At 71.5% G+C, this 56,611-nt stretch carries 52 protein-coding genes; 30 read left to right on the top strand and 22 right to left on the bottom strand.

Annotation, left to right across the window (positions count from 1 at the left end; translation table 11 throughout):
* Window positions 1-224: 224 nt before the first annotated feature.
* Complete coding sequence (locus AB0A69_RS27920; protein WP_361427766.1) at window positions 225-2,348, bottom strand: FG-GAP-like repeat-containing protein; 2,124 nt, start codon at window positions 2,346-2,348, stop codon at window positions 225-227.
* Between the two features lie 88 nt (window positions 2,349-2,436).
* On the bottom strand, window positions 2,437-2,949 hold the full coding sequence (locus tag AB0A69_RS27915) for a hypothetical protein (RefSeq protein WP_361427763.1): 513 nt from the start codon (window positions 2,947-2,949) through the stop codon (window positions 2,437-2,439).
* 369 nt (window positions 2,950-3,318) lie between these two features.
* On the opposite strand from AB0A69_RS27915, the gene AB0A69_RS27910 reads away from it, so the two are divergent.
* From AB0A69_RS27910 to AB0A69_RS27895, 4 genes are all read left to right on the top strand, one after another.
* Window positions 3,319-6,834, top strand: a complete 3,516-nt coding sequence (locus AB0A69_RS27910; RefSeq protein ID WP_361427760.1) for an ALF repeat-containing protein — start codon at window positions 3,319-3,321, stop codon at window positions 6,832-6,834.
* Between the two features lie 79 nt (window positions 6,835-6,913).
* On the top strand, window positions 6,914-7,270 hold the full coding sequence (locus AB0A69_RS27905; RefSeq protein ID WP_361427757.1) for a hypothetical protein: 357 nt from the start codon (window positions 6,914-6,916) through the stop codon (window positions 7,268-7,270).
* A gap of 101 nt (window positions 7,271-7,371) precedes the next feature.
* Window positions 7,372-7,803 (top strand): protein-tyrosine phosphatase family protein, encoded by a 432-nt coding sequence (locus AB0A69_RS27900; RefSeq protein WP_361427754.1) that lies wholly within the window; start codon window positions 7,372-7,374, stop codon window positions 7,801-7,803.
* A 164-nt stretch (window positions 7,804-7,967) separates the two neighbouring features.
* Window positions 7,968-8,321 (top strand): hypothetical protein, encoded by a 354-nt coding sequence (locus AB0A69_RS27895; RefSeq protein ID WP_361427751.1) that lies wholly within the window; start codon window positions 7,968-7,970, stop codon window positions 8,319-8,321.
* 37 nt (window positions 8,322-8,358) lie between these two features.
* On the opposite strand, the gene AB0A69_RS27890 is transcribed toward AB0A69_RS27895, so the two are convergent.
* Together AB0A69_RS27890 and AB0A69_RS27885 are read right to left on the bottom strand one after the other, a co-directional pair.
* On the bottom strand, window positions 8,359-9,036 hold the full coding sequence (locus AB0A69_RS27890; protein WP_361427748.1) for an SMI1/KNR4 family protein: 678 nt from the start codon (window positions 9,034-9,036) through the stop codon (window positions 8,359-8,361).
* A gap of 95 nt (window positions 9,037-9,131) precedes the next feature.
* A complete protein-coding gene (locus AB0A69_RS27885; RefSeq protein ID WP_361427745.1) occupies window positions 9,132-10,067 on the bottom strand; it encodes a hypothetical protein in 936 nt (311 codons plus the stop codon).
* A 113-nt stretch (window positions 10,068-10,180) separates the two neighbouring features.
* On the opposite strand from AB0A69_RS27885, the gene AB0A69_RS27880 reads away from it, so the two are divergent.
* From AB0A69_RS27880 to AB0A69_RS27855, 6 genes are all read left to right on the top strand, one after another.
* A complete protein-coding gene (locus tag AB0A69_RS27880) occupies window positions 10,181-10,549 on the top strand; it encodes a hypothetical protein (protein ID WP_361427742.1) in 369 nt (122 codons plus the stop codon).
* A gap of 86 nt (window positions 10,550-10,635) precedes the next feature.
* A complete protein-coding gene (locus tag AB0A69_RS27875; protein WP_361427739.1) occupies window positions 10,636-12,240 on the top strand; it encodes a polymorphic toxin-type HINT domain-containing protein in 1,605 nt (534 codons plus the stop codon).
* On the top strand, window positions 12,237-12,584 hold the full coding sequence (locus tag AB0A69_RS27870; RefSeq protein ID WP_361427736.1) for a hypothetical protein: 348 nt from the start codon (window positions 12,237-12,239) through the stop codon (window positions 12,582-12,584). Before AB0A69_RS27875 ends, AB0A69_RS27870 begins: the two co-directional genes overlap by 4 nt.
* Window positions 12,581-12,985 (top strand): hypothetical protein, encoded by a 405-nt coding sequence (locus tag AB0A69_RS27865; RefSeq protein ID WP_361427733.1) that lies wholly within the window; start codon window positions 12,581-12,583, stop codon window positions 12,983-12,985. Before AB0A69_RS27870 ends, AB0A69_RS27865 begins: the two co-directional genes overlap by 4 nt.
* 8 nt (window positions 12,986-12,993) lie before the next feature.
* Window positions 12,994-14,106 carry a hypothetical protein gene (locus tag AB0A69_RS27860; RefSeq protein ID WP_361427730.1) on the top strand — a complete coding sequence of 371 codons (1,113 nt, stop codon included), beginning with the start codon at window positions 12,994-12,996 and terminating at the stop codon, window positions 14,104-14,106.
* A 57-nt stretch (window positions 14,107-14,163) separates the two neighbouring features.
* Entirely contained in the window at window positions 14,164-14,967 is an 804-nt protein-coding gene (locus AB0A69_RS27855; RefSeq protein WP_361427727.1) for a hypothetical protein, read from the top strand.
* On the opposite strand, the gene AB0A69_RS27850 is transcribed toward AB0A69_RS27855, so the two are convergent.
* Window positions 14,954-15,337: a DUF192 domain-containing protein gene (locus tag AB0A69_RS27850; RefSeq protein WP_361427724.1), complete on the bottom strand. Its 384-nt coding sequence runs from the start codon at window positions 15,335-15,337 to the stop codon at window positions 14,954-14,956. The two genes, AB0A69_RS27855 and AB0A69_RS27850, sit on opposite strands and share 14 nt — an antisense overlap.
* 88 nt (window positions 15,338-15,425) lie before the next feature.
* On the opposite strand from AB0A69_RS27850, the gene AB0A69_RS27845 reads away from it, so the two are divergent.
* Genes AB0A69_RS27845 through AB0A69_RS27835 form a run of 3 tightly spaced genes read left to right on the top strand, consistent with a single transcriptional unit; the run spans window position 15,426 to window position 18,146 of the window.
* A complete protein-coding gene (locus AB0A69_RS27845) occupies window positions 15,426-16,193 on the top strand; it encodes an A24 family peptidase (RefSeq protein ID WP_361427722.1) in 768 nt (255 codons plus the stop codon).
* Between the two features lie 17 nt (window positions 16,194-16,210).
* Complete coding sequence (locus tag AB0A69_RS27840) at window positions 16,211-16,612, top strand: cupin domain-containing protein (RefSeq protein WP_361427719.1); 402 nt, start codon at window positions 16,211-16,213, stop codon at window positions 16,610-16,612.
* Between the two features lie 31 nt (window positions 16,613-16,643).
* Complete coding sequence (locus AB0A69_RS27835; RefSeq protein ID WP_361427716.1) at window positions 16,644-18,146, top strand: DUF2079 domain-containing protein; 1,503 nt, start codon at window positions 16,644-16,646, stop codon at window positions 18,144-18,146.
* Between the two features lie 257 nt (window positions 18,147-18,403).
* Here AB0A69_RS27835 and mgrA read toward each other — a convergent pair whose 3' ends face one another.
* Window positions 18,404-19,441 carry an L-glyceraldehyde 3-phosphate reductase gene (mgrA, locus tag AB0A69_RS27830; protein WP_361427713.1) on the bottom strand — a complete coding sequence of 346 codons (1,038 nt, stop codon included), beginning with the start codon at window positions 19,439-19,441 and terminating at the stop codon, window positions 18,404-18,406.
* A 157-nt stretch (window positions 19,442-19,598) separates the two neighbouring features.
* On the opposite strand from mgrA, the gene AB0A69_RS27825 reads away from it, so the two are divergent.
* The 4 genes from AB0A69_RS27825 (at window position 19,599) to AB0A69_RS27810 (ending at window position 24,647) form a co-directional block, all read left to right on the top strand.
* Window positions 19,599-20,360: an isoprenyl transferase gene (locus tag AB0A69_RS27825; RefSeq protein ID WP_361427710.1), complete on the top strand. Its 762-nt coding sequence runs from the start codon at window positions 19,599-19,601 to the stop codon at window positions 20,358-20,360.
* Between the two features lie 334 nt (window positions 20,361-20,694).
* Window positions 20,695-22,017: a PhoH family protein gene (locus tag AB0A69_RS27820; RefSeq protein ID WP_361427707.1), complete on the top strand. Its 1,323-nt coding sequence runs from the start codon at window positions 20,695-20,697 to the stop codon at window positions 22,015-22,017.
* A 380-nt stretch (window positions 22,018-22,397) separates the two neighbouring features.
* A complete protein-coding gene (locus AB0A69_RS27815) occupies window positions 22,398-23,114 on the top strand; it encodes a transglycosylase SLT domain-containing protein (RefSeq protein ID WP_361427704.1) in 717 nt (238 codons plus the stop codon).
* A gap of 135 nt (window positions 23,115-23,249) precedes the next feature.
* The gene (locus AB0A69_RS27810; protein WP_361427701.1) at window positions 23,250-24,647 is read left to right on the top strand and encodes an AI-2E family transporter; all 1,398 of its coding nucleotides are present in this window, start codon (window positions 23,250-23,252) and stop codon (window positions 24,645-24,647) included.
* A 62-nt stretch (window positions 24,648-24,709) separates the two neighbouring features.
* On the opposite strand, the gene AB0A69_RS27805 is transcribed toward AB0A69_RS27810, so the two are convergent.
* Window positions 24,710-25,243, bottom strand: coding sequence for an alkyl hydroperoxide reductase (locus AB0A69_RS27805; RefSeq protein ID WP_361427698.1), 534 nt, complete (start codon window positions 25,241-25,243; stop codon window positions 24,710-24,712).
* Between the two features lie 18 nt (window positions 25,244-25,261).
* Window positions 25,262-25,816 carry a peroxiredoxin gene (locus AB0A69_RS27800; RefSeq protein WP_361427695.1) on the bottom strand — a complete coding sequence of 185 codons (555 nt, stop codon included), beginning with the start codon at window positions 25,814-25,816 and terminating at the stop codon, window positions 25,262-25,264.
* Window positions 25,817-25,947: 131 nt separating this feature from the next.
* On the opposite strand from AB0A69_RS27800, the gene AB0A69_RS27795 reads away from it, so the two are divergent.
* A complete protein-coding gene (locus AB0A69_RS27795; RefSeq protein ID WP_361427692.1) occupies window positions 25,948-26,907 on the top strand; it encodes a LysR substrate-binding domain-containing protein in 960 nt (319 codons plus the stop codon).
* On the opposite strand, the gene AB0A69_RS27790 is transcribed toward AB0A69_RS27795, so the two are convergent.
* Window positions 26,904-27,152: a hypothetical protein gene (locus AB0A69_RS27790; RefSeq protein ID WP_361427689.1), complete on the bottom strand. Its 249-nt coding sequence runs from the start codon at window positions 27,150-27,152 to the stop codon at window positions 26,904-26,906. The two genes, AB0A69_RS27795 and AB0A69_RS27790, sit on opposite strands and share 4 nt — an antisense overlap.
* On the bottom strand, window positions 27,149-28,096 hold the full coding sequence (locus AB0A69_RS27785; RefSeq protein ID WP_361427686.1) for an SPFH domain-containing protein: 948 nt from the start codon (window positions 28,094-28,096) through the stop codon (window positions 27,149-27,151). Before AB0A69_RS27785 ends, AB0A69_RS27790 begins: the two co-directional genes overlap by 4 nt.
* A 206-nt stretch (window positions 28,097-28,302) precedes the next feature.
* Here AB0A69_RS27785 and AB0A69_RS27780 point away from each other — a divergent pair, with 206 nt between their 5' ends.
* Entirely contained in the window at window positions 28,303-30,537 is a 2,235-nt protein-coding gene (locus AB0A69_RS27780) for a transglycosylase domain-containing protein (protein ID WP_361427683.1), read from the top strand.
* Window positions 30,538-30,617: 80 nt separating this feature from the next.
* On the opposite strand, the gene AB0A69_RS27775 is transcribed toward AB0A69_RS27780, so the two are convergent.
* The 3 genes from AB0A69_RS27775 to AB0A69_RS27765 form a co-directional block, all read right to left on the bottom strand.
* Window positions 30,618-32,846: a SpoIIE family protein phosphatase gene (locus AB0A69_RS27775; protein WP_361427680.1), complete on the bottom strand. Its 2,229-nt coding sequence runs from the start codon at window positions 32,844-32,846 to the stop codon at window positions 30,618-30,620.
* Between the two features lie 233 nt (window positions 32,847-33,079).
* A complete protein-coding gene (locus AB0A69_RS27770) occupies window positions 33,080-33,772 on the bottom strand; it encodes a DUF402 domain-containing protein (RefSeq protein WP_361427677.1) in 693 nt (230 codons plus the stop codon).
* Between the two features lie 83 nt (window positions 33,773-33,855).
* Window positions 33,856-35,268 carry a class II fumarate hydratase gene (locus AB0A69_RS27765; RefSeq protein ID WP_361427674.1) on the bottom strand — a complete coding sequence of 471 codons (1,413 nt, stop codon included), beginning with the start codon at window positions 35,266-35,268 and terminating at the stop codon, window positions 33,856-33,858.
* A 105-nt stretch (window positions 35,269-35,373) separates the two neighbouring features.
* Here AB0A69_RS27765 and AB0A69_RS27760 point away from each other — a divergent pair, with 105 nt between their 5' ends.
* A complete protein-coding gene (locus AB0A69_RS27760; protein ID WP_361427671.1) occupies window positions 35,374-36,909 on the top strand; it encodes a ricin-type beta-trefoil lectin domain protein in 1,536 nt (511 codons plus the stop codon).
* 63 nt (window positions 36,910-36,972) lie between these two features.
* Here AB0A69_RS27760 and AB0A69_RS27755 read toward each other — a convergent pair whose 3' ends face one another.
* A complete protein-coding gene (locus tag AB0A69_RS27755; protein WP_361427668.1) occupies window positions 36,973-38,637 on the bottom strand; it encodes a fumarate hydratase in 1,665 nt (554 codons plus the stop codon).
* Window positions 38,638-38,882: 245 nt separating this feature from the next.
* Between AB0A69_RS27755 and AB0A69_RS27750 the strand changes: the two genes are divergently transcribed.
* Both AB0A69_RS27750 and AB0A69_RS27745 read left to right on the top strand, forming a co-directional pair.
* On the top strand, window positions 38,883-39,584 hold the full coding sequence (locus AB0A69_RS27750; protein ID WP_361427665.1) for a DUF1707 domain-containing protein: 702 nt from the start codon (window positions 38,883-38,885) through the stop codon (window positions 39,582-39,584).
* A gap of 166 nt (window positions 39,585-39,750) precedes the next feature.
* On the top strand, window positions 39,751-40,128 hold the full coding sequence (locus tag AB0A69_RS27745) for a WhiB family transcriptional regulator (RefSeq protein WP_355359266.1): 378 nt from the start codon (window positions 39,751-39,753) through the stop codon (window positions 40,126-40,128).
* A gap of 96 nt (window positions 40,129-40,224) precedes the next feature.
* Here the strand turns inward: AB0A69_RS27745 and glpX are convergent, their stop codons facing one another.
* Window positions 40,225-41,256 carry a class II fructose-bisphosphatase gene (glpX, locus tag AB0A69_RS27740; RefSeq protein ID WP_361427661.1) on the bottom strand — a complete coding sequence of 344 codons (1,032 nt, stop codon included), beginning with the start codon at window positions 41,254-41,256 and terminating at the stop codon, window positions 40,225-40,227.
* Between the two features lie 139 nt (window positions 41,257-41,395).
* On the opposite strand from glpX, the gene AB0A69_RS27735 reads away from it, so the two are divergent.
* On the top strand, window positions 41,396-41,932 hold the full coding sequence (locus AB0A69_RS27735; protein WP_361427961.1) for a DUF4245 domain-containing protein: 537 nt from the start codon (window positions 41,396-41,398) through the stop codon (window positions 41,930-41,932).
* A gap of 53 nt (window positions 41,933-41,985) precedes the next feature.
* On the opposite strand, the gene AB0A69_RS27730 is transcribed toward AB0A69_RS27735, so the two are convergent.
* The 3 genes from AB0A69_RS27730 to xseA form a co-directional block, all read right to left on the bottom strand.
* Window positions 41,986-42,576, bottom strand: a complete 591-nt coding sequence (locus tag AB0A69_RS27730; protein ID WP_361427658.1) for a malonic semialdehyde reductase — start codon at window positions 42,574-42,576, stop codon at window positions 41,986-41,988.
* A 173-nt stretch (window positions 42,577-42,749) separates the two neighbouring features.
* Window positions 42,750-43,046 carry an exodeoxyribonuclease VII small subunit gene (locus AB0A69_RS27725; RefSeq protein WP_361427655.1) on the bottom strand — a complete coding sequence of 99 codons (297 nt, stop codon included), beginning with the start codon at window positions 43,044-43,046 and terminating at the stop codon, window positions 42,750-42,752.
* Window positions 43,047-43,056: 10 nt separating this feature from the next.
* Entirely contained in the window at window positions 43,057-44,286 is a 1,230-nt protein-coding gene (gene xseA, locus AB0A69_RS27720) for an exodeoxyribonuclease VII large subunit (RefSeq protein ID WP_361427652.1), read from the bottom strand.
* Window positions 44,287-44,393: 107 nt separating this feature from the next.
* On the opposite strand from xseA, the gene AB0A69_RS27715 reads away from it, so the two are divergent.
* Together AB0A69_RS27715 and AB0A69_RS27710 are read left to right on the top strand one after the other, a co-directional pair.
* Window positions 44,394-44,498: a putative leader peptide gene (locus AB0A69_RS27715; protein ID WP_361427649.1), complete on the top strand. Its 105-nt coding sequence runs from the start codon at window positions 44,394-44,396 to the stop codon at window positions 44,496-44,498.
* A gap of 169 nt (window positions 44,499-44,667) precedes the next feature.
* On the top strand, window positions 44,668-46,128 hold the full coding sequence (locus tag AB0A69_RS27710) for a sulfatase-like hydrolase/transferase (protein WP_361427646.1): 1,461 nt from the start codon (window positions 44,668-44,670) through the stop codon (window positions 46,126-46,128).
* Between the two features lie 110 nt (window positions 46,129-46,238).
* Here the strand turns inward: AB0A69_RS27710 and AB0A69_RS27705 are convergent, their stop codons facing one another.
* On the bottom strand, window positions 46,239-47,609 hold the full coding sequence (locus AB0A69_RS27705) for an APC family permease (RefSeq protein WP_361427643.1): 1,371 nt from the start codon (window positions 47,607-47,609) through the stop codon (window positions 46,239-46,241).
* Window positions 47,610-47,663: 54 nt separating this feature from the next.
* On the opposite strand from AB0A69_RS27705, the gene AB0A69_RS27700 reads away from it, so the two are divergent.
* The gene (locus AB0A69_RS27700) at window positions 47,664-48,683 is read left to right on the top strand and encodes a 4-hydroxy-3-methylbut-2-enyl diphosphate reductase (RefSeq protein ID WP_361427640.1); all 1,020 of its coding nucleotides are present in this window, start codon (window positions 47,664-47,666) and stop codon (window positions 48,681-48,683) included.
* Window positions 48,684-48,721: 38 nt separating this feature from the next.
* Window positions 48,722-49,465 (top strand): polyphosphate--glucose phosphotransferase, encoded by a 744-nt coding sequence (gene ppgK / locus AB0A69_RS27695; protein WP_361427637.1) that lies wholly within the window; start codon window positions 48,722-48,724, stop codon window positions 49,463-49,465.
* A 156-nt stretch (window positions 49,466-49,621) separates the two neighbouring features.
* Here ppgK and AB0A69_RS27690 read toward each other — a convergent pair whose 3' ends face one another.
* A complete protein-coding gene (locus tag AB0A69_RS27690; RefSeq protein WP_361427634.1) occupies window positions 49,622-50,263 on the bottom strand; it encodes a DUF6542 domain-containing protein in 642 nt (213 codons plus the stop codon).
* Window positions 50,264-50,436: 173 nt separating this feature from the next.
* Between AB0A69_RS27690 and ychF the strand changes: the two genes are divergently transcribed.
* Window positions 50,437-51,525 (top strand): redox-regulated ATPase YchF, encoded by a 1,089-nt coding sequence (gene ychF / locus AB0A69_RS27685; protein ID WP_361427632.1) that lies wholly within the window; start codon window positions 50,437-50,439, stop codon window positions 51,523-51,525.
* A 741-nt stretch (window positions 51,526-52,266) separates the two neighbouring features.
* Window positions 52,267-53,685 (top strand): ATP-binding protein, encoded by a 1,419-nt coding sequence (locus AB0A69_RS27680; RefSeq protein WP_361427630.1) that lies wholly within the window; start codon window positions 52,267-52,269, stop codon window positions 53,683-53,685.
* 259 nt (window positions 53,686-53,944) lie between these two features.
* Here AB0A69_RS27680 and AB0A69_RS27675 read toward each other — a convergent pair whose 3' ends face one another.
* Together AB0A69_RS27675 and AB0A69_RS27670 are read right to left on the bottom strand one after the other, a co-directional pair.
* Window positions 53,945-54,112 carry a hypothetical protein gene (locus tag AB0A69_RS27675; protein WP_361427627.1) on the bottom strand — a complete coding sequence of 56 codons (168 nt, stop codon included), beginning with the start codon at window positions 54,110-54,112 and terminating at the stop codon, window positions 53,945-53,947.
* A gap of 241 nt (window positions 54,113-54,353) precedes the next feature.
* Window positions 54,354-56,060 carry a PucR family transcriptional regulator ligand-binding domain-containing protein gene (locus AB0A69_RS27670; RefSeq protein WP_361427624.1) on the bottom strand — a complete coding sequence of 569 codons (1,707 nt, stop codon included), beginning with the start codon at window positions 56,058-56,060 and terminating at the stop codon, window positions 54,354-54,356.
* A gap of 260 nt (window positions 56,061-56,320) precedes the next feature.
* Here AB0A69_RS27670 and AB0A69_RS27665 point away from each other — a divergent pair.
* Window positions 56,321-56,611, top strand: a 291-nt coding sequence (locus AB0A69_RS27665) for an FAD binding domain-containing protein (RefSeq protein WP_361427621.1), incomplete at its 3' end; no start/stop codon positions are given.

Below are 56,611 nucleotides of genomic sequence, written 5' to 3'. Positions count from 1 at the left end.
GGGCCGCGTCTACAGACGCGGCCCGGCCTCCTAGGTTCAGACACCCTCGACATGTGGACCCTGTTGCCACAGAGCTTCGTCGTGCCTCGATGTCCAGGTACGGCTCACGCGTGATCCCAGGCAAACTCAAAACCCTCGGCCAGCTGGCGCCTTGCCTGGCCGCCTTGATGAGGGGCCGGCGATTGCGAAGCGACCGCCGGCCCCTGGAGTGGTGATTGTGGTGATCAGCCGTTGTGGCGGTTGATGAAGTGGGTGCTCGGGTAGGACCAGGCGCCGGCGGCGGTGGTGGACCAGCTGGTCCTGACCGTGGCGAAGTTTACGTCGGCCTTGGTGAGCCAGGTGAACATCTTCACGGTGCTGTTGCTGTAGCCGTACATCGCGCCGAGGTCGTCGCGGCCGTCGCCGTTGTAGTCCCCGACGACCATCTTCATTGAGGTGTAGGTCAGGTCGCCGGCGGCGGCGGTGAGGGCTGCGCGCGGAGGGATGAAGGTGCCGTTGGCGTTGCTCTTGAGGATGTAGGCGATGTCGCGGCCGTCGGAGTAGTCGAACCAGAACAGCAGGTCGTCGCGGCCGTCGCCGTCGAAGTCGCCGGAGTGCAGGTTGGTCGCCGACCAGTCGCCCCAGGTGTCGTGGCGGAATCCCTGGAAGGGTGCGGCGTAGCCGCCGGTGGGCTGGGCGAGGAACGTCCACACCTTGATGGCGCCGCCGCTGTAGTCGTAGAGGACCGCGAGGTCGTCGCGGCCGTCTCCGTTGTAGTCGCCGGTTACGGTCCTGCCCATGGAGCGGGTCCACGTGGTGGAGGTCCAGCTCTTGACCGGGGTGGTGAATCCGCCTCGGGAGTTGGCGACGAAGGTGAACAGGCCGTCGCTGCTGTCCTCGAATTCGTACCAGGCGATCAGGTCGTCGCGACCGTCGCCGTTGGAGTCACCGGCGTGCAGTTGGACACGGTTCCAGTCCCAGGAGCTGGCGGGTGCGATCCAGGTGGCGAAGGGGGTCTCGAAGGCGCCGTTGGCCTTGCCGAGGAATGTCCAGATCTTCGTCTCGGCGGCGTACTTGTACATCACCGCCACGTCACTGCGGCCGTCACCGTTGAAGTCACCGGAGACCTTCTTCATGGAGTTCAGGTCCCAGTAGTCCTGCGGCGTCCGCGCGAATGAGGAGTGTGGCGCGGCGAAGGACCCGTCGGCGTTTCCATTGAAGATGTGCATGGCGTCGGTGCCGTCGGAGTAGGTGTACCAGTCGACCATGTCGGCGATGTTGTCGCCATCGAAGTCGTTGCGGACGACCGTGCCGCTCGACCAAACGGACTGGCCGGAGGCGTTGTAGATGACGAAGCTGCCGCGGTCCTGGAGAGCGGCGTAACCGCCTGCTGCCGTGGTCTTCGACTCCCAGAGCTTGGTGGTGCCGTCGGCCTTGTATACGGACAGGTTGCCGTTGGCGTCAAACAGCGCGGTGGCGCCCGGATTGGTGCCAGTGCCGGTCGCCCACAGAGCCTTGCCGTCGACGCCCGTGATGACGAGGTCGCCGTCCGCCGTCATCGCCATGCGCGTCTTCGCGGAGGCGAGATAGTCGCCCGGCCGCAGCCGCTGGCCCGCCTTCAGGCGTGAGCCGATGGTGATGTTGTCGATGCGGGCTCCGATGGCGCCGTTGCGGGTCTCGGTCTCACCGAGGCAGCCACCCTGCCAAGACCGGCTGCCGAGGCCGACGAGCTCCAATTTGCCGGCATTGTCACGCAGCAGCGGGGCGCCGGTGTCACCCTTGCAGATGGCGTCAGCGGCGGTTTTGCCGACGATGTCCAGGCCGGTCTCGGTGACCGCGTTGACGGTGAATGCGGACGTGTGGAGCTTGGTGGGTGCCCACTCCGTCTTCGTCCGGCCGTAACCGGCCACGGTGAGGGTGTCCCCGGCGGTGGTCGCGGTGGTCGCCATGGCGACCGGCGTGATGCCGGTGGCGGGCTGCGCGAGACGGGCCATGACCAAGTCACGTCCCTCGCGGGGCACGAGGTCGACGATCTCGCTGACATGACCGCCGGTGGTGGCGGACAGATCAGACCGGCCGATGGTGGCGATGGTCTTCTGGGCCGGCTTACCGGGGGCGAGCCCGGCACCACCAGTGGTGAAACACGAGGCGGCGGTAAGCACCCACTGGGGCTCGACCAGAGCACCAGTGCAGGCGCGATTGGTCGCTTCGTCGCTGCCTATCTCGATCTTTGCGGTGAACGCGTAGGCGTTGTCGGTAACGGGCGTGCCGGTGAGGGCCTGCGCGCTGGTGCCGGCGAGCGCGCTGGACACGACGGCTCCGGCAAGCAAGCTGCTCGTCAGCGCCGCGAGACGGCGAATGTTGGACACGTGGGATTTCCCTTGGCTGTTCAGTGGTGCGCGAGGCCGGTGAGATGGACGACCGAACGCACAGGGCATCGGACGATCGGCGCCGAGGTCAACTGCTGACACGGAGTTCGACCAGGACGGACGGCTTGGCCCCCGAGGGGAGGTCCCCCTCGCCTACGGGCTTGTAGTCGTTCGCCGGCACGTCGACGACCGTCTCCGCTCCCTCGGCCGTGAGCGTGGCCTCGACGGAGTGCGCTCCGGTCCAGATGCCGTATGCGTCTGGGAGCTCCAGTGTCAGGTAGCCCTGCTTGGCGTTCACGTCGAAGCAGAAGTGCTCCTTGTCCAGCCGGGACTCAACCTTGATATCCCACGGCTGGGAGCACGGAACCAATGTGATGTGACCATCACCGCGCTTCAGGGTGATGCCTCGCTCCTGGAGGAGCCTTTCGGCACCGGGGTAGTTGAAGTCCTCTACCGCTACCGGCATGTCGGTCGCGGCCTCTGTAGTGGCTGTGGGCAGCGGGGCTGCCTGGGCCGTGCTGAGGGCTGTTGCTCCGAAGCCCGCGGCTACGGCACCGAAGAGCCCGAGCAGGAGTGCCTTGCGGGCACGCGATATGGCCATGGTTCCTTCCCGATGAAGATCAAAGCGGGCTCCCCCGTCCGCCTGGCGGGAAGTAAAGCACATGTAATGTTTCTGTGAACGTCCCCAACTGTGTCCCGCCGCACGGCAGGTGGCGGGACAGGTGCTGATCGGACATCCCGCAGCTCAGCCTTGCAGTCGCAGGGAACCTCACCACGCTCCTACGCGAAGGGGTTCGTCCAACTTGCATGGACGTTGGATGCGATATGCCGGGCTTTTTCGACATGGAGGTATGGCCAGGTGAGACAACTGTCGAGCGCCGGTTGGGTGAGGCGTAAGCGAAGAGGCCGACTCCGGGCGTCGGCGCGTGTCTTGACAGTGCGTCGTGCGTGCGGCGCCCTGCTGTCTGCGGTGCTGCTCACGGGGTTGCTCGGCTCGGCTCCCGTCCAGGCGTCCGATTCCGGCACGGACCTGCCGACCGTTACACGGCGTGGCCTGGTGGTCCAGGCCTGGATAGCGGGCGGCCCCGGTGTCAAGGCCGCGGCTGAGGCGGCGCTGACAGGGTCTGACGCGGATGTGGAGAAGTTCCTCACCGTCGAGAAGGCACTGGCCCAGCACCACGACGACCGCATCGAAGTGGTGAACGTTCTCAGCGTTGGCGGCCCCTCGGTCCGCGCGGCCGCGAAGACGGCCTTGGCGGGAACCGACACAGACCTGCGCGCATTCCTGCGCATCGGCTGGCAAGCGCCGTTGGAGCAGGACCAGCGCGTGCAGGTCACTCAGATCGTCAGCTACGGCGATGTCGGGGTGAAGCGGAAGGGAACGGCCGCACTCGCCGGCACTGCCGAGGACGTCCGCACGTTTCTGCAAGAGGGCCAGTACGAGGCCCGTGAGGCAGATAACCGGGTCAAGGTCACCCAGATTCTCAGCATGGGCGGCCCGGCATCCAAGGAAGCCGCCAAGCTGGCGCTGCAGGGTACGCCGGCCGACATCGTCGAGTTTCTGGAAGTGGGCCAGTACGTGGCCCGCAACCGCGACCAGGAACGCGCCACCATCGCTCAGCTCGCAGAGCAGGCCCTCCAGGCCGGCGCACAGGCCGAGCAGTCGACCAAGGCCGCCGAGGAGGCTTCGGCCAGTGCGGTCGAGGCATCCAAGTTGGCCATGGAGGCCGCGAAGAAGGCAGCCGACGAGGCAGAGGCGGCTCGTAACGACGCCAGGGGCGCCTCAGCAGCAGCCGGCCGAGCTGCCGATGCCGCCAAGGGCGCCGCTCGGGCGGCCCAGACCGCGATCGCCGCCGCCAACGCGGCGAACTCGGCGGCCCGGCTGGCGGCGAGCGCCGCAGCCCAGGCCGCCAGTGCCGCTGCCGGAGCGGCCGACGCAGCCACTCGCGCGCGCGATGCGGCCGCAGCGGCCTCTGCGGACGCTGGCAAGGCGGAGGGCGCCAAGAAGGCGGCCCAGGATGCCCGTAATGCGGCGGCTGGGGCGAAGAAGGCCGCTGATGCCGCACTGAAGGCGGGCAATGCTTCGTTGAAGGCGGCCGAGGCCGCCCTCGCCGCCCGCAGCGCGGTCGGCCACGCCGATGACGCTGCCACAGCAGCCGAAGAGGCGGCAGGCTACGCGGATGCGGCCGGTGCTCAATCGGGCACTGCACGAGAGGCAGCGGCGCAGGCACGCCGCCATGCCGACGAGGCCGATCGGGCTGCTACGGCCGCGGAATCCCTCGCGCGCCAGTCCGCCGCAGCCGCGTACGAGGCGCGTACGAGGGCCAACTCCGCCGCAGTTCACGCCGAGAACGCGGCCGTCGCGGCCGATGCAGCCGCCGCACACGCGGGCCAGGCACAGGACTCCGCAGCCGAAGCAACCAAGCATGCCGCAGAGGCGCGGAAGGCAGCCGATACCGCGACCGCTGCCGTCACCACGGCGCAGTCCGTTTACGAACTGGCCCGGCAGACGGAGAAGCAGGACCTCGCCAGCCGTACCGCGGCAGCGATTGAACGCGCCAACGACAAGAAGAAGGCAGACGACCAGTTCGCCGCTGGCCTGGGACGGATCCTCAAAGAGCTCCAGGAACTCGACGCGGAGGGCGGTCGGCTGACAGCCGAGGCGGCCAAGCCGGACGTCGATGTGGCGGCCACGGCCGCGGCGGGGCGGAAGTACGCCCTCCAAGTGTTGAAGAAGCACGGATCTTGGAGCCAGGAGGCCGCCGAGCTCGCGCTCTCCGGCGACGACTCCGCCGTGCTCGAGTACTTGCGTACCGGCCGGGAGCAGGCCGAACGGGAGGACGCCCGCGAACGCGTCTCCAATATGTCCTTCGAATCCCCCCACGAGGCGGTCCGCACCGCAGCGACCGAGGCTGTGAAGGGTGACGACCAGGCGATCAGCCACTTCCTCGAAACAGGACAGTACGAAGCAGCCAGGACCGAGAACCGGGTGGCCGTCAGCCAGATTCACAGCGCCGGCGGGCGGGGCGTCAAGGAGGCAGCCGAGGCTGCCCTGAACGACGACTCGGCCAAGGCGCTTGCCCGCTTCCTGTACAGCGGTCAGTACGTCGCCCGCAACCAGGACGACTCGGTCCTGGCCACCCAGTTGTTCAGTGCTGGTTCGGGTGAGGTGAAGGCGGCGGCGGAGATCGCGAAGGCCGGCACACCCGAGCAGCTGCGGTACTTTGCGCAGGCGGGCCAGTACATGGCCAAGCGCAAGGACCAGCTCACCGCCACCCACCTCGCACAGGTCCAGCGTCTGATCGCGGAGGCCGGCCTGGTCGCCGCCAAGGCGCGGGAACGGGCCTGGGTCGCCACGAAGGCGGCGGCCGTCGCCAGCAACGCGTCTGCGGAGGCCGAAAAGGCGGCCGCTGAAGCCGCGAAGTCCGCCGAGCTGGCGGGTACGTACGCCGAGCAAGCCGATACCTCCGCCGACGCGGCAGCGGCATCCGCGGCCGAGGCGGCCAAGTCTGCGGCCACGGCCCGCAGCGCGGCGGAGGCGGCGGACCGTGACGCGGACGCCGCGGAGGCGTCTGCGGCCCGCGCCCAGTTCTCGGCCGACTACGCGCGCCAGTCGGCTGCCGAAGCGCAGGAAGCCTCGGAGGATGCCTTCAAGGCCGCACTCGACGCGGGGAAGAGTGCCGATGAGGCCAAGCAGGCGGCGTCTGACGCCTGGAAGACCACGGCGGAACTGCTGCGGGCCGAGATCGCGGCAGCCGCAAAGCAAGCAGAGGAAGAACGCAAGGCCCAGCAGGAGAAGGAAGACAAGCCGGATTGTGTCATCGCACCTAAGGCGCCGCCCGGCGCGCTCGCCGGGTGCCTGATAGCCGGTGGCGAATTCGATCCCGAATCTCAAAAAGAGATGCTCACCGGTCTCAACGAGACCTACACGGCAGCCTTGGGTCTCGAAGATATCCAGAAATGCATCGACGAGCCAACGGCCGAATCCTGCGCCATGCTTGCCCTTGCCGCCACGCCTGCCGGAAGGCTCAAGGTCGTCCAGAAGGCTATTGATGGGGTCGAGGGCGCCGCTAAGGGCTCAAAGGTCTTCCGGCCGATCGTCACCTGGGGGGGTGACTATGTAGAGATGCTCAAGAAGCATCGCAATGGAGGTGAGCGCGTTGACGACACCAAGGGAATTTTCGAAGGTAAATACGTCAAGGGTGAGAACAGGCTGAAGCTGCGGCTCCAGCAAGCTGTGGACAGGGCCACGCCGCAGCGCAACTGGGGGACAAACCCCGATGGGTCCAAGCGTGATGGTTGGGTCTACGACTGGGACTTCGGGGAGCCGAACAGGGTCGGAAGGCTCTCCCCGGATGAGATCAAAAAATACGGCCTGACCGGTGACCAGGTCTACACGACAAAGATGCGCGTAATTCTAAACGAGGACGGAAGTTTGCGGACCGCGCATCCGCTGCGTAAGATCGGTAGTGAAATTATCGACTAGGGAATTTCTCGGTCTCGAGGTGTGTGTTACGGGGTGATGGCGTCGCCTCGTAACATCTTTTCCGTGAGTATTAGGAAAAATGGAATTTAACAGTACTGGGTGGATCGCCCTGTTTGCGCATCGTCAAGCAAATGTCGAGGCGTGGGATCTGGTGACGCGCACGGCTCTCATCGTCGACCCCGAGCAAGGTGTCATGAGGCCCGTGACCGATTATCCGGACTTCAAGCGTCTGATCCTGGCTCACAAGGTGGTGGGTGTGGTGCCCGGCCGGGGCTACCGTGCGCATTGGCGAAACGAGCATGAAGTTCCGGAAACAGAAGAGATCCTCGGCTGGCTCGTGACTGAGCGCGGCGTGGTTGTTCCGTTCACCTCAGACGGGGCGGCAGACGACGCCGATGTGATTCTCGCGCCTGGTGAGCAGCTTCCGGAAGAGTGACGTGTTTGTCCGTGGACGGAACTCGTCGATGGTCATGGGTGGGCCGGGCCGCATCGCTGAATGCGGCCTGGTCCGTCGCCTTGGGCGGCTACGGTGAACGGGTGACCGAGACCTGGAACGCTAACGACCCCGGCGTCCTGCGGCTGCCCTCCGGGCGCCTGGTCCGAGGCCGCGGACTGCGTAAGCCGCTGCCCGCAGGGCCCACGCCGACGTACGCCGTGTACCTGCTGGGCAAGCAGCCCCCGGAGGTGCCGTGGGAAACCCGATGGCTGCGCTGGCCCGACTTCCGGCTGCCCGGCGACCGCCCCCAGGCAGCGGCCGTCCTCCGCGAGGCGTGGAAGCGCGCCGCCGACGAGCGCGTCGAGATCGCCTGCGGCGGCGGTCGCGGCCGCACCGGTACCGCGCTGGCCTGCCTCGCGGTACTCGACGGGGTCCCGGCCGACGAGGCCGTGGAGTACGTACGCCGGCACTACGACCGTCACGCCGTCGAGACGCCCTGGCAGAAGCGTTACGTCCGTCGCTTCGCCGACTGAGCGCGGCGCAGGAGGACGAGTACGAGACCGAACGCCGACCAGCGCGGTCCTCGCTGCCGACGGCCGAGCTGTAGAGGGCCGCACGGCTACGAAACCGCCTGGCCGGACGGTCCAGGCGCCGGTATCGTCCAGGTTTCCGATCCCCACGCCAGAGAGCGAAGCTCATGTCCCTCCAGCCTGCGACGACGACCCTCTGGCGCCCCACCGGCCCGAAGGAGCTCGCGCTCGTCGAGGAGCTGGAGTGGCGCGCCTGGCCGCCCCGGCTTCCGGAGCAGCCGATCTTCTATCCGGTCCTCAACGAGGACTACGCGATCCGCATCGCACGGGACTGGAACGTCAAGCACGACGGGGCCGGCTTCGTGACGCGCTTCGAGGTCGAGTCGGACTTCCTGAGCCGCTACCCGGTCCAGCAGGCCGGCGGTCGCACCATCCTGGAGCTCTGGGTTCCGGCGGAGGAGCTCGACGACTTCAACGCGCACATCGTCGGCACGATCGAGGTCGTCCACGAGTTCTACTGAGGTGTCGCACGGCGTGATGGGGAGCGCCGGTTACGCGTCAGGTCGACCCGACGGTCCGTTCGGCTTTGCGCAGCCAGTCGGTGTACCAGCGAGCGAAGGTCACCGGAGTCCCGTCGTCGTTGAGACGCGGAGCCAGGTCGACGTCGTCCGCACGACCGTCGGTCCACATGGTGCCTCGATGAGCGCCGCTGATCACCAGCCAATCGCGGCGGGCACAGCCACGGTGGCAGATGACGATGGCGCCGACGGTACGGTCGGGGTTGTACATGAGGGCGTCCCAGCGTTCGTCCCACGCCTCGATGGCGTCGTCGAACTCCTCGACTTCGTCGAAGTCGTCCTCCTCAGGGTGTTGGCCCGCCAGTTCCTCCAGCAGCTGCGGGTCGGGGCCCTGTGCGGGAAACGGCTCGGCTAGCCGGGACAGGTCTGCCAGCTCGGCGCCGTCGCCCTCCCACCGCCAGCGGCCTTGTATGCGCCGTACCGGGAACAGGCCATAGGCGGGACCAGCGCCACCCGCGCCGACACTGAGCAGGAACGTGCGGAATTCCTCCGGCAGCCGCACCTTCAGCTGCGCCTCGAGCTCTGCGAGCTCGGCGTGGCTGAGCGGCTGCTCCAGCACCCATTTGTGGCCCAAGGCCCCGAACACCTCGGTGCCTTCAGGGGAGGTCGCCAGAGCCTCGACCCGTTGACGGATGCCCGCCCACTGCTGATCAGTCATACGTAAAAGGTAGGCGCAGCCACTGACATCACGCGGACGGTGCTCTCGGAAGCCAGGCTCCCCAGTCCCGGCCGCCCCATTCCACCCGGTCCCCCTCACGTGGCGGTGCCGGAGAGCGCCGCCGCCAAGGCCTCGCGGATTTCCGCGACCATGCGGTCCGGCGTGCGGAACACCACCGAGGCCGGGTAGCGCAGGATCGTGCCCACCTCGGGGCAGGACGCCAGGTCGTTGGAGCGTTCCAGGTCGTTGCGGTGCGCCCCGGGGCTGCTGTGGAAGGCGTATCCCTCGATCTCGACCACCAGCCGCTCCCTCCGGAACAGGAAGTCCACGCGTCGCACCCGCCCCCGAGGCGTACGCAGCCACGCCTGCGGCTCCGGGCGCAGCCCCGCCTCGTGCATCCGCAGGCGCGCGAGGGTCTCGGCGGGGGAGCCGCACCGCGGTTCGGCGAGGCGCAGCAGGCGTCGTCCCGTCGCCGAGCCGCGCCGCGGCCCGGGCCCGTCGGCCGCGACTTCGGTCTCCAGCGCGGCGATCGTGGTCAGCGGCGGGCGGCTCACCCCGCCGACGGTCCGGTGGCTGAGCGCGGAGTCCGCGGCGACCACCGCCTCGTCCGGGGGCGCCGTGCGGAGCAGGTCGCCCACCGTGCGCACCGCCGCCGTCGCCCGCAGGCCGCGCCGCACCACCACCTCCGCCTCCCGCAGTGGCACCCGGTGGACGCGTACCCCGCGCCGTCTGCCCCCGGTGCCCGCACGCGGGTTCGTGAACTCGGTCTCGTAACGGAGGAGCTCGACGAGATGCAGGGCCGCGGCCGAACGGTGGCTCACCACCAGGCGCGGCTGGAGCATCTGCAGGGCCCGCAGCACCGGGCGTGCGGTCACCTCTGTGCCCGGGCGCGCCCATGCGCCGCGCACCACCGGCTGCCAGCCCTCCCCGCGCAGGACCCGGGACAGGGCGCCGCCGTGCCGGCCCGCCGCCACCGCGTGGCGGGTGAGCAGCACATCCTGTGTGGCAAGGCCGGCCAAGTCCCCCCGCATGGACGCCATCGTCCCGGGGCCGCCCCGCACGCGTCATCCCCTGTGGACAACCACGTGCCAGGGTAGAAGCGGCTGACAGACGCGACGGACGGACGAAGGGTGGACCTGCAGGCATGAGCTATCTGGTGGCGTTCGACAGCGACGAGTGGCGCGTCGGGCAGGACCTGCTCGTGGCCTCCTTGGCGGCGGAGTGGCCCGACGCCGCGGTACGCCGCAGGGAGCTGTCCGACGGGGACAAGTACGGCGACGTCGAGTGGGAGCTGCGGCGCGGCGACGCCGACCTGGAGGGCCGCTCCCACGTCGACGGGCGGTGCCTCTACCTGGACGGGGACATCGGCCTGGTCGCCGACTTCGCCCTCTGGTACCGCAAATTCGTCCCGGCCGGCATCGACCTCGTCTTCTGCGACGAGGGCTACCACTTCGACGTCACGATCGACGCCACCACGACGAGGGACGATCTGGTGGACGCCGCCGGCGAGTAGAACCGCAGGCCCCGCGCCGCGAATGAGACCGTCCCTGGGCCCCTGGGCCCAAGACTTCTGCGAGGCGCGCTCCTACCGTCGGCGGTATGTCGTGTCGTCGGGTACGGGCATGGAAGGCGTGGAGGCTGCCACGCACCGAGGCTCGGCTGCTGGGGCTGCGCCGGCGGAAAGCGGCGCAGTCCGGTCAGTCGACGTTGGAGTACGTCGGGCTGGTCGCGGTCGTCGTGGCGATCGTCGGCGCGCTGCTGGCCACCGGGCTCGGTCCGACCATCGCCGCCGAGCTGCGCACGCAGGTGTGCCGCGTCACCGGCGGCGACAACTGCGGGGGGAACACGCAGCAGCCGCAGGCGCAGGACCAGCCCGGCGACGACGGTCCCGGCGACGACGGTTCCGGGGACGACAACCCCGGCGGCCGGAAACCCGCCGCCGACGACACCGGCAAGTCGCCCGAGCAGCTCGCTTACGAGCAGGCGCTGAAGGAGCTCCAGGACGCCCAGGCCGCCGAGAAGGCGGACCGCGACAAGGCCGTCGCGGCGGCGAAGGAGCTCGCGAAGATCCTCGCCGAGGAGCTCGGCATCACCGACGCCCTGGACTGCATCACCAAGGGCGACATGGGCGCCTGCACCGACACGCTCATCAACGTCCTGACGAGCCTGATCGGCGGCGCGGTCGGCAAGCTGGCCGCGAAGTACGGGGCTCCGTGGAAGTGGAAGCAGGCCGTCGAGCTCGTCCGCAGGCTCAAGAAGCACGGCGGCGACCTCTACGACGGCCTCACCGGCCTCATCAAGAACCGCAAGAAGGTCGCCGAGGCGCAGGACAAGCTCGACGACGCCAAGAAGAAGTGGGACCCCGAGAAGCAGAAAGAGCCGAAGAAGCCCGTCACCTGTCCCGTCGGGCACAGCTTCCCGCCCGGCACCAGGGTGCTCGTCGCGGGCGGGCTCAGCGTCCCGATCGAGTCGGTACGCATCGGGGACCAGGTCCTCGCCACCGACCCGGCCACCGGCCTGACGGCCCCGCGCACCGTCACGCGCACCTTCACGACGCACGACGACAAGGAGTTCACGCGGCTGACCACGGCCGCCGGGACGGTCACCGCCACCGACACGCACCCCTTCTGGCTCAGCGACGAGGGCGGTTGGTTCGACGCGGGTGACATCCGGCCCGGTGCGGCGCTGCGCACGCCGGCCGGTGGGGTCCTGCGGGTCACGGCGGTCGAGCGCTACACGCAGCGGCAGACCACGCACGACCTGAGCGTCGCGGGCCTCCACACGTACTACGTCGCGGTCGGCGCGCGGAGCGCGTCCCTCGTCCACAACAACGACTGTGTGGACCAGGCGCTGCTCGACGAAATGAAGGAGCAGGGCGTCAAGTTCGACCCGGAGAAGGTGCTCCGGGCCGAGCGGAACGCGGACGGGAAGATCGTCTTCCTGGAGGAGGGAAACTCCCGCGCCGGCCTGAAGCACATCCTGGAGGAGCACGCGGACGACTTCGAGCGCGCCGGTGTCGCCAAGGAGGACATCCCCGACCTGGTGATGGCGGCGGCGACCAAGGGCAAGAAGGTCGGATACCAGGGCAAGGGTGAGGGCCGGCCGGTTTACGAGGTCGAGTTCAAGGGGCAGAAGCGGCGCGTGGCCGTGACCGTCGGGAACAATGGGTTTGTCGTCGGGGCGAACCCCAAGAGCGTCGGATGATGGGTGGCACGATGGTCAGCGGCAGGACGGTACGGGTGGCGGCGGACTACGACTGCCATCCGGTGTGGATCCGGTCCGACGAGGGGCTCGACAACGTCGCCCCGGCCGACCTCCCGGTGAGCCGGGAGCTGCGGGAGGACCTGGAGCGCTGGGGCGACGCCTTCGACGCCACGCTGGACCGCGACGACCCGATGGCGTCGGGCTTCCGGACGCCGCAGGACGAGGAGGCCTTCGCCGCCCGCGGCGCGGAGCTCGCCGGCCGGCTGCGGCGGGAGCTCGGCGCGGGCTGGCGGGTCACGTACTTCGACCTGCGCGACGGGCGCGACACCGACGTCGGGCCGTGAGTGGTGCGGTGCTCTACAACCTCCTGACCGTGCACCGGCCGTCCGCCGCCGGCATGGCGGCGGCGCTGGCCGGTGCGGTGGGCGTGCCCGTGACGGACGTGGACGTCGCCGACGAGGAGGCCGACCCCGAGGGCCGGAACTGGGACGCCCCCGTCCTGTGCGGCTACCAAGCGGTCCACGGAGACCTCGCGCTGTCGTGGGACGTGTACGTCTCCGACGGCGCCGTCCCCACGGCGCCCGACGAGCCGACGGCGGCCCGTCGCGTCGCGGCCGCGACCGGGACGACCGTGCTGTATCCGGCGACGGACCTGGCGAACCCCTCGGCGTGCGGCCGTCCTCGACCGCGGCTGGTGGTGGCATCGGCGGCCCCCGCACCTGCCCTGGACATAAGCGGCACATAATCGGCTGCATGCCCGAAGACAGACAGACCAGCGGGGCCGCGCCCGCCTTGTGGGGGTACGCGGCCGTACGGCTGATCGGCATGGCGGTCCTCGCCGTCGCCGCCGCCGTCACCGGCGAGGACGCCCTCCACCGGCTCAAGGGCCGCTGGGACTCCGTCTGGTACGTACGGATCGCCGAGCACGGATACGGGCACGAGGTCCGCCTCCCCGACGGAAGCCTCCACTCGGACCTGGCCTTCTTCCCGCTGCTGCCCGCCCTGGAGCGGGGTCTCGCGGCCGTGCTGCCCCTCGGGGCCGACGACGCCGGGCTCCTGGTGGCGTGGGTGGCCTCGCTCGCCGCCGCGTGGGGCGTCTACGCCGTCGGCGCCCACATCGCCGGGCGGCGCGCCGGGGTGGTGCTCGCGGTGCTGTGGGGGGTGTACCCGACGGCGTTCGTGCAGTCGATGGCGTACACCGAGTCCCTGTTCACCGCGCTCGCCGCCTGGTCGCTCCACGCCGTGCTGCGCGGCCACTGGATCCGGGCGGGCGCCCTCTGCCTCCTGGCCGGGCTCACCCGCCCCTCGGCCGCCGCGCTGATCGCCGCGCTCGGCATCACGGCGCTGGTGACGGTCGTACGCGAGCGGCGGCTCACGCTCCGGATGGCCGCCGGCGTGCTGCTCGCACCGCTGGGCTGGCTCGGGTACGTCGTCTTCGTCGCCGTACGGAAGTCCAGCCCGACCGCGTACTTCGACGTCCAGGCCGCCTGGGGCAACAGCATCGACGGCGGCGTGGCCCTCGGCCGCTTCGTCTGGCGCAACCTCACCGGGCCGCAGCCGCTCACCGGGGTCGGGCTGTGCGCGGCGCTCGCGCTGCTCGGCTGGGTGGTGTGGCTGTGCGTCCGGCAGCGCCAGCCGCTGCCCGTGCTCGTGTACGGGCTCGCGATCGTCGTCATCTCGCTCGTCGGCGCCGCGTACTTCGGCTCCCGCCCGCGCCTGATCATGCCCGCCTTCCCGCTGCTGCTCCCGGCGGCCGTCGCCCTCGCCCGGTTGCGCGACCGGAACCTGGTCCTTGTGGTGGCGGGGCTGGCGCTCGCGTCGGGGGCGTACGGGGCGTTCACGCTGCTGGGGGCCGGGCCGCCGTAGGCGCTTTGGGCCCGTGGACCCATGCGCCCGGCCGAACGGCGTTGCTAGCGTCCGCCCATGACCAGGCGTACGGAACGTACGGCACGAGCGGTGGCCGTCGCCGCCCTCGCGTCGGTGGTGCTGGCGGCGTGCGGGCCCGACGACCCGGAGAAGCCCACGGGCACGGGCAAGAACGCGAGCCCGCGTGCGAGCGCGGCCCCAGGCGCCGGAAGCTCCGGCACCCCGGAAGCCACGGCACCCGCCGACCCCGCCCCCGGCGACACCGCGAACCCCGGCGTCCCCGGCGCGTCGAAGCCCCTCACCCGGGCCGAGCTCGACCGGGCGATCCTCGCGACCGCCGACGTACCGGGCTACACCGTCGGCCCCATGGACCCGCCGCCCCCGCAGGGCGAGACGCCCGCCGAGGAGGCGTGCGCGCCGCTCACCGCCCTGCTCAACGGCAAGCCCGAGCCGGCCGCGCAGGCGTCCGCGTACCGCCAGATCACCGGCGCGAACGCCGAGAGCCGCCCGGCCGTCTCCGTGTTCCTCACCACCCACGGGAACCAGGGCGCGGCCACCGTCCTCAACCGGCTGCGCACCGCCGTGACGGCGTGCCGCGACGGCTTCACCACCACCGGACCGACCGGCCCCTCCACGTACCGGAGCGTGCGCGCGCTGCCGCCGGTGAAGGCGGGCGACGACGGCCTGGCGTACCAGCTGACGGCGGACTTCGAGGGCGATCCGGTGCCGCTGGTCTTCCACGTCGTGCGCTCCGGCGCCACGGTGGCGACCTTCTACACCGCGAACCTCGAAGGACCGAAGACGCCGGAGATGCCCGCGGCCCTGATCACCGCGCAGGCCGCCAAGCTCAGCCCTCGCTGACCGCCAGCCGGACGCCCGGGCGCACACCCCACCGCTCCATGGCCCCCGCCTCCGCCTCCAGCACGTGGCGGGCGCGCGGGCGCGGCAGGCCGAGGCGGCCGGGCGGCATGGTGGTGACGGCGAGGACGTTCAGCTCGCGGTCCAGGTACGCGACGTCGATGGCGAACCGCATCCGGAAGGTGTGGACGCTGTTGCACGGCGTCAGGAGCATGGCGCCCTCGACGCCGTCCCGGCCGAGCAGTCCGCGCCGCCGGGTGCCGTAGGAGGCCGCGACCTCGACCGGGACGGCCGCGGCGCCGCCCGCGACCGTCAACCGCGCCGTGCCGTTGCGCCACTTGGTCCTGTTCCCGGTGTTCCCCGTGTTCCCCATGGGGCAGGACCGTAGCGGTGGCCGCCGCGTACGGGAATGGGCCCACGGGCCCATGACCGGTGCCCCGCGCCGCCCTAGGGTTCGCTGCGTGTACGCCACGCTGATCGCCGTCGCCGCCCTGTGGGGCGCCGCCACCGGGCTGCTCCTGCCGCGCGCCGCGTACCGGCTGTCGGTCGAGCCGGAGGAGGCGTGGCGCGACACCTGCCCCGCCGGGCACGCCTTCACCGGACCGGCGCGCGGCTGGGTCGGCCTCGCGCGCTGCGCGCCTTGCGGCGTACCCGGTCCCGGGACCGCGGGCGTCCTGCCCACCGGAAACGCCCTCACCCTGGGTGCCGCCCTCGCGTGCGCCGTGCTCGCCGGCGCGACGGGACCGCGGCCCGAGCTCGCGGTGTGGCTGCTGCTCACGCCGTTCGCCGTGCTGCTCGCCGCCGTGGACGCGCGTGTGCACCGGCTGCCGGACCGGCTGACGCTGCCGCTCGCCGGCGCGGCCGCCGGGCTCCTCGGGATGGCCGCGCTGCTGCCCGGGCACGCCGGGTCGTGGCCCTCCGCGCTGCTCGGCGGACTCGCCCTCGGCGGCGCGTACTTCACGCTGTTCCTGATCCACCCGAACGGCATGGGCTTCGGAGACGTCAAGCTCGCGCTGTCGCTCGGGGTCGCCCTCGGGTGGTACGGCTGGGACATTCTCTTCACGGGTGCCTTCGCCGGGTTCCTCTTCGGCGCGGCGTACGGGATGGGCCTGGTGCTCCTGCGGCGGGCGAGCCGTAAGAGCGCGATCCCGTTCGGGCCGTTCATGATCGGCGGGGCACTGGTGGGGCTGCTGCTCGGCGCGTTCACCGCCTCCTCGGCACCGTGGTGACTGACAAACTGCCAGGCATGCGTACAGAACCGGTCAATGTCGCCGAAGCCCTCGCCTCCTTCGACGACGTCTACAGCCCCCGCATCGTCGCCCGCATGAACGACTACGACGTACGCGTCGCCCATGCCGCCGGTGACCACGTCTGGCACGTCCACGAGGAGACGGACGAGTTCTTCCTGGTGCTGGACGGCCGGTTCGAGATCGCCCTGCGCGACGCCGCCGCCCGCACCGAGCGGACGGTCGTGCTGCGGCGCGGCGACACCTTCGTCGTGCCGAAGGGGACGGAGCACCGGCCGTCCGCGCCGGAGGGGGCGGACATCCTGATGTTCGAGCCGTCCGGGACGGTGTCCACCGGCGACCGCCACGAGGGGGATCTGCCGGACCACGTGGACAGCACCACGGGCCACGCCCTCACCTGAGCCGCGCCGTCCGCGGCCTAGCATCCGGCGTATGCGGACATTCCCCACCCAAAAGGTCTCGCCGCCGGCCGCCGCCCCCGTCACGGTGCGCACGCCCTCCCCCCGGCTCCTCGCCTGGGGGTGGGCCGCCGCGCTGTGCGCGCTGTACGCCACCGTCGCCGTACGCCGCCACCAGCTCCTGCGCACCACCGGCTACGACCTCGGCATCTTCGAGCAGGCCGTACGGGCGTACGCCGAACTCCGCGCCCCCGTCGTGCCGTTGCGCGGCGAGGGCTTCAACCTCCTCGGCGACCACTTCCACCCGCTGCTGGCGGCCCTCGCGCCGCTCTACCGCCTGTGGCCGTCTCCGCTGTGCCTGCTCGTCGCCCAGTCCGCGCTGCTCGCCGTCGCCGTCGTCCCGCTCGCCCGCTGGGCCGCCCGCGCGCTCGGCCGCCGCGCGGCGCACGCCGTGGCCGCCGTGTACGGGCTGAGCTGGGGCATCGCGTCGGCGGCCGCCTTCGACTTCCACGAGGTCGCCCTCGCCGTACCGCTGCTCGCCTGCTCGCTCGAAGCGCTGGCCCGGCGGCGCTGGCGGGCCGCCGTCGCCTGGGCCGCGCCCCTGCTGCTGGTCAAGGAGGACCTGGGCCTCACCCTCGCCGCCATCGGCGCGTACATCGCCTGGCGCGGCGGTCCGCGGCGGCTCGGCATCGCCACCGCCTTCGTCGGGGTCGCGGGATCGGCCGTCGAGATCCTGCTCCTGCTGCCCGCCTTCCACCCCGGCGACGCGTACGCGCACGGCGGCAACCTCACCGAGGGGCACGGCTCGCTGCTCTCCACCCTCGCGCACGCCCCCCTCGACGCGCTGCGCCCCGACATCAAGGCCATGACCCTGGTCCTGGTCTTCGCGCCGTCCGCGCTGCTCGCGCTCCGCTCGCCCCTCGCGCTGATCGCCGTACCGACGCTCGCCTGGCGCATGCTGTCGCAGAACGCCTTCCACTGGGGCACGGCCTTCCACTACAGCGCCGTGCTCATGCCCGTCGTCACCGCCGGGCTGATCGACGCGCTCACCGCCTGGCGCCGCACCGCCCACCCCCTGGCCGACCGCCATGTGCGCGCCTCGCTCGCCACCGCCCTCGCCGTGACCCTCGTCATGCTGCCGTCGTTCCCGCTCGCGCTGCTCGCCCAGCGCGCGACCTGGCGTACCACCCCGCACGTCGAGGCGGCCCGCGCGCTGCTCGCGAGGATCCCGGACGGCGCGACCGTCGCCGCCTCCAACCGGCTCGTCCCGCAGCTGACCTCCCGCTGCACGGTCGTCGTCTTCCCGGCCTTCCCGGTGGCGGGGAAGCTCTACGAGTACGACAGGAAGCGCCTGCCGCGCCCCACCGCCGAGTGGATCGTCTTCGACCGCCGCCCACCCGAGGCGTGGCCGTACCGGACGGGGCACTGGCCGTACCCGATCAAGCAGCAGCTGGCCGAACTGGCCGCGGCCGAGAAGCGGTACGGCTACGAGCGCGTCGCCCGGCGGGACGGCATCACGCTCCTCCGGCGGCGGTAGCCGCGGCCCGCCGCGGGGCCGTCAACGCGGCGCCTCCGGAGCAGGGTCCCCCTTGGGGAGTACAGCCGCCGCGCCCCGCCCGCGGGCTCCCCGCCGTGTCCGCAGCGCGGTCCCGCGTTTTCGGAGCGTAGTGGCGGCCTGTCGCGGCACGCAGCACGTCTTACGAAGGGTTATGGTGGAAACCCCCCCTCGGGCCGGTCCGTATCCCCCCCACGGACCGGCCCGTTTTTCGTTCCCGCGCCGACCTGGGCCTCCGGTCAGCTGCGCGCCGCCCAGATGTTGGTGCCGGCGGTGTCGACCGCGTACGAGTCGATCTCCTTCAGCTCCTCCTCGGTGAGCGGCGCCCCGCCCAGCGCCGCGATGTTCTGCTCCAGCTGCGTCACGCTGGACGCGCCGATCAGCGCCGACGTCATCCGCTCGTCGCGCAGCACCCAGGTCAGCGCCAGCTGCGCGAGCGACTGGCCGCGGCGGCGGGCGATGTCGTCCAGGCCGCGGAGCCGGCGGACGACCTCGTCGGAGAGGAGGTTCGGGTCGAGGGACTTGCCCTGCGTGGCCCGCGAACCCTCCGGGATGCCCTTGAGGTACTTGTCGGTGAGCAGGCCCTGGGCGAGCGGCGCGAAGGCGATGCAGCCCATGCCCGCCTCCTCCAGGGTGTCGAGGAGGGCGTCCTCCTCGGTCCAGCGGTTGATCATCGAGTACGACGGCTGATGGATCAGCGCCGGAACGCCCATCTCCCGCAGCAGCCGGGCCGCCTCGGCGGTCTGCTCACTGCTGTACGAGGAGACGCCGACGTACAGCGCCTTGCCCTGCTGCACGGCGGAGGCCAGGGCGCCCATGGTCTCCTCGAGCGGGGTGTCCTTGTCGAAGCGGTGCGAGTAGAAGATGTCGACGTAGTCGAGGCCCATCCGCTTCAGCGACGCGTCGAGCGAGGACAGCAGGTACTTGCGGGAGCCCCACTCGCCGTACGGGCCGGGGTGCATCAGATACCCGGCCTTGGTCGAGACGACGATCTCGTCACGGTACGGCGCGAAGTCCTGGGCGAAGATCTTGCCGAAGTTCAGCTCGGCGGAGCCGGGCGGCGGTCCGTAGTTGTTCGCCAGGTCGAAGTGGGTCACGCCGAGGTCGAAGGCGCGGCGCAGGATCGCGCGCTGCGAGGCGAGCGTACGGTCGTCGCCGAAGTTGTGCCACAGGCCCAGCGAGACGGCGGGCAGCTTCAGGCCGCTGCGGCCGGTGCGGCGGTACTCCATGGAGTCGTAGCGGTCGGCGGCGGGTCGGTATGCGGCGGTATCAGTCACGTCTCTCTCCTTATCACGGACCTGTGACAGGCCGGGTTGGGCCGCCGTGACCCCCGCGCAGTAATGTGGCGGCCTCGGGGACGGCGGCGGTGAGCCGGAATCGATCCCCCTGGGCCGACGCCGCTGCGGGCCCGCACGCAATCGAGAGGTGAGATCGGTGAACTTGCGCGACCTGGTGTACAGGCTTTACGCACGCCGGGTCGAGGGCCGCCTCGACCACGCCCAGGTGCCGAAGCACATCGGCGTCATCCTCGACGGGAACCGGCGGTGGGCGAAGGCGTCCGGCGGCACTCCGGAACAGGGCCACAAGGCCGGCGCGAGCAAGATCCAGGAGCTGCTCGGCTGGTGCGCCGAGACGGACGTCGAGGTCGTCACCCTGTGGATGCTGTCCACCGACAACCTCAACCGGCCCGAGGAGCAGCTGGTGCCGCTGCTCGGCATCATCGAGAACGCCGTGCGCGACCTCGCCGCCGACGGCCGCTGGCGCGTCCACCACGTCGGCACGCTCGACCTGCTGCCCGCGCGGACCCAGGCCGTCCTGAAGGAGGCCGAGGAGAAGACCCGCGACCACACGGGCATACTCGTGAACGTCGCCGTGGGCTACGGCGGCCGCCAGGAGATCGCGGACGCGGTCCGCTCGCTGCTGCTGGAGCACGCGGAGAAGGGGACGAGCTTCGAGGAGCTCGCCGAGATCGTCGACGTCGAGCACATCTCCGAGCACCTCTACACCCGCGGCCAGCCCGACCCGGACCTGGTGATCCGCACCAGCGGCGAGCAGCGCCTGTCGGGCTTCATGCTCTGGCAGAGCGCCCACTCCGAGTACTACTTCTGCGAGGTCCACTGGCCGGCCTTCCGCAAGGTCGACTTCCTGCGCGCCCTGCGGGACTACGCCGCCCGCCACCGGCGCTACGGCACCTGACGCCAGCGCCGCACCACGGCACCGACACCCCGCCCCCAGGACACTCCGCGTTCACCGACGCGTCGTCATATGCCATGGCATGGACCTGCGGTAGTACGGGAATACCCCTCCCAGAGTGAGCGGCACTCAAGCCCGCTCGCCCGGGAGGCCCTTTGCACCAGGACGACCGTGCACCCCGTGTACGGACGACGCGGAGGGCCGGAGCTCGGCCCGCGCAAGGTGGCCGGAGCCCGGCTCCATCTCCCGCGACGCCGCCGCCGTCGCCGAAACCGCCGTCGCCGCCGCCGTCGCACCCCGACCTCATGCACCTCTATCAGAGGGGGTCCGTCCTACCGTGGTGACCAGCACAAAGCGCCGCCTGCACGACAGGCGCACCTACGTCCTCGACACCAGCGTCCTGCTGGCCGACCCCGGTGCCATGGCCCGTTTCGACGAGCACGAGGTCGTGCTCCCCGTCGTCGTGGTCACGGAGCTGGAGGCCAAGAGGCACCACCCGGAGCTCGGCTACTTCGCCCGGCAGGCGCTGCGCCTGCTGGACGACATGCGGGTCCGGTACGGCCGCCTCGACGCCCCGCTGCCCATCGGCGAGCTCGGCGGGACCCTGCGTGTGGAGCTCAACCACTCGGACCCCGCCGTCCTCCCGGCCGGCTACCGCCTCGGGGACAACGACTCGCGGATCCTCGCCGTCGCGCGCAACCTCCAGGCCGAGGGGTACGACGTCACGGTCGTCTCCAAGGACCTGCCGCTGCGCATCAAGGCGTCGTCGGTCGGCCTGCTCGCCGAGGAGTACCGCGCCGAGCTCGCCATCACCGACTCCGGCTGGACCGGAATGTCGGAACTGCCCCTCTCGGCGGACCAGATCGACCTCCTGTTCACCGAGGAGTCGCTGTACGTCCCCGAAGCGGTCGGGCTGCCGGTGCACACCGGTCTCGTCCTGTCGTCGGAGCGCGGCAAGGCGCTCGGCCGCATCGCGCCCGACGGCAACGTGCGCCTGGTGCGCGGCGACCGCGAGGCGTTCGGCATCCGGGGCCGCAGCGCCGAGCAGCGCATCGCACTCGACCTGCTCCTCGACCCGGACGTCGGCATCGTCTCGATGGGCGGCCGGGCCGGCACGGGCAAGTCGGCGCTCGCCCTGTGCGCCGGCCTGGAGGCGGTCCTGGAGCGGCGGCAGCACCAGAAGGTGATGGTCTTCCGGCCGCTGTACGCCGTCGGCGGCCAGGAGCTCGGCTATCTGCCGGGCACCGAGGCGGAGAAGATGGGCCCCTGGGCGCAGGCGGTCTTCGACACGCTGTCGGCGGTCGCGGGCAAGGAGGTCATCGAGGAGATCCTCAGCCGCGGCATGCTGGAGGTCCTGCCGCTCACCCACATCCGCGGGCGCTCCCTCCACGACGCGTTCGTCATCGTGGACGAGGCCCAGTCGCTCGAACGCAACGTCCTGCTGACCGTGTTGTCCCGTATCGGGTCGAATTCCCGGGTCGTCCTCACGCACGACGTGGCCCAGCGCGACAACCTGCGGGTCGGCCGGTACGACGGAGTCGTCGCCGTCGTGGAGAAGCTGAAGGGCCATCCGCTCTTCGCGCACGTGACCCTGACCCGCTCGGAGCGCTCGCAGATCGCCGCGCTCGTGACCGAAATGCTGGAGGACGGGGCGATTTGATCCCCGAACGCCCGTAATGGGGCACGGCAGTTGTCGCCGCCCGGCAAAGCGCGAGAGCTTAGCCGGGCGGCGTCGTGTCGCGCGCCCCCTTCCGCAAAACTCCTGCCGGAAAGGGCGTGTGAGCTTTCCCACGCAACGAATAATTGCCTTGCGGTGTCGCGGTCGGGCAGAGTCTTGCTTCCGTCAGGCCCCGCATACGGCACACCTGTAACAACTCAAGACCTGTTCGCCGTATGCCGCCCGAGCACCACGCGGCGCTCCCGCAAGGGAGTTGCCCACCGGGCCCGTGTCCCCCGTGACCCAGCAGTGGGGGGACCAGCGCCAGGGGCACGATTTCGCCCGCGAGGTCACCTAAGCGGGCGATGCTGGAAGGAAACCGTGTGAGCCGGATCTCGGTCCGGGGATTCGCGGTGGCGTCGGCCACCGCGGTCACCACTGTCGGCGCCGTCGTCGGTGTTGCCTCGGGCAACGCCCAGCCCTCGGAGAACAACTTCGAGGCCGCTGCCGCCGACGCGACGCTCCTTGCGGACATCCCCGTCGGCCAGCAGGCCCAGGTACAGGTCTCGTCGCTGACGCAGCAGGCCGAGGCCCAGGCCGCCGCCGCCGACTCTGCCGCCCAGAAGTCCGCCGAGGAGGCCGCCCGCCTCCAGGCCGCCAAGGACGCCCAGGCGAAGAAGGAAGCCGCCGAGGAGAAGGCCGAGAAGGAGCGCAAGGAGCGGGAGGAGCGCGAGGCCAAGGAGCAGCAGGAGCGCGCCAGCCGCGACGAGGTGCGCTCGGCCACCAGCTTCGCGACCCAGTCGTCGTACAGCGTCGCCGAGGTCCAGGCGATGGCCCGTCAGATGATCCCGGGCGACCAGTTCCAGTGCTTCAGCAACATCGTGGACCACGAGTCCGACTGGAACTACCGCGCGACGAACCCCTCGTCGGGCGCGTACGGCCTCGTCCAGGCGCTCCCGGGCTCCAAGATGGCGTCCGCCGGTGCCGACTGGCAGACCAACCCGGCCACCCAGATCAAGTGGGGCCTGAACTACATGAACGACCGCTACGGCAGCCCGTGCGGCGCGTGGAGCTTCTGGCAGGCCAACCACTGGTACTAGGCCACCCACTGGTACTAGGCCGCCACCCGGCTCGACTCCGCGGAGCCCCTCACCGTCCTACGGTGAGGGGCTCCGTGCGTGTACCGTCGTGGAGCCCGTACTCCCGGGGGAGCGGTGGGGGGAAGAGAGAAGATCATGTCGAAAGTGCCAGGGTGGCTGGGCCGGCTCGGTGCCGGACTGACCCGGATGGGGCGGCGCTTGGAGGAGCGCCGCCGAGCCGAGAGCGAGGCCGGTGCGCCCGATGTGCCGGCTGTGCCCGGTGTGCCCGCCGGTCCGGGCGGTCCCGGCTTCCCGGGCGCGGCCGGTGGTGCGGGGGCCGGCGGATCGGATCGTGCCGGCGGTTCCGGCGCGACCGGCGAGAACGGCGGTGCTCCGGCACCCGGCAGCGTTCCGGCCCCGCCCGCGTACGCTCCCGCCGTCGCCGCCCGCCCCGATCCCGTCGACGCCATCCCCTGGGGCATTCGCGTCGCGGCCGAGGCCGGCTGGCGGCTGCTCGTCCTCGCGGGCGCCCTCTGGCTGCTGATGAAGGCCATCAGCAACGTCCAGCTGGTGGTGCTCGCCTTCGTCGCCGCACTGCTGATCACCGCCCTGCTCCAGCCGGCCGTGGCCCGGCTGACGCGGTGGGGCCTGCCGCGCGGCTTGGCCACCGCCGTCACGGCCATCACGGGCTTCATCATCATGGGCCTGGTCGGCTGGTTCGTCGTCTGGCAGGTGCTGGACAACCTCGGCGACATCTCCGACCGCCTCCGGGACGGTATCGACGAGCTGAAGCGCTGGCTGCTGAACAGCCCCTTCCACGTCACCGAGCAGCAGATCAACGACATCGCCAAGAACCTCAGCGACACCATCGGCACCAACACGGAGGAGATCACCACCGCCGGCCTCCAGGGCGTGACCGTGCTGGTCGAGGTGATCACCGGCATCCTGCTGACGATGTTCTCGACGCTCTTCCTGCTGTACGACGGGAAGAAGGTCTGGAGCTGGGTGCTCAAGCTCGTACCGGCGCAGGCGCGTCCGGGCGTCGCGGGCGCCGGTCCGCGGGCCTGGCGCACCCTCACCGCGTACGTACGCGGCACGCTGATCGTGGCCCTCATCGACGCCGTCTTCATCGGGCTCGGCATCTACTTCCTCGATGTGCCGCTGGCCGTTCCGCTCGGCGTGCTCATCTTCCTCTTCGCCTTCATCCCGCTGGTGGGTGCGGTGATCTCCGGTGCCCTCGCGGTGATCGTCGGCCTGGTCACGCAGGGCGTCTTCACCGCGCTGATGGTGCTGGTCGTGGTGCTCGCCGTCCAGCAGATCGAGGGCCACGTCCTCCAGCCGTTCATCCTGGGCCGCGCGGTGCGGGTCCACCCGCTCGCGGTGGTCCTCACCGTCGCGGCGGGCGGCCTGATCGCCGGCATCGGCGGCGCGGTGGTCGCGGTCCCGCTGGTCGCGGTCACCAACACGGTCGTCGGCTACCTGCGGGCGTTCAGCTACGAGCAGGCCCTGCGGCACGCGCCGCCGGGGGAGCCGCGGGTGGCGCCGGGGGAGTAGCGGTACGAGAAGGGGCCCACCGACCTGCGGGTCGGTGGGCCCCTTCGTACGCGTACGGCTGACTACTCCGCGAGGACGGCCTCGGCGTCGAGCGTCGCGCCGACCGCCTGGATCACCGAGGCGATCTTGAACGCCTCCTGGATCGTGTCGCGCTCCACGCCGGCCTTGCGCAGCACCTGCTCGTGCGAGTCGAGGCACATGCCGCAGCCGTTGATGGCGGAGACGGCGAGCGACCACAGCTCGAAGTCGGCCTTCTCCACACCCGGGTTGCCGATGACGTTCATCCGCAGACCGGCGCGCATCGTGCCGTACTCCGGGTCGGAGAGCAGGTGGCGCGTGCGGTAGAAGACGTTGTTCATCGCCATGATCGCGGCGGCGGACTTGGCGGCCTGGTACGCCTCGGGCGAGAGGTTCGCCTTGGCCTCCGGCTCCAGCTCGCGCAGGACCTTCGGCGAGCGCGAGGCGATCGCGCAGGCGAGGACCGTGCCCCACAGCTGCTGCTGGGGGAGCTCGCTGTTGCCGATGACCGAGCCGAGGTTCAGCTTCAGGTCCTTGGCGTAGTCCGGTATGGCGGACTTCAGTTCGTCGAGAGCCATGTCAGGGGGTCGCTTTCGTCACTCGCCGGAGAGCAGCTTGACCGGGTCGAGGGTGTCCTCGCCCTTGGTCCAGTTGCAGGGGCACAGCTCGTCGGTCTGCAGGGCGTCCAGCACCCGCAGGACCTCCTTGGGGTTACGGCCGACGGAGCCGGCGGTCACCATGCAGAACTGGATCTCGTTGTTCGGGTCGACGATGAAGACGGCACGCTGCGCGAAGCCGTCCTCGCCCTCGACGCCGCAGTCGCGCATGAGCTCGTGCTTCGAGTCGGCGAGCATCGGGAAGGGCAGGTCACGCAGGTCGGCGTGGTCCTTGCGCCAGGCGTGGTGCACGAACTCGGAGTCACCCGAGACACCGAGGATCTGGGCGTCGCGGTCGGCGAACTCGTCGTTCAGCTTGCCGAAGGCGGCGATCTCGGTGGGGCAGACGAAGGTGAAGTCCTTCGGCCAGAAGAACACCACGCGCCACTTGCCCTCGTAGGACTTGTGGTCGATCTGCGCGAACTCCTTGCCGCTCTCCAGCGACACACAGGCGGTCAGGTCGTACGTGGGGAACTGGTCACCGACAGTGAGCACACGCTCTCCTTGCAGCAGGGAAGTCCCTTTTGAGGTCTTCCGTGGGGGTTGGACGGAGCCCCAGCATGGCACGGCGTGCATTGATCAGTGAAATAGCTAGACTGGGTCGTGTTGATCGAAGGTGGTTATCAGTGGTGTCCGTATATAAGGGTAAGCAGCCCAGTCTGGCCCAGCTCCGCGCGTTCGTGGCGGTGGCCGAGCATCTGCACTTCCGGGACGCGGCGGCGGCGATCGGCATGAGCCAGCCGGCGCTTTCGGGCGCGGTTTCGGCCCTCGAAGAGGCACTCGGTGTCCAGCTGCTGGAGCGTACGACACGCAAGGTGCTGCTGTCCCCGGCGGGTGAGCGGCTCGCCGTACGGGCCAAGGCCGTGCTGGACACGGTGGGTGAGCTGATGGAGGAGGCGGAGGCGGCGCACGCGCCCTTCACCGGGGTGCTGCGGCTCGGGGTGATCCCGACCGTCGCGCCGTACCTGCTGCCCACGGTGCTGCGCCTGGTGCACGAGCGCTACCCGGAGCTGGACCTCCAGGTCCACGAGGAGCAGACCTCCTCGCTGCTGGAGGGCCTGGCGGCGGGGCGGCTCGACCTGCTGCTGCTCGCGGTGCCGCTGGGCGTGCCGGGGGTCACCGAACTGCCCCTGTTCGACGAGGACTTCGTGCTCGTCACGCCCGAGGGGCACGAGCTGGGCGGCCGCCACGACATCCCCCGCGAGGCGCTGCGCGAGCTGCGGCTGCTGCTGCTGGACGAGGGCCACTGCCTGCGCGACCAGGCGCTGGACATCTGCCGTGAGGCCGGCCGCCAGGACGGCGCCGCCGTCACCACCACCGCCGCGGGACTCTCCACGCTGGTGCAGCTCGTCGCGGGCGGCCTCGGCGTGACGCTGCTGCCGCGGACGGCGGTCACGGTCGAGACCGGCCGCAACGACCGGCTGCTGACCGGCCGGTTCGCCGACCCGGCGCCGTCGCGGCGGGTCGCCCTGGCGATGCGTACGGGCGCGGCGCGCCAGGCCGAGTTCGAGGAGCTGGCGGGCGCGCTGCGCGAGGCGATGGCGGACCTGCCGGTGCGGATACTCCCGCCGGAGGGGGGATCCTAGGGCCGCTCCTCCGGCCGCTCCCCCGGTGGCTGCTGCGGCCTCGACGCCTTCGGCGGCCGGCCCCGGCGCGGGAGCGGGCCCGGGGCGGCCGGGAGGCGGCCCGCTTCCGCGAGGGCCTTGCGGAGCAGGAACTCGATCTGGGCGTTGGCGCTGCGCAGCTCGTCCGCCGCCCAGCGCGCCAGCGCCTCGTGCACCGCCGGGTCCAGGCGGAGCAGCACCTGCTTGCGCTGCGAGCGCTCGGTCACTGGTAGAGCGTGCCCGTGTTCAGCACCGGCTGGGCCGCACGGTCACCGCACAGCACCACCATCAGGTTCGACACCATCGCCGCCTTCCGTTCCGGGTCGAGCTCCACGATGTCCCGCTCCTCCAGGCGGTCCAGCGCCGCCTCGACCATGCCGACCGCGCCGTCCACGATCTGCCGGCGCGCCGCCACCACGGCGCCCGCCTGCTGGCGCTGGAGCATCGCGGAGGCGATCTCCGGAGCGTACGCCAGGTGGGTGAAGCGGGACTCGATGATGTGCACGCCCGCGGCCTGCACACGCGCCTGCAGCTCGGCGGCGAGCTTCTCGGTGATCTCCTCCGCGTTGCCGCGCAGCGACAGGCCGTCCTCCTCGTGGGCGTCGTACGGGTACTCGATCGCGATGTGCCGTACCGCCGCCTCCGTCTGCGTGGAGACGAACTCCAGGAAGTCGTCCACCTCGAACGTCGCCTGTGCCGTGTCCTCGACCTTCCACACCACGACCGCGGCGAGCTCGATCGGGTTGCCGTACGCGTCGTTGACCTTGAGGACCGCCGTCTCGTGGTTGCGCACCCGCGTGGAGATCTTCTGGCGGGAGGTGAACGGGTTGACCCAGCGCAGCCCGTCGTCGCGGATCGTGCCGCGGTAGCGCCCGAAGAGCTGCACCACCCGGGCCTCGCCGGGCGCCACCATGTTCAGCCCGCACATGGCGAGGAACGCCGCGATCCCGACCGCGACGCCGGTGAGGATCAGCGCCACCTTCGCGCCGGTCGAGCCGATGGCCGCGCCGGCGACCACCAGGCAGACGCCGGCCGCCAGGCCGACCAGGCCGAGGAGCAGCGCGAGGCCGCCGCCGATGCTGTGCGCGGCGAACTCCCGGACGCTCGGTTCGGGCATCTCCGGGACCTCGGGCGTGTCCGGCGCGTCGGGCGTCGGTGTGGTGTCGGACATGGGTGTCCCCCGTTCGTGTGGTCTAGCAAACTGATATCACTTTAACGGTGATCGCAACCGTTCGGCATCCTCAGGAGTCGGTTCCATTGACACGGGTGCTGATTCTCACGTCCTGAAAAGGCGTGATCCGTTGAGGTTTGCCGGTTCTCCCGGTGTTAGTTTGCTGAGCTGCTGATCTGGTCGACGAAGAGCGGAGCGACGAAGCGATGGGCCAAGCGAAAGCCCGCGGGACGAAGAGCGAGGGCGGGGGCATACGCCGCTTCTTCACCTGGAAGAAGCTGCTGGGCACCTTCTTCGGCTTCTGCCTGCTCGTGATGGGCGCCTTCTACGTCCTCTACCTGCTGGTGCCCGTCCCCGACGCCAACGCCATGGCGACCAAGCAGAGCAACGTCTACAAGTTCAGCAACGGCAAGATCTTCGCCCGCACCGGCGAGGTCAACCGCGAGATCGTCGGCCTCGACAAGATCCCCAAGGACGTCCGGTACGCCTTCGTCGCCGCCGAGAACAAGACCTTCTTCGAGGACTCCGGCGTCGACATCAAGGGCACCGCGCGCGGCGTGCTCAACACCATCACGGGCAAGGGCAAGCAGGGTGGCTCCACCATCACCCAGCAGTACGTCAAGAACTACTACCTCACCCAGGACCCGACGGTCAGCCGCAAGCTCAAGGAGATGGTGATCTCCCTCAAGGTCGACCAGCGGCTCGACAAGAACGAGATCCTGGCCGGGTACATGAACACCAGCTACTACGGCCGCAACGCGTACGGCGTCCAGGCCGCGGCCCAGGCGTACTACGGCGTCGACGCGAGCAGGCTGAACGTCGCCCAGGGCGCGTACCTCGCCGCCGTCCTCCAGGCGCCCAGCCAGTACGACTGGACCTCCGCCACCGCCACCGGCCGCAAGCTCGTCACCGAGCGCTGGAACTACGTCCTGGACAACATGGTCGAGGAGGGCTGGCTCTCCCAGGCCGAGCGGGCGAAGCAGGAGTTCCCCGTGCCGGGCAAGCCGAAGGCCGCGCCCGGCGCGGAGGGCACGAACGGCTACCTCGTCGAGGCCGCCAACCAGGAGCTCATGCGCCAGGGCATCCCCGAGGCACAGCTGAAGGCCGGCGGCTGGTCCATCACGCTCAGCATCGACGAGAAGCGCCAGAAGGAGCTCGTCGCCGCGGTCGACCACCAGCTGGAGGAGAAGCTCGACCGCAAGGGCGACAAGGCCGACGCCACCGTCCAGGCCGGCGCCACCTCCGTCGACCCGAAGACCGGCAAGGTCGTGGCCCTCTACGGCGGCATCGGCGCCACCGAGCACTGGATGTCGAACGCCACCCGCCGCGACTACCAGCCCGCCTCGACCTTCAAGCCCGTCGTCCTCGCCTCCGCCCTGGACAACGGCGCGACGACCCAGGACGGCCGGAAGATAGGCCTCGGCACCGTCTACGACGGCACCAGCAAGCGGCCCGTGGAGGGAAGCGACACGCCGTTCGCGCCCGAGAACCTCAACAACCAGAGCTACGGACCCGTCACCGTGCAGAGGGCCACCAACAGCTCGATCAACTCCGTCTACGCCCAGATGATCGTGGACGTGGGCCCCGAGAAGGTGAAGAAGACCGCGCTGGACCTCGGGATGAAGGACGGCGACGCCTTCGTGGCGCAGCCGGCGATGTCGCTGGGCACCATGGGCGCCTCCCCCTGGGACATGGCGGGCGTGTACGCCACCTTCGCCCACCACGGCGAGAAGGTCACCCCGACGATCGTGCAGTCCGCCGAGCACAAGGACCGCAAGGTCGAGCCCGTCGACGCGATCGGCGAGCGGGTGCTGAGCCGCGAGGCCGCCGACACCGTCACCAAGGCGCTGACCGGTGTCGTCTCCAGCGGCTCCGGCGTGAACGCCGCGGGCGACTACCAGGCGGCCGGCAAGACCGGTACGTCGGAGAACAACCGCTCGGCGTGGTTCGTCGGCTACACGCCCGAACTGGTCACGGCGGTCGGCCTCTTCGGCGAGAAGCCCGACGGTACGGGGCAGGTCACGCTGACCGACACCATCAACCCGGGCCGCGCCAACGGCGGTGGCGTCCCCGCCAAGATCTGGCGCGAGTACACCACCGGCGCCCTCGGCGGCGGCTCCGACGCCCGCTTCGACCTGGAGGCCGCCGACACCGTCGTGTCCGAGCCGCAGCCGACGAACACGCCGACGCAGAGCCCCACGCCGACCGAGGAGCCCACCGGCGACGCGTCCGAGCCCGCGGAGGAGCCGAGCGAGACCTCGACCCCGACCGAGGAGCCCAGCGAACCGGCGGACGAGCCGACGCCGACGCGTACGCCGACGACGCCCGGCGTGCCGACCGGCGAGCCGACCGACGGCGCGACCGGCGGTGACGACGGCGACCCGGGCGGGGACGTCGACGAACCGGCGAAGCCGGGCGACATCAAGCCGCCCAGGCCGTGACGTACGGCCCATGAGCCGACGAAGGCCGGGCCCCTCCACACGAGGGGCCCGGCCTTCGTCGTACCGTCACCTGCGCACCGTCACACGCGGGTGGGCAGCTCGAACCACACCACCTTGCCCGTCGACAGGCGCGTCGCGCCCCACCGCCGGGCCAGCCGGTTCACCAGGAACAGCCCGCGCCCGCCCTCGTCGGTGTCGCGCGCCCGCCGCTGGCGCGGCAGCTGCGGAGAGTCGTCACCGACCTCGCAGCGCAGCACGTCGGTGCGCAGCAGCCGCAGCGTCACCGGCCGCTCCGCGTACCGCACCGCGTTGGTGACCACTTCGCTGACCAGCAGCTCCACGCTGTCCGACAGCTCCTCCAGGTCCCAGCGGGCCAGCGCCCGCCGCGCCAGGCGGCGCGCCCGCCCCGGCGCCGCGTCCTCCGGTTCCAGGAACCAGTAGGCGACGTCGCTCGGCGCGATCCCGTCGAAGCGGGCGGCGAGCAGCGCGATGTCGTCGTCCCGGTCGCCGGGCCCGAGCATGTCGAGCACGTCGTCGCAGAGCGCCTCCAGCGGCGGCGGGTGGTCCGGGCCGGTCAGCTGGGCGGTGGCGGCGAGCCGCTCCCGCAGCTGCTCTATCCCCGTCCAGACGTCGCGCAGCCGCGACTCGACCAGGCCGTCGGTGTAGAGCAGCAGCGTCGCCCCGGCCGGGGCGTCCAGCTCGACCGCCTCGAAGTCCACGCCGCCGACGCCGATGGGCGCACCCGGCGGGACCCGCAGCACCTCCGCCCGCCCGCCGAGGTGGAGCAGGACCGGCGGCGGGTGGCCGGCGTTGGCGATGGTGATGCGGTGCGCGACCGGGTCGTACACCGCGTACAGGCAGGTCGCCATGCGGTTCTCGCCGAGCCGCTGGGCCTGCTCGTCGAGGTGGTGCAGCACCTCCTGCGGCGGCAGGTCGAGCCCGGCGAGGGTCTGCGCGGTGGTCCTCAGCTGGCCCATGATCGCCGCGGACGTCATGGAGTGGCCCATCACGTCGCCGACGACCAGGGCGACCCGGCTGCCGGGCAGCGGGATCGCGTCGTACCAGTCGCCGCCGACCCGGGCCGTCTCGGCGGCCGGCAGGTAGCGGGAGGCGAGCTTCACGCCCGTCGGCTGCGGCAGGTTCTCCGGCAGCATGGTGCGCTGGAGCTCGTCCGCGATGTACGCCTCGCGCCCGTACAGCACCGCCTTGTCGATGCCGAGCGCGGTGTGCGTGGCCAGCTGCGCCGCCACCAGCAGGTCGTTCGGATCGAAGGCGTGCCGGTCCGGGCGGCGCAGGAAGACGGCCGCGCCGATGACCCGGCGCCGCCCGCGCAGCGGCGCGAGGATCGCGCGGTGGCCGGACGGCACGGAACGGCCGTCGCCGAGCAGCTCGGGCAGCGCGGCGCGCGCGGCGGCGGAGTCCCCGAAGACGGGCCGCACACCGCGCAGGACCTCGGCGAGCGCGCCGCCCGGGCGCACCTCGCACAGCTCGGCGGCCGGCCCGAGGTCGAGGTCGGTGTCCGGGGCGATCGCCAGCGAGAGCTCGGGGTCGTCGTCCGTTAAACGCAGCCGGTCGGTGCGGCGCAGCCGCAGCACGAACGGGTCGACGGGCCGCTCGTCCCCGACGGGCAGCGGGTCGCGGAGGTAGACGAGGATCGCGTCCGAGAACGTGGGCACGGTCGCCCGGCACAGGCCCAGCACGATCTCGTCGAGGTCTATGCCGCGCGCGATGCGCCGCGTGGCGGCCCCGACGAACCGCAGCCGGTCGCCCTCGCGCCGCGCGGTGCCGACGGGCTCGTGGGCGGCGGGCTCGCGCACGCCACCGGCCGGCTCGCGACCGGCGGCCGGCTCGCGCCCCACCGCCTGATGGCCCGCCGGTTCGTGGCCGTCCGGCCCGTGCCCGTGCCCCGTCTGCGCGGGGACGCCCCCGAGCCCGCCGAGCCCTCCTGCCGCCGCGACCACGCCGCCGCCTCCGTCCCCACGCCCACCGGCGGGCGCCGCGCCCGTCCGTCGGCCGTTCCCGCCACCGCCACCGTCACCGCTGTCGTGCCCCTGCCCGGACGGGGCCGCCGCGGCTCTCGCCGCCTGTACGTCGTCGGAGCCGTGCCCGCACCGGCACCCGGGCACCGCGCCGCCCGCCGCCGCGGCCACCGGCGCGTGGTCGCGCCGCGCACCGGCACCCGCGCCTGCGGGGGGCGCCGCGGGCGCGGCGGGCGCCGCCGGGGGCGCCTCCTGCCGCGTCCGGGTGCGCTCCTGCGGGCGGGCAGCGAGCGGCTGCCTGCCGTCATGGGACGTGGGATGCTCCGTCACGCGTGGGATTCCGTCCATCCGGGCCGGTTGGGCGATGCAATCGCTCTGTCAGGCGCTATACCCGCTCTGAGGGCGGCGTTGACAAGGGGCGGGGGATCCGTGCGCAGATCAGGCACGCTCCACCCCCTCATGGATGACTTACGGTCAGGTCCTGCTCGGTGCTCAGTCGTTACGGACACGCGGCCTTGCGGAGGACGATCCTACGGTTGACCCCCAGGGGCGCATCAAGGGTCTCACGGAGCCGTCTGCGCCGGGCTGCGATCCCAGTCCGCGGGCAGTTCCGGAACCGTCCAGCGCGGATCGGGCCGCCAGTCCTCCCAGCCGTCCGCGAACGGCGTGCCCCAGGCCCGGATCACCTCGACCGCCGCCCGGCCCGCCTCCCGCACCCGCCGCGCCTGCGCGGGGCCCATCAGCCCGCTGCGCTGCGCCTGCGCGAACTCGTCCTCGTCACGCCACAGCCACGTACGGTCCGGATAGACCGAGATGTCCAGGAAGTGGTCGACGGAGTCGACGCCGCCGGACCAGCGCAGGCGGGGCTCCTCCAAGTTGACGTACCAGCTGCGGAACTGCCAGCCGTGCTCCCAGAACAGCCACACCGACCACGGCTCCTGCGGCCGCGCCAGCTTCAGCACGCCGCTGCCCGCCCACCGGGTGCGCGTGGTGGTGCGCGGCGCGGTGTAGCGGGTGGCGAGGGGCTCCTCGTGCACGGGCGTGCCGTCGGCGAGGACGGGTTTGACGCACTCGGTGCCGGGCGCCATCCAGACGGCGAGGAGGTCGTCGGTGTCCTGGACGACGGTCACGGGCCGGCAGATGTGGACGCCGTCGCCGCCGTTGTCCCGGTACCGCCACAGAATCCGCGTACCGGGCGCCCAGCGCCCGTCCGCACCCGCTCCCGCCCCGCGTCGTCCCGTCGTCTCGGCTGTCATGTGCAGATATTAGGACCCCCCTCCGCGGGCCCGCTGCGGCGCGGATCACCGCGAGCGAGGTCGGCGGCGTACGAACCCGCAGGTCAGGGGCGGGTCATGCGCAGGACGTCAAGGGCTTCGTCGAGCTGCTGGAGCGTCAGGTCCCCGCGCTCCACGTAGCCCGACTCGAGGACGACCTCGCGGATGGTCTTCCGCTCGGCCAGCGACTTCTTGGCGACCTTCGCGGCCTCCTCGTACCCGATGTACTTGTTGAGCGGGGTGACGATGGACGGCGAGGACTCGGCGTACTCGCGCGCCCGCTCGCGGTTGGCGGTGATGCCGTCGACCGTGCGGTCGGCGAGGAGGCGGGAGGCGGCGGCGAGCAGCCGGATGGACTCCAGCAGGTTCTTGGCGATGACCGGGAGCATGACGTTCAGCTCGAAGTTCCCGGCGGCTCCGGCCGCCGCCACCGTCGCGTCGTTGCCGGTCACCTGCGCGGCGACCATCAGGACGGCCTCGGGGATGACCGGGTTGACCTTGCCCGGCATGATCGACGAGCCGGGCTGGAGGTCGGGGAGGTTGATCTCGGCCAGGCCCGTGCGCGGCCCGGACGCCATCCACCGCAGGTCGTTGGCGATCTTCGTGAGGGACACGGCGATGGTACGGAGCTGACCGGACGTCTCCACCAGCCCGTCGCGCGCGCCCTGCGCCTCGAAGTGGTCGCGCGCCTCGGTCAGCGGCAGCCCGGTGGCGCGGGCGACCTCGGCGATGACGGCGGCGGAGAAGCCGGGCGGGGTGTTGATGCCGGTGCCGACCGCCGTGCCGCCCAGCGGCAGCTCGGCGAGGCGGGGGAGCGAGGCGCGCAGCCGCTCCACGCCGTACCGCACCTGGGCCGCGTAGCCGCCGAACTCCTGACCGAGCGTCACGGGCGTCGCGTCCATCAGGTGCGTACGGCCGGACTTGACGACGTCGGCGAACTCGGCCGATTTCCGCTCCAGGGCGGCGGCGAGGTGCTCCAGGGCCGGGACGAGGTCCTTGGTGACGGCGGCGGTGGCCGCGATGTGGATGGAGGAGGGGAAGACGTCGTTGGACGACTGGGAGGCGTTGACGTGGTCGTTGGGGTGGACGGCGTCCGGGCGGCCGGGTCTCGCGCCGAGCCGCTCCCCGGCGAGGGTCGCGAGCACCTCGTTGGTGTTCATGTTGGAGGAGGTCCCGGAGCCGGTCTGGAAGACGTCGACCGGGAAGTGCTCGTCCCAGCGGCCCTCGGCGACCTCGGCGGCCGCCTCCTGGATGGCGTCCGCGATCTCCTTGTCCAGGACCCCCAGCTCGGCGTTGACCTTGGCCGCGGCGGCCTTGATGCGGGCCAGGGCCTCGATGTGGGCGCGCTCCAGGCGCTGACCGGAGATGGGGAAGTTCTCCACCGCCCGCTGGGTCTGGGCCCGCCACTTGGCGTGGGCGGGGACCCGCACCTCTCCCATGGAGTCGTGCTCGATCCGGTACTCCGGCGCATCCGTCATGTCGTCAGCCTCCTGCGAAAGTTGAGCACTTGTCTTGTTCCGCGTATTCCCAAGGTGCGTACCGGCCAGTAAAAACCGTGGGTAACCCCACTTCCAGGAGGCGCAATGACGCGCACCAGTCACCGGGTGCGAGGGCCCGTCGCGGCCGTGGCCGCGCTCGCCGCCGTGCTCGCCGGGATGACGGCCGCCACGTCACCCGCGAACGCCACGGCGCAAGCCCCTCGTACCACCGCATCCGTACCCCTTCCGCCCGAACTGGAACGGATCCGCGCGGCCGAGGCCACCGCGCTGTACGGAAGCCCCGAGGAACGCCCGCTCGCCGAGCGCAAGACCGGGCTCATCTCGCTCGGCGACAGCGAGATATCCGGCGAGGGCGTCGGTACGTACGAACCGCCCACCAACGGACCCGACAACTGGTGCCACCGCTCGCCCGAGGCGGCCATCCACCGCACCGGCATCCCCGCCGACGTCACGTACAACGTCTCGTGCTCCGGCGCGTCCACCGCCAACATCCGCATCGGCGGCAGCAAGCAGTACGCCGACGAACTGGTCCAGAGCGACAACCTCGCCATCAAGGCACGCAACACCCGCATCAAGATGGTGCTGCTGGTGGCCGGCGCCAACGACGACCTCCAGTTCGGCCCCGTGATGACCGACTGCGTCGTGCGCTACCTGACCCTCCAGGGCCCCTGCGAGCCCAAGTACGCGCCCGGCTGGCAGGCCCGCGTGGACGGCCTCGTCCCCAAGGTCGAGCAGACCCTCCGCGACCTGCGCACCGTGATGCGCGACGCCGGGTACGCCGACGGCGACTACAAGCTCGTGGCGATGGGCTACCCCAGCCCCATCGGCCCCGACTTCTACGACAACCCGAACTTCAGCACCAAGATCGCCTGCGGTGGTCTCGGCTACGACTCCGACACCGTCTGGGGCCGCAACACCGCCGTCCCCGCCTTCGAACGCGGCATGCGGCGCGCCGCGGCCAATACCGGAGCCGTCTACCTCGACAACTCCCGGCTCTTCCACGGCCACGAGGTCTGCATGGACGGCGCCTGGGCGCGCGGGCTCTACATCGACCTCTCCAAGCCGGGCCTGCCGGACGAGAACTCCGTCCGCCAGTCCTTCCACCCCAACGCCGCCGGCCACGCCGCCTTCGCCTCCTGCCTCACGCAGCTCTACCAGGCGGGCGCGGGCGTACGGGAGGCGAGCTGCGCGGACCCGGCCTCCACGGGCAGGCCGGAGCTGATCCCGGGCGCCTGGGACGACAAGTTCAGGCCGCTGCGGGGCGAGGCCACCGGCACCTGCCTGGACGTCAACGCCTCCGTCACCCGTAACGGCACGGCGGTCGGCGGCTGGGACTGCCACGGCGGCCGCAACCAGAACTGGTGGTACGACCCGGCGCGCAAGTCCCTGCGCACGGAGCTCACGCACGACCGCTGCCTGGACGTCCCCGGCGCCGCGTACACCGCCGGCAAGGCCCTGATCCTGTGGAACTGCTCCGGCGCGGCCAACCAGCAGTTCGTCCGCCAGGACGCCACCCTGCGCCCGGCGGCGGCCCCCTCGCTGTGCCTCACCCTGGGCGCGGCGAAGGACCCGCTGAGGCTCCAGCCGTGCGACGGCTCGGCGAAGCAGCGGTTCGCGTAACCGCTACGGACGCGGACGGGCCCGGCCACCGCGAGGTGACCGGGCCCGTACGGGATCCGGGGGTTACGCCAGGCCCGGACCGCGCACCGGGATCGACGTGAACGTCGGCGCCGGGGCCGGGTCCTGGAAGAAGTCGTTGCCCTTGTCGTCCACCACGATGAACGCCGGGAAGTCCTCGACCTCGATCTTCCAGACCGCCTCCATGCCGAGCTCCTCGTACTCGACGACCTCGACCTTCTTGATGCAGTCCTGCGCGAGGCGCGCCGCCGGGCCGCCGATGGAGCCCAGGTAGAAGCCGCCGTGCGCGTGGCACGCGTCCGTGACCTGCTTCGAGCGGTTGCCCTTGGCCAGCATGACCTTGGAGCCGCCCGCCGCCTGGAACTGCTCCACGTACGAGTCCATGCGGCCGGCCGTCGTCGGGCCGAAGGAACCGGAGGCGTACCCCTCGGGGGTCTTGGCCGGACCGGCGTAGTACACCGGGTGGTCCTTCAGGTACTGCGGCATCTCCTCGCCCGCGTCCAGCCGCTCCTTGATCTTGGCGTGCGCGATGTCGCGCGCCACGACCAGCGGGCCGGTCAGCGAGAGCCGGGTCTTGACCGGGTACTTGGTCAGCTCGGCGAGGATGTCGTCCATCGGCTGGTTGAGGTCGATCTTGACGACGTCGCCCTCGTCCAGGTGGTCGTCGGTGGTGTCCGGCAGGAAGCGCGCCGGGTCGGTCTCCAACTGCTCCAGGAAGACGCCCTCGGCCGTGATCTTGGCGACGGCCTGGCGGTCGGCCGAGCAGGAGACGGCGATGGCGACCGGGCAGGACGCGCCGTGCCGGGGCAGGCGGACCACGCGCACGTCGTGGCAGAAGTACTTGCCGCCGAACTGCGCGCCGATGCCGATCTTCTGCGTCAGCTCGAAGACCTTCTCCTCCAGCTCCTTGTCGCGGAAGCCGTGCCCGAGGATGGAGCCCTCTTCCGGCAGCTCGTCGAGGTAGTGCGCGGAGGCGTACTTCGCGGTCTTCAGCGCGTACTCGGCGGAGGTGCCGCCGACGACGATGGCGAGGTGGTACGGCGGGCACGCGGCGGTGCCCAGGGAGCGGATCTTCTCCTCCAGGAACTTCATCATGGAGGCCTCGTTGAGGACCGCCTTCGTCTCCTGGTAGAGGAACGACTTGTTGGCCGAGCCGCCGCCCTTCGCCATGAACAGGAACTTGTACGCGCCGCCGTCCGTCGCGTACAGCTCGATCTGGGCGGGGAGGTTGGAGCCGGTGTTCTTCTCCTCCCACATGGTGAGCGGAGCCATCTGCGAGTAGCGCAGGTTCAGGTTCTTGTACGCGTCGTAGACGCCGCGCGAGAGGGCCTTCTCGTCCTCGCCCTCGGTGAGGACGTTCTGCCCGCGCTTGCCCATGACGATGGCCGTACCCGTGTCCTGGCACATGGGCAGGACGCCGGCGGCGGCGATGTTCGCGTTCTTGAGGAGGTCGAGCGCGACGAACTTGTCGTTGCTCGACGCCTCCGGGTCGTCGATGATCTTGCGCAGCTGCGCGAGGTGCGCGGGGCGCAGGTAGTGCTGGATGTCGTGGATCGCCTCTTCGGCGAGCTTGCGCAGCGCCTCCGGCTCGACCTTGAGGAACGTACGGCCGTCGGCCTCGAAGGTGGAGACACCCTCGGCGGTCACCAGGCGGTAGGGCGTGGTGTCCTCTCCCAGCGGGAGCAGATCGGAGTACGCAAACTCTGGCATTACGGCCATTCCTCACTCGGCGGGCGGTGGCGCCGCCTCCGTTGGCAGCGCGCCCACAAGCGTAGAACGCCCCGAGCCGCCCGAACCTGTGAGGTAAGGCTCAGTTGCCGGAGTCGATTGCGCCGGTTCGGCACCACGGCAGTACGGCAGTACGGCAGTACGGCACCTCGGCACCACGGCGGCCCGGCCGGCACCACGGTGCGCGGGGACTGGTCGCGATGTATCGCGTCTGGCAGGCTGGTCCCGTGGACTTCGAGAAGCAGCCCCAGAAGCCGGCCGCGCCCGCGCCCGCAGCCGCGCCCGCCGAGCCGCCCGCCCTGCGGGCCTCGGACGCCGACCGGGACCGGATCGCGGACATCCTCCGGGAGGCCCTGGCCGAGGGCCGGATCGACCCGGAGGAACACGCCGAGCGGATCGACGCCGTCTACCGGGCCAAGACCATGGGCGAGCTGGAACCGCTCGTACGGGACCTGCCCGCCGCGCACGCCGCCCGTCCGCCGGGCCGGCCGGCGACCCCGCCGTCGTACGCGTACGCCCACGGCCCCGACGACGACGCCGGACCCGCCGACAAGGTGGTCGCGGTCTTCTCCAGCACGACCCGCAAGGGCCGCTGGCGCGTGGGCCGCCGGACGCACGCCTTCTCGCTGTTCGGCACCGTCGAGATCGACCTCAGCGAGGCGATCTTCACCCAGCGGCTCACCACCCTCAACGCCGTCGCCGTCTTCGGCAGCGTCGAGGTCCGAGTCCCCGAGAACATCACCCTGCGCGGCGGCGGCACGGGCGTCTTCGGCACCTTCGAGGTGACCGCCCTGGAGGCCACCGACCCCGAGGCCCCGGTCGTGGTCGTCAACGGCGCGGCGGTCTTCGGCAGCGCCGAGGTCCGCCCCAAGCGCGGCAAGCGGATCGCCGACCTGCACGACCGGATGCGCAAGCACCTCGGCCACTGACGCCGGGACGGCCCGTCCCTCAGGGCCGACCTGCCCTGCGGCGGCTTTCGGCCGACCGGAATCCCACCTGCCGGACCGGAACGCCACGCACGGCATAGGCGCGCGCACAACGGGTAAGCCTTGCTGCATCGTCTCTCGCTCGCGAAGCCGTCGTCAGGAGTAGACCGTGCTGCAACTGCCGCATCAGCCCCTCCAGGTCGCCGCCGTCCCTGCCCCGCGCCTTCCCGCGCGAGAGGACCAGGCCGGGCCGTGGCACACCGAGGCGGTGTGCCGCCGGGACGAAGCAGGCTTGTTCTTCGCCCCGTCCAAAGAGCCCACGGCCGCCCGGCTGGCCCGCGAGGAGGCCGCCAAGCGGGTCTGCGCGCGCTGCCCCGTGATGGTCGAGTGCCGGGAGCACGCGCTGCTCCAGCCCGAGCCGTACGGCGTGTGGGGCGGCCTCACCGCGGCCGAGCGCCGCGTCGTGCTGGCCCGGCGCAGGCGCCGCGAGGTCGAACTCAAGAAGGCGGCGGCCTCGACGGGCCGGCAGATCGCCGCCGCGGGCTGACGACCACCGTCCTGACGGCCACCGCCCGGCCCGTACGGGAAGGGGCGCTCCCACCGCACATGGGGGCGCCCCTCTTCGTTCTTTGCGAGGGCGCTGTTACTTGGCCCGGTCGAAGTCGATCTGGCTGTACGCGCGCAGCTTCGACAGCCGGTGCGTCGAGTCGATCTGCCGGATCGTGCCCGACTTGGAGCGCATGACGAGCGACGACGTCGTCGCCGTCTCGGCGCGGTAGCGCACGCCGCGCAGCAGCTCGCCGTCGGTGATGCCGGTGGCGACGAAGAAGACGTTGTCGCCGCTGACCAGGTCGTTGGTGGACAGCACGCGGTCCAGGTCGTGGCCGGCGTCGAGCGCGCGCTGCCGCTCCTCGGCGTCCTTCGGCCACAGCTTGCCCTGGATCACACCGCCCAGGCACTTGATCGCGCAGGCGCTGATGATGCCCTCGGGAGTGCCGCCGATGCCCATGAGCATGTCGACGCCGGTGCCCTCGCGTACGGCCATGATGGAGCCGGCCACGTCGCCGTCCGAGATGAACTTGATGCGCGCGCCCGTCTCGCGGATCTCCTTGATGATGCCCTCGTGGCGGGGGCGGTCCAGGATGACGACCGTGACGTCCTCGGGGGAGGAGTGCTTGGCCTTGGCGACGCGGCGGATGTTGACGGACACCGGGGCGTTGATGTCGACGTAGTCGGCGGCCTCCGGGCCGGTGACGAGCTTGTCCATGTAGAAGACCGCGGACGGGTCGAACATGGTGCCGCGGTCGGCGGCCGCCAGGACGGCGATGGCGTTGGGCATGCCCTTCGCGGTGAGCGTGGTGCCGTCGATCGGGTCCACGGCGATGTCGCACTCGGCGCCGGTCCCGTCGCCGATGCGCTCGCCGTTGAACAGCATCGGGGCTTCGTCCTTCTCGCCCTCGCCGATGACGACGACGCCGTTCATCGACACGGTGGAGACGAGGGTCCGCATGGCCCGCACCGCCGCGCCGTCGGCGCCGTTCTTGTCCCCGCGGCCGACCCAGCGGCCGGCGGCCATCGCGGCGGCCTCGGTGACCCGGACCAGTTCGAGGGCGAGGTTGCGGTCGGGAGCCTCGGGGGAGACCTCGAGCTCGGACGGCAGATGATTGTCGGTCATCGGTACGCACCTTTCTGTACGGCGACGGCCGCAAGTGGTGAAGAGGGTGCTGCGACTCTATCGGTAGGTCGACATATTGAGCAGAGGGGCCCACGTATGAGCAGGCCACGCTGATGCGACCATAGGGGGCGTGGCAGGTATGCGAGGCAACCGGACAGTGCGCGGGATGTTCCAGTCGATGGCGGTCATCTTGGCCGCCTCCGGCGTGATCTATCTCTTCATTCCGCACGACGAGAACGCGGACCCGATCAAGCCGGTGGACTACCGCGTCGAGCTGGTGACGGCCCAGCGCGCCGCCCCGTACCCCGTGCTGGCCCCCGAGGGCCTCGCCAAGGGGTGGACGCCGACCTCGGTCTCGTACGAGCGCGCGGAGGGCGACGCCTGGCACCTCGGCTTCCTGTCGCCGGACACGCCGGACCGGCAGTACGTGGCGGTGGAGCAGTCGACGGCGAGGCCGGAGAAGTTCATCGCCGAGGTGAGCCACGAGGCGCGGGACACGGGCCGTACGCAGCAGGTCGGCGCGGAGGTGTGGCAGCGCTGGGAAGGGCCGAAGTACGACGCGCTGGTGCGGCGTGAGAAGGGCGTCACGACGGTGGTGACGGGCACGGCGTCGTACGAGCGGCTGGCGGAGATGGCGGCGGCGCTCACCTCGCCGAAGACCCCGAAGAAGGCGTGAACGCCCGTGGGCCCCCGAGCGCGCGGCGCTCGGGGCCCACGGGGCGGTACGGCTCAGACGGTCTTGACGACCTCGTCGTAGGCGAGGCGCGGGCTGCGCGGGAACCAGGCGTCCTCGCCCGGCTTGCCGATGTTGACCACCATCAGCGGGGTGTGGTCGCCGTCCAGGAACTCCTTCTGGACACCGGCGAAGTCGAAGCCCGTCATCGGGCCGGCGGCGAGCCCCGCGGCCCGGACGCCGACGATGAAGTACGCGGCCTGCAGGGCGGCGTTCAGGGCGGCGGACTGCTCGCGGACCGGGCGCTCCGCGAAGAACATGTCCTTGGCCTGCGGGAAGTGCGGCAGCAGCTGCGGGAGCTCCTCGTGGAACTCGTTGTCGGCGGCGAGGATCGCGACCAGCGGGGCGGAGGCGGTCTTGGCCTGGTTGCCCTCGGCCATGTGCTTCACCAGGCGCTCGCGGGCCTCGGCGGAACGGACCAGGACGACGCGCAGCGGGGTCTGGTTGAAGGCGGTGGGGCCGTACTTCACCAGGTCGTAGATCGCCTGCACCTGCTCCTCGGTCACCGGCTCGTCGGTGAAGGTGTTGGCCGTCCGGGCCTCGCGGAAGAGGAGGTCCTGGGCGGCGGCGTCGAGAACGAGGGACATGCTGGTGCCTTTCGTGATGCGGGTAGCAGGCGATGTCACGACCGTACCCCCGAGATGTATTAACTTTCAACTAAATCGGGGTCCGGGTGATCCATGTCACCCGGCTCTCCGGATCCGGCCGCCCGTCTCAGTGGTCGTCGCGCCGCCACCGTGGTTGCCGCGCTGCCACCGTCTCAGTGGTCGTCGCGCTCCGGCCGCTGCTCCGCCAGCGCCGCGTCCAGGCGGGCGCGGGCGCCCTCCAGCCAGTGGCGGCACACCTTCGCCAGCTCCTCGCCCCGCTCCCACAGCGCCAGCGACTCCTCGAGCGTCGTGCCGCCCGCCTCCAGGCGGCGTACGACCTCGATCAGCTCGTCGCGCGCCTGCTCGTAACCGATCGCCGCCTCGGTCGCGCCCGCGCCCGCGCCCGCGCCGGCTCCCGAGTCCGCGCCGGGGCCCGTGCCGGTGTCCGTGTCCGTCGTGTTGGCTGCCATGCGCACCACCCTAAGGGCGGGGTACGACACCGTCGGCGGTCACGCGCACGGCGAACTCGCCCTCCGCCACCCGCGCCCGCAGCTCCTCCTCCGGCGCGACCTCCTCCGGCGAGCGCACCACCGCGCCGTCCGCGCGCTGGAGCACGGCGTACCCCCGCTCCAGGGTCGCCGCCGGCGAAAGCGCCACCACGCGCGCGCGGGTGTGCGACAGCTCGGAGTCGGCCCGGTCCAGCAGGTGCCCGAGCACCCGGCGGCTGCGCGCGACCAGGGCGTCGACCTCCGCCTCCCGCTCGTCCACCATCCGCTGGGGGTGCTCCATCACCGGCCGGTGCAGCGCGTGCGCCAGGCCCCGCTCCTCGCGGTCGAGCAGGCCCCGCACCGTCCGCAGGGCCCGCTCCCGCAGCGAGCGCACGCGCTCCAGCTCCTCGCCGACGTCCGGCACGACCTTCTTGGCGGCGTCCGTCGGCGTGGACGCGCGCAGGTCCGCGACCAGGTCCAGCAGCGGCGAGTCCGGCTCGTGCCCGATCGCCGACACCACCGGCGTACGGCACGCGGCGACCGCCCGTACGAGCTGCTCGTCGGAGAACGGCAGCAGGTCCTCCACGCTGCCGCCGCCGCGCGCGACGACGATCACGTCGACGTCCGGCAGCTCGTCCAGCTCGCGGACCGCCTGGACGACCTGCGGCACCGCGTGCACGCCCTGCACGGCGACGTTCCGCACCTCGAAGCGGACCGCCGGCCAGCGCCGCCGCGCGACCTCCAGCACGTCCCGCTCGGCCGCCGAGGCCCGGCCGCACACCAGCCCGATCAGCTGCGGCAGGAACGGCAGCGGCTTCTTCCGCTCCGCCGCGAACAGCCCCTCCGCCCCCAGCGACCGCTTCAGCATCTCCAGCCGCGCGAGCAGCTCCCCGATCCCGACGGGCCTTATCTCCGCGGCCCGCAGCGACAGCTGCCCCCGCGGCGCGTACCACTCCGGCTTCGCGTGCACGACGACCCGCGCGCCCTCGGCGACGACATCCGCGACCGCGTCGAACACCTGCCGGTAGCAGGTCACGCTCACGGAGATGTCGTACGACGGGTCGCGCAGGGTCATGAACACGACCCCCGCGCCCGGCCGTCGCGACAACTGCGTGATCTGCCCCTCCACCCACACGGCGCCGAGCCGGTCGATCCACCCTCCGATGAGCCGCGACACCTCACCGACGGGCAGCGGAGCTTCGGCAGACGTATTCAGACCCATGCGAGCGAGCGTACGCGCCCGCACCGACACCGCCACGGCCCCGCGGGCCGTCCGCGATCCGATCCGGCGTTGACAGGTACATCGTCCTTCCGTGAAGCTCTTGCCCCATGCAGGCTTCCCGTGACCTCGCGGTCACGCTCGTGGAGCGCCGCCACGTCGACCTGGTCCGTGTCGCGAGCGCCATCTGTCGCCGCGCCCTCGTGCGCGCCTGACGCACCGCCGTCCCACCCTTCGCCTGCCGCCGGTATGAGGCGGCCGCCCCGCTGACGGCGCGCTGAATCCTTCCTCTCACCTTTTCCAGCCCTTCCCGGGGCTGTCCCTCGCCGTGCGCCGCAGCGTCCTGCCATGCGCTGCGGACGCACCGCCGTGTCTGGAGACCCCATGACGTCCTCACCCACGCCCTCGCCCTCCCCCTCGCCCTCCCTTTCACCCGGCCGCCCGAGCCTGTCCCGCCGCGCCCTCGGCGCCGCCGCAGCCGTCGCAGCGGCCGCCACCGTCGTCGGCCCGACCGCGGGTGAGGCCGCGGGAGCGGAGCACACGCGCGAGCGGCCCTTCCGCGCCGCTGCCGGGAGGCGCTCCCCGCGCCCCAACATCCTCTTCATCCTGGGCGACGACCTCGGCTGGGCCGACCTGTCGTCGTACGGCGCCCGGCACATCAGGACCCCGCACCTGGACCGGCTGGCCGCCCAGGGGCTGCGCTTCACCCACGCGTACGCCGGATCGTCCACCTGCTCGCCGACCCGCTTCAGCCTCTACACGGGCCGCTACCCGGGGCGTACGAAGGGCGGCCTCGCCGAGCCCATCGCGGACAGGTCCCAGGGCCTGGAGCCGACCCACCCGACGCTGGCGTCCCTGCTGCGCGCCGCCGGGTACCGCACCGCCCTCATCGGCAAGTGGCACTGCGGCTACCTGCCCGACTACAGCCCCGTCCGCTCCGGCTGGGAGGAGTTCTTCGGGAACTTCGGCGGTGCCCTGGAGTACTACTCCAAGCTGGGCCTCGGCGGTGAGTACGACCTCTACGAAGGGGACGCGCAGTACAAGGACCTGCGCTACTACACCCGCATCCTGACGGAGCGGGCCACCGAGTACGTCCTGCGGCCGGACCACGACCGGCCCTGGCTGCTCAACCTGAACTACACCACCCCCCACTGGCCCTGGATCGCCGACGGCGACACCGAGGCGAGCGCGGACCTCGTGCGGCGCATCCGGTCCGGGGACACCCGGGCCCTGTGGCACGCGGACGGCGGCTCGGTCGAGAAGTACGCGCAGATGGTGGAGGACCTCGACCGCTCCGTAGGCACGGTCCTCGACGCGCTCCGGCGCTCCGGACAGGAGCGGGACACCCTCGTCGTCTTCGCCAGCGACAACGGCGGGGAGCGCTTCTCCTACACCTGGCCGCTGTCCGGCACCAAGGGCTCCCTCCAGGAGGGCGGCATCCGCGTGCCCACCCTCGTGCGCTGGCCGGCCCGTATCGATCCGCACCAGGTCACCGACGAGCCGGTCTTCTCACCGGACTGGACGGCCACCCTGCTGGACGTCGCGGGTGCCCGCCCCCACCCCGCGTACCCCCTGGACGGGACGAGCCTCGCCGGCCACCTCCTGCACGGGCACGACCTGCCGGAACGGTCGCTGTTCTGGCGCGTACGCGGCGAGCGGGCGCTGCGGCGGGGCGACTGGAAGTACCACCGCGGCAAGGACGGCCGGGACCGGCTGTTCCACCTCCCGTCGGACCAGCGTGAACAGGCGGACAGGGCGGCCGCCGAGCCCGCGCTCCTGGCCGACCTGCGGGCCCGGTGGGAGCGGATCGACGCGGGGCTCCTGCCGTACGCGCCCGCAAGCTGAACGGGTGGACCCGGGGGCCGGGGCGACCCCGGCCCTCGGGCCCGGGGGCGCTTCCGGCCCCCGCCCCGGGGGCGACCCCGGTCCCGAGAGGACCCCGGGGCCGCCGCCCCCTACGCCGCCCTGTCCCGCCGCCCCCACTGCACCGCCAGCACCACCAGCCCCACCGCCAGCCACAACACCCCCACCACCAGCGCCGACGTCGCCGCCTCCGCGATCACCGCCACCAGGATCGCCCCGCCGACCACCGGCAGGACGACGTGTTTCAGCCAGTGCGGCGGCCGCCCCGTACCGCCCCTGCGTACCGCGAACCAGCCCACCACGCTGGCGTGCAGCAGCACGAACGCCGTCAGCGCCCCGATGTCCACCACCGACACCAGGTGGTCCATCCCGTCGTCCCGCCGCGCCGCCCACACCGCCGCCACCAGCGTGACCACGGCCGCCACCGCCAGCGCCACCCGCGGCACCCCGCCGTCCGTACGCGCCAGCACCTGCGGCAGGCGCCGGTCGCGCGCCATCGCGAACAGCAGCCGGCCCGCCGCCGCCTGCCCCGCGAGCGCCGCGAAGGCCGCCCCGATCGCCTTGCTCGTCGCCACCAGGTCGTGCAGCCAGCCGCCCACCGACGCCTGCACGGCGTCGTAGAACGCCGACCCCTGCCGCCCGGGCTCCGCCGCCAGCCGCGCCGACGGCACCGGCTCCAGCAGCGCCACCAGATACGTCTGCGCCACGAACAGCACGCCCGCCAGGGCCAGGCAGAACAGCACCGCGCGTGCCACCTTCCGCGAGCCCCCGCTCGCCTCCTCCGCGAACGACGCGATCGCGTCGAAACCCAGGTACGACAGCACCGCCACGGACACCGCCCCCAGCACCGCCGCCATCGAGAACCCCGCGTCCCCTGTCAGCGGCGACAGCCAGCCGCGCCGCGCCCCGTCCCGTACGAGCACCACCACCGCCGCCACCACGAAGACGCCCAGCACCGCGATCTCCAGCGCCAGCACCGCGAAGCCCACGCGCGCGGCCGCCTGTACGCCCCACAGGTTGAGCAGCGTCGTGATCACCATGGCGAGTGCCGTCCACACCCACCGGTTCACGGACGGCACCAGGGCCTCCATCGCGATGCCCGCGAAGAGGTACGCGACCGCCGGGATCAGTACGTAGTCGAGCGCCGCCATCCACCCGGCGACGAACCCCGGCCCTTCCCCCAGGCCCTTGCGCGCGTACGTGAAGACCGATCCCGCCTGCGGGGCGACCCGCACCATCTGGGCGTAGCTGAACGCGGTGAACGCCATCGCGACCGTCGCCACGACGTAGACCAGCGCGACCGCCCCGCCCGACTTCGCGTCCAGGGTGCCGAAGACGCCGACCGGGGCCATGGGCGCGATGAAGAGCAGCCCGTAGACCACGAGATCCCGGAATCCGAGCGTCCGCCGCAGCCCGCCCCCGCCGTGCCGCGGCTCCGCCTCCTGCGTACTGGTGCCGACCATGCCACCCAGTCTCCGTACGCGGCGGATCATGCACCGGTCCGACGCGCCCTTACGATGGGACGCATGACTGCTGCTACGCCTGCCGCCCGCCGCGTCCTCCTCGCCGCCCCCCGCGGCTACTGCGCGGGCGTGGACCGCGCCGTGATCGCCGTCGAAAAGGCCCTGGAGCAGTACGGAGCGCCGATCTACGTACGGCACGAGATCGTGCACAACAAGTACGTGGTCCAGACGCTGGAGAAGAAGGGCGCCGTCTTCGTCGAGAAGACGGAGGAGGTCCCGCCCGGCTCGATCGTGATGTTCTCGGCGCACGGCGTGGCCCCCGTCGTCCACGAGGAGGCGGCGGCCGGCCGGCTCGCCACCATCGACGCGACCTGCCCGCTGGTGACCAAGGTCCACAAGGAGGCCATCCGGTACGCGCAGGAGGACTTCGACATCCTCCTGATCGGCCACGAGGGCCACGAGGAGGTCATCGGCACGTCCGGCGAGGCGCCCGACCACATCACGCTGGTCGACGGCCCGGGCGACGTCGAGAAGGTCGAGGTCCGCGACCCGTCGAAGGTCGTCTGGCTCTCCCAGACCACCCTCTCCGTCGACGAGACGATGGAGACGGTGGACGCCCTGAAGGAGAAGTTCCCGCTGCTCGTCTCCCCGCCGAGCGACGACATCTGCTACGCGACGCAGAACCGCCAGCTCGCCGTGAAGCAGATGGGCGCCGAGGCGGACCTGGTCATCGTCGTCGGCTCGAAGAACTCCTCCAACTCCGTCCGCCTCGTAGAGGTGGCCCTGGGCGCGGGTGCGAAGGACGCCCACCTGGTGGACTTCGCCGACGAGATCGACGAGGCCTGGCTGGAGGGCGTCGCGACGGTCGGCGTCACCTCGGGCGCGTCCGTCCCGGACGTCCTGGTCGAGGGCGTACTGGAGTGGCTGGCGCAGCGCGGCTTCGCGGACGTCGAGATCGTGAAGGCGGCCGAGGAGTCGATCACCTTCTCGCTGCCGAAGGAACTGCGGCGCGACCTGCGCGCCGAGGCGGCGGCGCTGGTGGCCGAGGCGGAGGCCCGCGCCGAGAAGCGGTGATTCGTGACGTGTCGGTGCCGCCCCGTAACGTTGAGTCCATGAACGTCTTCGGAGTGGACATCGGCGGGTCCGGGATCAAGGGCGCTCCCGTGGATCTGGAGCGCGGCGATCTGACCGAGGCCCGCCACAAAGTACTGACCCCGCAGCCCGCGACACCCGACGGTGTCGCGGGCTGCGTCGCCGAGGTGGTCGCCCACTTCGGGTGGTCGGGCCCGGTCGGCGTCACCTTCCCCGGCGTCGTCACCGGCTCGACGATCCGTACGGCGGCGAACGTCGACAAGAGCTGGATCGGCGTCGACGCGGCGGCCCTCATCCGGGAGCGGCTGGACGGCTCCCCGCCCGTGACGGTGCTCAACGACGCCGACGCGGCCGGCCTCGCCGAGATGACCTTCGGGGCCGGGCGCGGCCGCAAGGGCACGGTGATCGTGCTGACCCTCGGCACGGGCATCGGCAGCGCGGTCTTCACGGACGGGCACCTGGTGCCCAACACGGAACTGGGCCACCTGGAGCTGGACGGCCACGAGGCGGAGAAGCGCGCCTCCACGAAGGTGAAGGACGACAAGGACCTGAGCTGGGAGGAGTGGGCGCACCGGGTGCAGAAGTACCTGGCGCACGTGGAGATGCTCTTCTCACCGGAGCTCTTCATCCTGGGCGGCGGCGTGAGCCGCAAGGCGGAGAAGTTCCTGCCGCTGATCGAGCACGTCCGGGCGGAGCTGGTTCCCGCGCAGCTGCAGAACAACGCGGGCATCGTCGGCGCGGCGATGGCGGCCGCACAGCGCTGAGACGCAGGAGGGCCCGGCGGGGAAGGTCCTCGCCGGGCCCGGCGTCGCCCGCGTCCGCCGCGGAGAGGTCCCGGGAGCCGGCTCGCCACCACCCGGGAGGGCGCCCGTCGCGGCCTGGCGCTCCGGCGTGGTGCGGCGCTGCGGCGTGGTGCCGCTCTACGGCGTGGTGCGGCGCTGCGCCATGCGCGCGGCGGCCGCGGCGCGCTGGCGCCGGCCCATCTCGCGCACCTTGCGTACGCAGGTGATGAGGCCCGCGACCAGCGTGCCGCCGTACAGCCACCCGGCGTGGACGGCGAGCGCGGTGACCACGGCCATGGTCCGGCCGCCGACCCCCCCGACGCCGCCCGCGATCGGTACGACGCCGACGGCGAAGGCGATGGGCACGCTGATCGGCGCCGTGACCAGGTCGGCCTCCCGTACCCACAGCGCGGTGAGCGCGCTGACGGGCAGGAAGAGGAGCCCGTACACCAGCGGCGAGCCGCCGAACAGCAGCCAGTCCAGACAGCCGACGACGAACATGGCCCCGGCGGCGAACAGCCCCGCGCCGAGGCCGGTCAGCCGTGGCCGGGGCAGCCGCCGCAGCGCGAGGACGAGGGGCGGCACCGGCCGGGGCCGGGGGCGGCGCACCGGCCCGCCGCGCGGCCGCTCCGGCCGGGCACCGGGACCGGGCCGTGGGCCCCGCCGTACCACTGGGCGGGGAGGCCCCTCGACGAGCGCACCCTGGGGCGGCGGGGCGACCGGGGGGCGCTGGCGCGGCCGCTGCCGGCGCCGAGGGGGACTGTTCCGTTGCTGCTCCACGTGGACAACGTAGGTCGCGAGCGGGCGGGAATCCGGCATCGGACACGCCGTTTATACGACCTTGGCCGAGAGTTCGCCCGGGCGACGCCCCCGCCGGCCGTCGCTGCCCGCCTCGGCACGCCCGTAAACTGGGGGGTCGGCCCACCATCCACACTTCTAGGGAAGTCGCCAACGTGTCGCTCACGATCGGAATCGTCGGCCTGCCGAATGTCGGCAAGTCGACCCTGTTCAACGCCCTGACCAAGAACGACGTGCTGGCGGCCAACTACCCGTTCGCCACCATCGAGCCCAACGTCGGCGTCGTCGGTGTCCCGGACGCCCGCCTCACCAAGCTCGCCGAGATCTTCAGCTCGCAGCGGGTCCTCCCGGCGACCGTCGACTTCGTCGACATCGCGGGCATCGTGCGCGGCGCGAGCGAGGGCGAGGGCCTGGGCAACAAGTTCCTGGCGAACATCCGCGAGTCCGACGCGATCTGCCAGGTCATCCGCGCCTTCAAGGACGAGAACGTCGTCCACGTCGACGGCAAGGTCTCGCCGAAGGACGACATCGAGACGATCAACACCGAGCTGATCCTCGCCGACCTCCAGACGATCGAGAAGGTCCTGCCGCGCCTCCAGAAGGAGTCCCGGATCAAGAAGGACGTCGCCCCCAAGGTGGCGGCGGTCGAGGCGGCCAAGGAGATCCTGGAGAAGGGCGACACGCTCTTCTCGCACGGCATCGTCCAGGGCTCCGAGAAGGCCGAGCTCCTCCACGACCTGCACCTCCTCACCACCAAGCCGTTCCTGTACGTCTTCAACGTCGACGAGGACGAGCTGGTCGACGAGGCCTTCAAGGAGGAGCAGCGCGCCCTGGTGGCCCCGGCCGAGGCGATCTTCCTCAACGCCAAGCTGGAGGCGGACCTCGCCGAGCTCGACGAGGAGGACGCCATGGAGCTCCTCCAGTCCGTCGGCGCCGAGGAGCCCGGCCTGGCGACCCTGGCCCGCGTCGGCTTCACCACCCTGGGCCTCCAGACCTACCTCACGGCGGGCCCGAAGGAGTCCCGCGCCTGGACCATCAAGAAGGGCGCGACGGCCCCCGAGGCGGCCGGTGTGATCCACACCGACTTCCAGAAGGGCTTCATCAAGGCCGAGGTCATCTCCTTCGACGACCTGGTCGCCACGGGCTCGGTCGCCGAGGCCCGCGCGGCGGGCAAGGCCCGCATGGAGGGCAAGGAGTACGTGATGCAGGACGGCGACGTGGTGGAGTTCCGCTTCAACGTGTGAGCCGCTGCATCAACACCACGTCACTGACCTGACAGGCATGCAGGTCAGAAGGGGCCCGACTCTTCCGAGTCGGGCCCCTGACCTTTCCCGTGCTGGGATCGTGCTGGGAAAGCCGGTCCGAGGTCACGCGTCATCACCCCTGCTCATCCCTGCCGCGCTGGGATCATGCTGGGATGCCGGTGAGGTCCCCGTGCCCGAGGTGCGCCCCGTGCCGCTCTCCGCCGTCCGCGGCGTGAACGCGCCCTCGCCCGCGTCGATCCCGGATCAAGGAGGGGGTCGGCGGCAGAGGACGCCTGAGCGCCGAGTTTCAGGCCGAGGTCGATCAGCGTCCCCGTACCGGCCGCGAGGACCGCCCGGCGCCCGACGGGCCAGAAGTTCGAAGCGGCGGGGGTGTCGGTGGTTCCCGAGTCGGTTTCGGGGCGGACGGCCAGGCGCTGTAACTCGCCGTTCGCGCCGAGGAAGGCGTCGCATCGCCGGGCCAGTTCGGGGACGCGGAGCGCTCCCCCGCGCTCGACTTTGCCGAGGTACCCCTTGTCGCCTGGTGGTGTCCGCTCCAGGGCGAGATCGCCAACCACCTCGGCTATGACGAACACGACTCCTGTAGGGGAGGGCGCGGCACAGCTGCAACGGCACCCGGGAGCAGGAACGCTAGCGGGCCCTGAGTAACAACTGGCGAGGCGGTTTACTAACCTCTATGTTACTAACATTATCGTTAGTGCCGTGCGTGGAGGTCGACAGGTCGTGGTGGATTTCGTAGGCCGTCGGCAGGAGCTGGCGACGTTGGAGCGAGAGCTGCAGAAGGTGGCGGCAGGGGTTGGTGGGGAGCGGCCCGGTCGGTGCGTGATGTTGCGTGGGCGGCGCCGGGTGGGCAAGTCGCGACTGGTCGAGCGGTTTGCGGAGCGCTCCGGGGCCCCGTTCTTGTTCTACGCGGCGACCGGTGCGTCCCCCAGGGATGATCTGGCGCGGCTGGCCCGGGACGCCCAAGCGTCGACGTTGCCGTTGGCGGGGCTGGTGGCCGCCGCACGGCCGGAGAGCTGGGACGCCGCTTTCGATGTGCTGGCTGCGGCGCTGCCCGCCGACCGGGCGAGCGTGCTGGTCATCGATGAGGTGCCGTACCTGATGGACGCCGGCGGCGCCTTTGAGGGGATGCTGCAACGGGCCTGGGACCGGGTGCTGGAGGTCAAGCCGGTGCTGCTGGTCCTCATCGGCTCCGATCTGTCGATGATGGAGGCTCTGAACAGCTATGGACGCCCCTTCCATCAGCGCGGCCGGGAGATGGTGCTCGGGCCGCTGAACCCCGCTGAGGTAGGGAGGATGCTCGGGCTGGAACCGGCGGAAGCCTTCGACGCCGCGCTGGTCACCGGCGGGCTGCCGCTGATCTGCGCCGAGTGGCCGAGAGGGGAGGGACTGTGGGACTTCCTCGGCGAGGCGCTGAGTGATCCGGTCTCCGCCCTGCTGGTGTCGGCCGAGCGCTCGCTGGCTGCCGAATTCCCCCCGCAGGCCCAGGCACGTACGGTGCTGGCGGCCATTGGAAGTGGCGAGCGGACCTTCACCAACATCGCCCGTGCGGCCGGCGGAATCGGGGCCACGCCCCTGCAGCGAGCGCTGGAGCTGCTTACGGACAAGCGGATCGTCGCTGCGGAGCTGCCCGTATCGCTGCGTCCGTCGAAGGATCGCCGCTACCGGGTGACAGATCCCTACCTGCGGTTTTGGCTGCACTTGCTCGGCCCATCCATGGAGGAGATCGAGCGAGGGCGGGGCGATCTGACCCTGGCGCGGGTCCGGGAGAACTGGACCAGTTGGCGCGGCCGGGCGATCGAGCCGCTCATCCGAGAGGCGCTCGCCCGGATACTGCCCGACGACCGACTCCCCGCAGCGCCTGCAGTCGGCGGCTACTGGACCCGCACCAACGACGTTGAGATCGACATCGTCGGGGCGGACCGCGCCGCCATCGCCAAGGAGCTGCTCTTCGTCGGCTCCATCAAGTGGCTGGAGCGGTCGCCCTTCGACCGGCACGACCTGGCCGCTCTTCATCGACACCGGGCCGCCCTTACCGGCGAACCTGTTCCAGTCGTGGCGGTCTCGCGCAGTGGAGTCGACTGCCCAGGTCTCGACGCGGCCTACGGCCCCGGCGATTTGCTGGCTGCTTGGCCGCTGTGAGTGGCAGATGGCAGGTGAGGCATGGGAGTTGGTCAGCGCGATCAAGTGGCAGGCGTTGCCGAGAAGTCCCACGGACCCCGGCTCCTTGCCGGCACTGTTGTGTAGCGGTGGCGACCCTGAGTCCTCCTTGTTCCTGACCCCCGCGGTCGACGCGGTGCGTCATCCAGGTGCCGCGCGGCCGTCCCGCAACGGCCAAGGCCACCGCACCCGGGCAGCGGGTGCGGTGGCCTTGGGCCGTCACGGCGAGAGGGCGGGGGCGTCAGCCCCAGATCGGCTCGTTGTTGGTCGTGGAGCCGGTGGAGTTGATGGAGGCGGTGGTCGCGAGGACCGGACCGGTCTGCTGCTCCGCGGCGGCGGTCGTACCGCCCAGAGCGACGAGGGCGAGGGCGGCAGCGGTGACGGTGGCGGCGACGGCGGCGCGAAGCATGCGGAATCCCTTATTCGCTAAGTGACGGGTCGTGACTGCCGGTGTTCCCCGGCGACACCGATACTGCCGTCGGACGGGGCGCGCCGACAGAGAGATCGCCTGGCATGATCCGTCCAGGCACAACCGTGTCATCTGCGCCCCGTGGTCCGTCAGTTGGACCCGGACCACCGAGCTCAAGGCCGCGGTCGGGGCCGGGCGCGGACGAGCCGGGCGACTCGTCTCGCGTCCCATCGGTGGCCACTCAGCCCGCCCTCAGCGCCGCGAGGAAGTCCAGCCTCGTCTCCAGCCGGGCCAGATCGCGGCCGGTGAGGTGCTCGATGCGGGCGATGCGGTGGCGCAGCGAGTTGACGTGCAGGCGCAGGCGGGCGGCGCATCGGGTCCAGGACGCGTCGCAGTCGAGGAACGCCTCCAGCGTGGGCAGCAGGTCCGTGCGGTGGCGGCTGTCGTGGTCGCGCAGCGGGCCGAGGAGTCGGGTGGCGAAGGCGTGCCGCGTCTCGGCCGGGATGAGGGGCAGCAGCGACAGGATGTGCGAGGTGAGGTCGTCGGGGCCGCGTACGGTCACGCGGTCCGGGCCGTCGGCGGCGACCCGCAGTGCGGTACGGGCCTGCTCGAGCGCGCGGCGGGCGTTCCCGGGGGCGGGCACCGGAGAGCTGACGCCGAGGGAGACGCTGCCCGCGGGGCCGAGCCAGCGGGTGAGCACCGCGGTGAGTTTGCGCTGCAGGGCGGCGCAGTCGAGGACCGGGTCGGGCGCCGCGCCCGGGCGCTCGGGCAACCGTACGAGGAGGACGGCCTGTTCGCCGTCGACGGTTCCGGCGACGTCCTCCGGCGGTACCAGCACCGGGCCGTCCTCGTGGATCAGGGCCTCCTCCAGCAGGACGCGCAGGGCGGCGGCGGGAATGGGGCGGACCGCGTCCCACTGCCCCTCGGCCACCACGAACTGGCTGCGCTGCCAGCGGTCGCGCCGGGTGACGACGCAGTGCGCGGTGCTGCGCAGCCGGATGGGCCACTCGTCGGGTGGGACGTCGCTGTACAGGAGGTCGAGGATGCGGCGGGCGAGGTCGCTGAGCACCGCCTTCTCCTGGTCGTGTACGGAGCGCGCGTCGGCGACCAGTTCGACGATCCGGTCGAGGAGTTCAGCGTCCGCCGCGGGCCACCGTGACGTGTCGGCGTCCACGACGAGCAGCCAGTCACCCAGCTCGGCGGCGTGCCCCCCGGCGGCCGCTGCCGCTGCCGATGCCGCCGACGCCGCCGATACCGCCGACGGTGTCGACAGTGTCGCGGTGTCGCGTACCGGCACGAGCGAGTAGAGCCGGTCGCCGAGCGTGACCCGGTGGGGCGCCGCCTCGTGTGCGCGGCGTGCCGCGAGGTACCGGGAGGCCAGCGCCACCGCCGTCTTGGGCCGCAGCGCGGGGTGCGCCCCGGCGATCTGACGCCCGGTCGCGGACAGCACCCGCACGTCGAGGCCGAGGCTGCTGCGCAGGAGCTCCAGTACGGCGTCCGGGGCGCCCTGGTCGGTGAGGAGCCGGCGGTGGCGTTCGACCACGGAGGCGAGGTCGCCGCCGGGCCGGTGCTGCACACGGCGCAGGACGTGTTCGGTGATGGCGCCGAACGACGTCTCCGGCCGTACGGCGATGAGGGGAAGGCCGTGGCGCCGGCAGGCGCGTACGACGTCGTCCGGTACGCACCCGTGTTCCACCTCGCCGGCGGCGAGGGCCGTGACGCCCGCGCGGTCGAGGATGCGTACGAAAGGCTCGGCGTCTCCGTCCTCCTGCCACCAGGCGAGCCCGGTGAGGACGAGTTCGCCGCCGGTGAGGAAGCGGCCGGGGTCGGCCAGGTCGATGGTCGGAACGGCGCGTATGGCTCGGTCGAGGACGCCGTCGTCGGCGTCCGGGCCCACGAGGAGGAGCAGTCCCAGCTCCTCGATGCCCAGGAGTTCGCGTAGCCGCATGAGCGCCACTCTCTCATGCGGCGCTGCATGTCGGGCGGGAATCACCGCAGTTCACCGCGTTGAGACGGTGGGAAAGCACGGTCGTCCACAGGCGGCGGAGAAGGCGCTTCTGAGCGATCGGTGACTGCCTCGCCCCGGTCATCGCGCTGTCTACTTCTCCGCGTGCGGCCGACAGCGACTTCGGGCCCCTCACTCGGGGCAGCGCCCGGACGAACGACTCGCCACGAACCACCCCAGAAGACCGACCAGGAGAGCCGCTCATGGAATTTCTTCGCCCCGCCGACTGGGCGGAGGCGCTCGCCGCGAAGGCCGAGCACCCCACGGCAGTACCGATCGCCGGTGGCACCGATGTGATGGTCGAGATCAACTTCGACCACCGCCGCCCCGAACACCTCCTGGACCTCGGCCGTATCGCCGAGCTCCGGGAATGGCACATCGGCCGGGACACCGTCCAGTTGGGCGCCTCCGTGCCGTACACGCGGATCATGGAGAACCTCCGTGACGAGTTGCCGGGCCTGGCCCTGGCGTCCCACACCGTCGCCTCGCCGCAG

Origin of the sequence: Streptomyces sp. NPDC045431, from assembly GCF_040646655.1 — a bacterium.
In the GTDB taxonomy this organism is placed as follows: Bacteria; Actinomycetota; Actinomycetes; order Streptomycetales; family Streptomycetaceae; genus Streptomyces.
Note: the sequence above shows the minus strand (reverse complement) of the source record. Positions and strands in the feature narration are given on the sequence as shown.

Coding starts and splice junctions, on each gene's coding strand:
- AB0A69_RS27915 (WP_361427763.1), bottom strand. CDS start 2,949: ATGGCCATATCGCGTGCCCGCAAGGCACTCCTGCTCGGGCTCTTCGGT.
- AB0A69_RS27905 (WP_361427757.1), top strand. CDS start 6,914: ATGGAATTTAACAGTACTGGGTGGATCGCCCTGTTTGCGCATCGTCAA.
- AB0A69_RS27895 (WP_361427751.1), top strand. CDS start 7,968: ATGTCCCTCCAGCCTGCGACGACGACCCTCTGGCGCCCCACCGGCCCG.
- AB0A69_RS27890 (WP_361427748.1), bottom strand. CDS start 9,036: ATGACTGATCAGCAGTGGGCGGGCATCCGTCAACGGGTCGAGGCTCTG.
- AB0A69_RS27885 (WP_361427745.1), bottom strand. CDS start 10,067: ATGCGGGGGGACTTGGCCGGCCTTGCCACACAGGATGTGCTGCTCACC.
- AB0A69_RS27880 (WP_361427742.1), top strand. CDS start 10,181: ATGAGCTATCTGGTGGCGTTCGACAGCGACGAGTGGCGCGTCGGGCAG.
- AB0A69_RS27875 (WP_361427739.1), top strand. CDS start 10,636: ATGTCGTGTCGTCGGGTACGGGCATGGAAGGCGTGGAGGCTGCCACGC.
- AB0A69_RS27870 (WP_361427736.1), top strand. CDS start 12,237: ATGATGGGTGGCACGATGGTCAGCGGCAGGACGGTACGGGTGGCGGCG.
- AB0A69_RS27860 (WP_361427730.1), top strand. CDS start 12,994: ATGCCCGAAGACAGACAGACCAGCGGGGCCGCGCCCGCCTTGTGGGGG.
- AB0A69_RS27855 (WP_361427727.1), top strand. CDS start 14,164: ATGACCAGGCGTACGGAACGTACGGCACGAGCGGTGGCCGTCGCCGCC.
- AB0A69_RS27850 (WP_361427724.1), bottom strand. CDS start 15,337: ATGGGGAACACGGGGAACACCGGGAACAGGACCAAGTGGCGCAACGGC.
- AB0A69_RS27840 (WP_361427719.1), top strand. CDS start 16,211: ATGCGTACAGAACCGGTCAATGTCGCCGAAGCCCTCGCCTCCTTCGAC.
- AB0A69_RS27835 (WP_361427716.1), top strand. CDS start 16,644: ATGCGGACATTCCCCACCCAAAAGGTCTCGCCGCCGGCCGCCGCCCCC.
- AB0A69_RS27810 (WP_361427701.1), top strand. CDS start 23,250: ATGTCGAAAGTGCCAGGGTGGCTGGGCCGGCTCGGTGCCGGACTGACC.
- AB0A69_RS27805 (WP_361427698.1), bottom strand. CDS start 25,243: ATGGCTCTCGACGAACTGAAGTCCGCCATACCGGACTACGCCAAGGAC.
- AB0A69_RS27785 (WP_361427686.1), bottom strand. CDS start 28,096: ATGTCCGACACCACACCGACGCCCGACGCGCCGGACACGCCCGAGGTC.
- AB0A69_RS27780 (WP_361427683.1), top strand. CDS start 28,303: ATGGGCCAAGCGAAAGCCCGCGGGACGAAGAGCGAGGGCGGGGGCATA.
- AB0A69_RS27770 (WP_361427677.1), bottom strand. CDS start 33,772: ATGACAGCCGAGACGACGGGACGACGCGGGGCGGGAGCGGGTGCGGAC.
- AB0A69_RS27765 (WP_361427674.1), bottom strand. CDS start 35,268: ATGACGGATGCGCCGGAGTACCGGATCGAGCACGACTCCATGGGAGAG.
- AB0A69_RS27760 (WP_361427671.1), top strand. CDS start 35,374: ATGACGCGCACCAGTCACCGGGTGCGAGGGCCCGTCGCGGCCGTGGCC.
- AB0A69_RS27755 (WP_361427668.1), bottom strand. CDS start 38,637: ATGCCAGAGTTTGCGTACTCCGATCTGCTCCCGCTGGGAGAGGACACC.
- glpX (WP_361427661.1), bottom strand. CDS start 41,256: ATGACCGACAATCATCTGCCGTCCGAGCTCGAGGTCTCCCCCGAGGCT.
- AB0A69_RS27735 (WP_361427961.1), top strand. CDS start 41,396: ATGCGAGGCAACCGGACAGTGCGCGGGATGTTCCAGTCGATGGCGGTC.
- AB0A69_RS27730 (WP_361427658.1), bottom strand. CDS start 42,576: ATGTCCCTCGTTCTCGACGCCGCCGCCCAGGACCTCCTCTTCCGCGAG.
- AB0A69_RS27725 (WP_361427655.1), bottom strand. CDS start 43,046: ATGGCAGCCAACACGACGGACACGGACACCGGCACGGGCCCCGGCGCG.
- xseA (WP_361427652.1), bottom strand. CDS start 44,286: ATGGGTCTGAATACGTCTGCCGAAGCTCCGCTGCCCGTCGGTGAGGTG.
- AB0A69_RS27715 (WP_361427649.1), top strand. CDS start 44,394: ATGCAGGCTTCCCGTGACCTCGCGGTCACGCTCGTGGAGCGCCGCCAC.
- AB0A69_RS27710 (WP_361427646.1), top strand. CDS start 44,668: ATGACGTCCTCACCCACGCCCTCGCCCTCCCCCTCGCCCTCCCTTTCA.
- AB0A69_RS27705 (WP_361427643.1), bottom strand. CDS start 47,609: ATGGTCGGCACCAGTACGCAGGAGGCGGAGCCGCGGCACGGCGGGGGC.
- AB0A69_RS27700 (WP_361427640.1), top strand. CDS start 47,664: ATGGGACGCATGACTGCTGCTACGCCTGCCGCCCGCCGCGTCCTCCTC.
- ppgK (WP_361427637.1), top strand. CDS start 48,722: ATGAACGTCTTCGGAGTGGACATCGGCGGGTCCGGGATCAAGGGCGCT.
- AB0A69_RS27675 (WP_361427627.1), bottom strand. CDS start 54,112: ATGCTTCGCGCCGCCGTCGCCGCCACCGTCACCGCTGCCGCCCTCGCC.
- AB0A69_RS27670 (WP_361427624.1), bottom strand. CDS start 56,060: ATGCGGCTACGCGAACTCCTGGGCATCGAGGAGCTGGGACTGCTCCTC.